37 protein-coding genes and 9 pseudogenes are annotated in these 57,671 nt (G+C 33.0%); 26 read left to right on the top strand and 20 right to left on the bottom strand.

Annotated features, from left to right (window positions below; all coding sequences use genetic code 11):
- Window positions 1-62: 62 nt before the first annotated feature.
- A complete protein-coding gene (locus tag SB773_RS25335) occupies window positions 63-536 on the top strand; it encodes a MarR family winged helix-turn-helix transcriptional regulator (protein ID WP_410592879.1) in 474 nt (157 codons plus the stop codon).
- Between the two features lie 317 nt (window positions 537-853).
- On the opposite strand, the pseudogene SB773_RS25330 reads toward SB773_RS25335, so the two are convergent.
- Together SB773_RS25330 and SB773_RS25325 are read right to left on the bottom strand one after the other, a co-directional pair.
- Window positions 854-1,495 (bottom strand): annotated as a pseudogene (locus SB773_RS25330) (recombinase family protein); the annotation flags it as partial.
- A gap of 62 nt (window positions 1,496-1,557) precedes the next feature.
- Window positions 1,558-2,201: pseudogene (locus tag SB773_RS25325) on the bottom strand (IS6 family transposase).
- A gap of 98 nt (window positions 2,202-2,299) precedes the next feature.
- Between SB773_RS25325 and SB773_RS25320 the strand changes: the two are divergent.
- On the top strand, window positions 2,300-2,425 hold the full coding sequence (locus tag SB773_RS25320; protein ID WP_410592877.1) for a hypothetical protein: 126 nt from the start codon (window positions 2,300-2,302) through the stop codon (window positions 2,423-2,425).
- A 450-nt stretch (window positions 2,426-2,875) separates the two neighbouring features.
- On the opposite strand, the gene SB773_RS25315 is transcribed toward SB773_RS25320, so the two are convergent.
- The 6 genes and pseudogenes from SB773_RS25315 to SB773_RS25290 form a co-directional block, all read right to left on the bottom strand.
- A complete protein-coding gene (locus SB773_RS25315) occupies window positions 2,876-4,336 on the bottom strand; it encodes a glycoside hydrolase family 1 protein (protein WP_410592875.1) in 1,461 nt (486 codons plus the stop codon).
- Between the two features lie 155 nt (window positions 4,337-4,491).
- Window positions 4,492-5,919 (bottom strand): 6-phospho-beta-glucosidase, encoded by a 1,428-nt coding sequence (locus SB773_RS25310; protein ID WP_410592873.1) that lies wholly within the window; start codon window positions 5,917-5,919, stop codon window positions 4,492-4,494.
- A gap of 112 nt (window positions 5,920-6,031) precedes the next feature.
- Complete coding sequence (locus tag SB773_RS25305) at window positions 6,032-7,888, bottom strand: beta-glucoside-specific PTS transporter subunit IIABC (RefSeq protein WP_410592871.1); 1,857 nt, start codon at window positions 7,886-7,888, stop codon at window positions 6,032-6,034.
- Window positions 7,889-8,125: 237 nt separating this feature from the next.
- Window positions 8,126-8,959, bottom strand: coding sequence for a BglG family transcription antiterminator LicT (gene licT / locus SB773_RS25300; protein ID WP_410592884.1), 834 nt, complete (start codon window positions 8,957-8,959; stop codon window positions 8,126-8,128).
- Between the two features lie 209 nt (window positions 8,960-9,168).
- A pseudogene (locus tag SB773_RS25295) lies at window positions 9,169-9,878 on the bottom strand (IS6 family transposase).
- 95 nt (window positions 9,879-9,973) lie between these two features.
- On the bottom strand, window positions 9,974-11,203 hold the full coding sequence (locus SB773_RS25290; RefSeq protein WP_410592869.1) for an AraC family transcriptional regulator: 1,230 nt from the start codon (window positions 11,201-11,203) through the stop codon (window positions 9,974-9,976).
- Between the two features lie 2,048 nt (window positions 11,204-13,251).
- Between SB773_RS25290 and SB773_RS25285 the strand changes: the two genes are divergently transcribed.
- Entirely contained in the window at window positions 13,252-16,887 is a 3,636-nt protein-coding gene (locus SB773_RS25285) for a Cna B-type domain-containing protein (RefSeq protein WP_410592867.1), read from the top strand.
- 702 nt (window positions 16,888-17,589) lie between these two features.
- Here the strand turns inward: SB773_RS25285 and SB773_RS25280 are convergent.
- The gene (locus tag SB773_RS25280; protein ID WP_410592865.1) at window positions 17,590-18,750 is read right to left on the bottom strand and encodes a tyrosine-type recombinase/integrase; all 1,161 of its coding nucleotides are present in this window, start codon (window positions 18,748-18,750) and stop codon (window positions 17,590-17,592) included.
- 355 nt (window positions 18,751-19,105) lie between these two features.
- On the opposite strand from SB773_RS25280, the gene SB773_RS25275 reads away from it, so the two are divergent.
- Both SB773_RS25275 and SB773_RS25270 read left to right on the top strand, forming a co-directional pair.
- Window positions 19,106-20,089 carry a DNA-binding protein gene (locus SB773_RS25275; protein ID WP_410592863.1) on the top strand — a complete coding sequence of 328 codons (984 nt, stop codon included), beginning with the start codon at window positions 19,106-19,108 and terminating at the stop codon, window positions 20,087-20,089.
- A gap of 396 nt (window positions 20,090-20,485) precedes the next feature.
- A pseudogene (locus tag SB773_RS25270) lies at window positions 20,486-20,734 on the top strand (IS3 family transposase); the annotation flags it as partial.
- Window positions 20,735-21,373: 639 nt separating this feature from the next.
- Here SB773_RS25270 and SB773_RS25265 read toward each other — a convergent pair.
- Window positions 21,374-21,649, bottom strand: a complete 276-nt coding sequence (locus SB773_RS25265) for a zinc ribbon domain-containing protein (protein WP_486304298.1) — start codon at window positions 21,647-21,649, stop codon at window positions 21,374-21,376.
- A gap of 869 nt (window positions 21,650-22,518) precedes the next feature.
- On the opposite strand from SB773_RS25265, the gene SB773_RS25260 reads away from it, so the two are divergent.
- Window positions 22,519-23,742 carry an AraC family transcriptional regulator gene (locus SB773_RS25260; protein WP_410592861.1) on the top strand — a complete coding sequence of 408 codons (1,224 nt, stop codon included), beginning with the start codon at window positions 22,519-22,521 and terminating at the stop codon, window positions 23,740-23,742.
- A 339-nt stretch (window positions 23,743-24,081) separates the two neighbouring features.
- Here SB773_RS25260 and SB773_RS25255 read toward each other — a convergent pair whose 3' ends face one another.
- The 3 genes from SB773_RS25255 to SB773_RS25245 all read right to left on the bottom strand — a co-directional run bounded on the left by SB773_RS25255 (window position 24,082) and on the right by SB773_RS25245 (window position 25,538).
- Window positions 24,082-24,471, bottom strand: coding sequence for a DUF3967 domain-containing protein (locus SB773_RS25255; RefSeq protein WP_410592859.1), 390 nt, complete (start codon window positions 24,469-24,471; stop codon window positions 24,082-24,084).
- 68 nt (window positions 24,472-24,539) lie between these two features.
- Window positions 24,540-24,818, bottom strand: coding sequence for an ArsR/SmtB family transcription factor (locus tag SB773_RS25250; protein WP_410592857.1), 279 nt, complete (start codon window positions 24,816-24,818; stop codon window positions 24,540-24,542).
- Between the two features lie 522 nt (window positions 24,819-25,340).
- Entirely contained in the window at window positions 25,341-25,538 is a 198-nt protein-coding gene (locus tag SB773_RS25245; protein ID WP_410592855.1) for a hypothetical protein, read from the bottom strand.
- Between the two features lie 733 nt (window positions 25,539-26,271).
- On the opposite strand from SB773_RS25245, the gene SB773_RS25240 reads away from it, so the two are divergent.
- Entirely contained in the window at window positions 26,272-27,501 is a 1,230-nt protein-coding gene (locus SB773_RS25240; protein ID WP_410592853.1) for a helix-turn-helix domain-containing protein, read from the top strand.
- A 72-nt stretch (window positions 27,502-27,573) separates the two neighbouring features.
- Here the strand turns inward: SB773_RS25240 and SB773_RS25235 are convergent.
- The 4 genes and pseudogenes from SB773_RS25235 to SB773_RS25220 all read right to left on the bottom strand — a co-directional run.
- Window positions 27,574-27,875, bottom strand: a pseudogene (locus SB773_RS25235) (DDE-type integrase/transposase/recombinase); the annotation flags it as partial.
- A gap of 21 nt (window positions 27,876-27,896) precedes the next feature.
- Complete coding sequence (locus SB773_RS25230; protein WP_410592851.1) at window positions 27,897-28,130, bottom strand: hypothetical protein; 234 nt, start codon at window positions 28,128-28,130, stop codon at window positions 27,897-27,899.
- A 171-nt stretch (window positions 28,131-28,301) separates the two neighbouring features.
- On the bottom strand, window positions 28,302-28,676 hold the full coding sequence (locus tag SB773_RS25225) for a hypothetical protein (protein WP_410592849.1): 375 nt from the start codon (window positions 28,674-28,676) through the stop codon (window positions 28,302-28,304).
- A gap of 4 nt (window positions 28,677-28,680) precedes the next feature.
- Window positions 28,681-29,535 (bottom strand): ParA family protein, encoded by an 855-nt coding sequence (locus SB773_RS25220; RefSeq protein ID WP_410592847.1) that lies wholly within the window; start codon window positions 29,533-29,535, stop codon window positions 28,681-28,683.
- 884 nt (window positions 29,536-30,419) lie between these two features.
- Here SB773_RS25220 and repS point away from each other — a divergent pair.
- Together repS and SB773_RS25210 are read left to right on the top strand one after the other, a co-directional pair.
- Window positions 30,420-31,976 carry a replication initiation protein RepS gene (repS, locus tag SB773_RS25215; protein ID WP_410592845.1) on the top strand — a complete coding sequence of 519 codons (1,557 nt, stop codon included), beginning with the start codon at window positions 30,420-30,422 and terminating at the stop codon, window positions 31,974-31,976.
- A gap of 169 nt (window positions 31,977-32,145) precedes the next feature.
- Entirely contained in the window at window positions 32,146-32,916 is a 771-nt protein-coding gene (locus tag SB773_RS25210) for a hypothetical protein (protein ID WP_410592843.1), read from the top strand.
- Window positions 32,917-33,074: 158 nt separating this feature from the next.
- On the opposite strand, the pseudogene SB773_RS25205 reads toward SB773_RS25210, so the two are convergent.
- The 3 genes and pseudogenes from SB773_RS25205 to SB773_RS25195 form a co-directional block, all read right to left on the bottom strand.
- Window positions 33,075-34,505 (bottom strand): annotated as a pseudogene (locus SB773_RS25205) (IS4 family transposase).
- Between the two features lie 199 nt (window positions 34,506-34,704).
- Window positions 34,705-34,998, bottom strand: a complete 294-nt coding sequence (locus SB773_RS25200) for a hypothetical protein (protein ID WP_410592841.1) — start codon at window positions 34,996-34,998, stop codon at window positions 34,705-34,707.
- A gap of 651 nt (window positions 34,999-35,649) precedes the next feature.
- Window positions 35,650-36,483, bottom strand: coding sequence for a YwqG family protein (locus tag SB773_RS25195; RefSeq protein WP_410592839.1), 834 nt, complete (start codon window positions 36,481-36,483; stop codon window positions 35,650-35,652).
- Between the two features lie 260 nt (window positions 36,484-36,743).
- Between SB773_RS25195 and SB773_RS25190 the strand changes: the two are divergent.
- The 17 genes and pseudogenes from SB773_RS25190 to SB773_RS25110 all read left to right on the top strand — a co-directional run.
- Window positions 36,744-38,107, top strand: a pseudogene (locus SB773_RS25190) (IS4 family transposase).
- Window positions 38,108-38,422: 315 nt separating this feature from the next.
- Window positions 38,423-38,986 carry an excalibur calcium-binding domain-containing protein gene (locus SB773_RS25185; protein ID WP_410592837.1) on the top strand — a complete coding sequence of 188 codons (564 nt, stop codon included), beginning with the start codon at window positions 38,423-38,425 and terminating at the stop codon, window positions 38,984-38,986.
- Window positions 38,987-39,043: 57 nt separating this feature from the next.
- Window positions 39,044-39,697, top strand: a complete 654-nt coding sequence (locus SB773_RS25180) for a class D sortase (RefSeq protein WP_410592835.1) — start codon at window positions 39,044-39,046, stop codon at window positions 39,695-39,697.
- 113 nt (window positions 39,698-39,810) lie between these two features.
- Complete coding sequence (locus tag SB773_RS25175) at window positions 39,811-40,290, top strand: PH domain-containing protein (protein ID WP_410592833.1); 480 nt, start codon at window positions 39,811-39,813, stop codon at window positions 40,288-40,290.
- 25 nt (window positions 40,291-40,315) lie between these two features.
- Window positions 40,316-40,786 (top strand): stress protein, encoded by a 471-nt coding sequence (locus SB773_RS25170; protein WP_410592831.1) that lies wholly within the window; start codon window positions 40,316-40,318, stop codon window positions 40,784-40,786.
- A 1-nt stretch (window position 40,787) separates the two neighbouring features.
- A complete protein-coding gene (locus tag SB773_RS25165; RefSeq protein ID WP_410592829.1) occupies window positions 40,788-41,000 on the top strand; it encodes a hypothetical protein in 213 nt (70 codons plus the stop codon).
- A 1,139-nt stretch (window positions 41,001-42,139) separates the two neighbouring features.
- Window positions 42,140-42,433: a hypothetical protein gene (locus tag SB773_RS25160; protein WP_410592827.1), complete on the top strand. Its 294-nt coding sequence runs from the start codon at window positions 42,140-42,142 to the stop codon at window positions 42,431-42,433.
- A 561-nt stretch (window positions 42,434-42,994) separates the two neighbouring features.
- Window positions 42,995-43,684: a hypothetical protein gene (locus SB773_RS25155; RefSeq protein WP_410592825.1), complete on the top strand. Its 690-nt coding sequence runs from the start codon at window positions 42,995-42,997 to the stop codon at window positions 43,682-43,684.
- Between the two features lie 473 nt (window positions 43,685-44,157).
- A complete protein-coding gene (locus SB773_RS25150; protein ID WP_410592823.1) occupies window positions 44,158-44,685 on the top strand; it encodes a hypothetical protein in 528 nt (175 codons plus the stop codon).
- Between the two features lie 223 nt (window positions 44,686-44,908).
- Window positions 44,909-45,058: a hypothetical protein gene (locus SB773_RS25145; RefSeq protein WP_410592821.1), complete on the top strand. Its 150-nt coding sequence runs from the start codon at window positions 44,909-44,911 to the stop codon at window positions 45,056-45,058.
- Window positions 45,059-45,299: 241 nt separating this feature from the next.
- The gene (locus tag SB773_RS25140; protein ID WP_410592819.1) at window positions 45,300-48,986 is read left to right on the top strand and encodes an isopeptide-forming domain-containing fimbrial protein; all 3,687 of its coding nucleotides are present in this window, start codon (window positions 45,300-45,302) and stop codon (window positions 48,984-48,986) included.
- Between the two features lie 80 nt (window positions 48,987-49,066).
- A complete protein-coding gene (locus SB773_RS25135) occupies window positions 49,067-49,351 on the top strand; it encodes a DUF5415 family protein (protein WP_410592817.1) in 285 nt (94 codons plus the stop codon).
- Between the two features lie 18 nt (window positions 49,352-49,369).
- Window positions 49,370-49,660: a TrbC/VirB2 family protein gene (locus SB773_RS25130; protein WP_410592815.1), complete on the top strand. Its 291-nt coding sequence runs from the start codon at window positions 49,370-49,372 to the stop codon at window positions 49,658-49,660.
- A 65-nt stretch (window positions 49,661-49,725) separates the two neighbouring features.
- The gene (locus SB773_RS25125; RefSeq protein ID WP_410592813.1) at window positions 49,726-51,558 is read left to right on the top strand and encodes a hypothetical protein; all 1,833 of its coding nucleotides are present in this window, start codon (window positions 49,726-49,728) and stop codon (window positions 51,556-51,558) included.
- Window positions 51,559-51,617: 59 nt separating this feature from the next.
- Window positions 51,618-52,280, top strand: a pseudogene (locus SB773_RS25120) (type IV secretory system conjugative DNA transfer family protein); the annotation flags it as partial.
- Between the two features lie 853 nt (window positions 52,281-53,133).
- Window positions 53,134-55,113 (top strand): annotated as a pseudogene (locus SB773_RS25115) (VirD4-like conjugal transfer protein, CD1115 family); the annotation flags it as partial.
- 17 nt (window positions 55,114-55,130) lie between these two features.
- Window positions 55,131-57,671 (top strand): pLS20_p028 family conjugation system transmembrane protein (locus SB773_RS25110; protein WP_410592811.1); only part of this gene is annotated, 2,541 nt, incomplete at its 3' end.

The raw sequence follows: 57,671 nt of genomic DNA, 5'->3' as shown, positions 1-57,671 counted from the left end.
TTGTAGTACAATGGAATCCAATAAAGTCAACTGAATTGACTTTATTGGAGGAGGTTTTATGTATGAATCATCAAGTATTTAGTGAATTAGATCTTACATCACTTTTGTCATTATCCTTTAGTACATCGATTAATGAACTACATGACAGATTGAGTGAATTGGGATTCGGAGATATTAGACCTATACATGGTTTTATGTTTAAATACATCACTCCTAATGGAGCAACAGGTATTGAACTAGCTGAATATTTAGGAATTACAAAGCAAGCTGTAAGTAAAATGGTGGGTTTTCTTGAAAAAAGTGGTTATGTAATGCGTAAAACTCATCCCACTGATAAGAGAGGGAAAATTATTGTTTTGACTGAACGAGGTTGGTTAGTAGTGCAAGCAAAAGAGAAGATACTAACTGAGATTGAGCAACGTTGGATTGAAAACATAGGTGCTGAACGAATGCAAATGCTCAAGGAAGATTTAACAAAATTAGTTTATGAAGCAAATGAAGGTAATTTACCATTGAAGTTTAGACCTGTCTGGTAAATATAGAGTGCCTCAAGATCTTAACTTGATGCATGCCCATCAAGTTAAGATCTTATAATACCCCTATAACAAAAAATTTGTGCATTTTGCTTGTTTTTATTGTTTTGGGTTAACTCGTTCTTTTTAGCCTAATGGCAATGGGGCAGGATTCCAAAATGAAAATTCAATTCATTTTTTGCTTGGAGAAATAATGATGATTAGGTAATAAAAACGAAATCAATATAAATAGAGAAAAGAAGATACCTGTATGTAGTTATCTTCTTTCTTCATTAATGGGTATTTTTAGTGATGCTGTTATATAGAGATGAGTTTTATGTTTATATTTTAGTATGTAATTCCACGACAAATTCATCTTTTCTTTGCCAGCTTTTTTTTCTTAAATATGTTACCTTTTCAAGCACTGACTTAAGAAGGCGGTTTTTCTTTTCTATATCTTCAGTCGCATAGTATGATTCTAATACATTTTTAATTTTGGGAACAAACTCATGTATATGTTTTTCTTTTTCTAATACATGCTTAATTTCATGCTCAAGTTGTTCAATTTCTTCAATTTCTTCTTGGGTAGTTTTTAAACGTATTATAATAGATTTTTGTCGTTCTAAAAAAGTCTCAATATCGTATACGCCCTTCTCCAATAAATCATGGAGTCTATTTTTTTGCTTTTGTAAATCGTTAATTTGTTTTAATCCATCCAGTATGTGCTGTTCAACAAGTGCCAAAGAAGCCCCTTTTTGGACTCCTTTACACGATGGTTGTACACAACGCACTTGTTGAGGATTGGGGCGATCTTTCCGGGGTTGATAAAGCATGGAATGACCACATAGTTCGCATAATAAGATGCCTGCCAATGGATTGGAAAGTTTTTTTGTTTTTATTGTTGGTGGTCTCCAACGTTTGCTATGAGCCATATTGGCTTTTTGAAATAACTCTTCTGATACAAGTGGAGTATGAGCATGATCGGGTTCTGGTGCAAAAAGATGATAAATAAAAAAGAATCAAGGATTCCTAACGGAATCACCTGTTAAGCAGTTAATCCAAACAGCTGATTGATAAAAATATTCTGATTTTGGACGGACTGGTCCTGCAAATCAATTTGTTCTTTTTTGACCATATGCATGGCTTCAACACCACTCAATATAGAGGCTGATGTTTTGTATGATTTAAATATTTTATCCTTCGGATTTTGGTGCCTATTGGTATCCTGTTTTCTTTCTTCAACTGTTCGATAGCAATTGGATGAGCAGGGTTCTTATCAACCGTGATGATACGAGGTTTTGAGACATGAATAGACCGCAAGGCTTTGTTGAAGAATCGCTCTGCAGCCTTATGATTTCTAGATTTACTCAAATAAAAGCCAATCGTGTTTCCTTCAGAATCAACAGCACGATATAAATACATCCATTGTCCTTTTACTTTTATATATGTTTCGTCCACTCTCCATGAGTTATTCGTTTATTTGAGATGACGTCGAATTCGTTTATCAAACTCCGGTCCATATTGATGTACCCATCGCATAATAGTTGTATGAGCCAGGAATAACCCTCGTTCCTCCATCATTTCCACCAAATCACGAAAGCTTAAGTTGTACCGTAGGTACCAACGTACAGTTAACAAGATGATGTCTGGTTGATAATGTTTCCACTTAAATAAATTCTCCTTTTCCATACTGATCACACACCTTTTATAGAGTAGTACTATCAGTATTTCCAAGTTTGATAGACATTTTCATCTACTTCAAAGTTTTTGCACCAGAACCTTTTTAGATGCTATCTTGGCTTCAAAAACAGGCATGGTGGATTAGTCTTCTTATTACTTTATCGGTAGCAGTTTTCCCAAGTGCTTTTGTTACATTAGGACAAACCGCTATAGAATTTGTTACTGGCTATTGATTACCAATAAGTATCGTAGTAATCATCGGTTTACTAGTTGTTTTAATAATTCTAAATACCAAAAGAGCTTCCACGTAAATTTGGAAGCTCTAATCCCGTTAAAAATACTTAACTATATAAGTATAGAGAGAATAACTATCGGATTAACAAATAGTACATTTTTTAATTGCAAATCAAATCGTTGCATTTAAAATAAAGATGTTTAAGAATTTTAGTTATCTTATATTCCATTAAAGAGAGCTAGCTAATATTTTTAGGTATTTATTAAGGTTTAAATGCCTAAATTCCGCTGAAGTAACTCCCTAGATTGGATCAAATAAACGGTTAGGAGAAGATTAAAAGGATGTTCCACAGATGTTGCTACATCACAAAAAAACAAAACTAATTATTCTAAATAGCTAAAGATTAATAAAAGTAATATTCAACTTTTAAATTTTAAAATCTGAATATTTATAGTTCCTCTCCATTTGAAGAAATAACATTTTTATACCAATAGAAACTTTTCTTTCTACTTCTTTCTAATGTACCATTTCCATCATTATCCTTATCAACATAGATAAATCCATAACGTTTCTTCATTTCTCCAGTACCTGCACTTAAAAGGTCAATACATCCCCATGGAGTATAACCCCATAATTCAACGCCATCAGCAATAGCTTCCTTCATTTGTTCAATATGAACTTTTAAGTAATTAATTCTATAATCATCATTGATTGTTCCGTCAGCTTCAAGAGTATCAACAGCACCTAATCCATTTTCAACAATCATCAGTGGAATTTGATATCTGTTGTAAAGCTTATTTAATGTTATTCTTAATCCCTTAGGATCAATTTGCCATCCCCACTCACTTGATTCTAAATAAGGATTTTTTATTCCCCTTGATAAATTACCACTAGTAGTTTCTGCATCTGGATTTTCACTTACGCAACTTGATGAATAATAGCTAAATGTATAGAAGTCAACACATCCATTTTTTAGTATTTCTAAATCTCCTCCTTCCATTTTAATCTCTATATTATTTTCTCTAAAGTAACGTTTAGCAAATCCTGAATACTTTCCTCTCACTTGTACATCTGCACATAAAAAATTATTAAACTCTTCCTTTTGTTGTGCCAATAATATGTCTTCGGGACTACAAGTATATGCATATTGAGTAACATTAGCTACCATACAACCAATTTTAAAGTCTTTATTAATTGAATGACCTAACTGAACAGCTTTTGCACTAGCAACAAATTGGTGGTGTAAAGCTTGAAAACATTCCTGTGCATGATTATCTTCAAACCCACTAAACTTTACTTCTTTAACTTCTTGGAATGATAATCCAGCACCTACAAAGGCTGCTGCTGGTCCATGTGTTAATATGTTAATCTCATTGAATGTTAACCAATACTTAACTACGTCTTTATATCTTGTGAAAATTGTTTCACAATATCTTAAATAACAATCTATAACTTCTCTACCTAACCAACCATTGAATTTCTTTGTTAAACCATATGGTGTTTCATAATGAGAAATTGTTACTAATGGTTCAATGTTATATTTCTTTAATTCATTAAACACATTTTCATAGAACTTTAACCCTTCCTCGTTAGGTTCTAAATCATCCCCATTAGGGAAAATTCTTGTCCAGTTTATAGACATTCTAAACGTTTTGAACCCCATTTCTGCAAAAAGAGCTATATCTTCTTTATATCTATGGTAAAAATCAATACCTTCATGACTTGGATAATATGTACCCTCTTCTATTTCAGTAGTTATTCTTCTAGCAGAATTATAATTTCCACTTGTTAGCATATCTGCTGTACTTAAGCCTTTCCCCCTCTCTCTGTAGCCACCTTCGAATTGATTTGCAGCAGTAGCACCACCCCATAAAAATCCTTTTGGAAAACTATTGAAATTATTATTCATATTTTACCTCCTTAAAATCTGTTACTTACTTAAGAGTTTATTAAGACAATATTGTCGACATTATATGACCCTAGTAAAAAACATTCTTTGGATAGGATCACTTTATATAAAAATAGCTAAAGACTACTAAAAATAAATTTTAACTTTTACATTTTTTATAGTTCCTCTCCATTTGAAGAGATAACATTTTTATACCAATAAAAACTTTTCTTTTTACTTCTTTCTAATGTTCCATTTCCCTCATTATCTTTATCAACATAGATGAATCCATAACGTTTTTTCATCTCTCCGGTTCCATTACTAATTATATCTATACATCCCCATGTGGTATATCCAATCATTTCAACCCCATCAAGAGTAATTGCTTTTTTCATTTCACTAATGTGCTGTCTTAAATATTCAATTCTATAATCGTCATTAATAGAACCATCTTCTTCAATGGTATCAACTGCACCAAGTCCATTTTCAACACAGAATAATGGTAAGTTATATCTATCATAAAGATTATTTAGTGTTATTCTGAATCCAATTGGATCACTTTGCCAACCCCACTCTGAAGCTTTTAGGTAAGGATTCTTTAATCCCTTAATAATATTGGCTCCTGTAATTTTCTTACCATCATTATTTACACTTAAAAGTACACTAGTGTAATAGCTAAATCCGATAAAATCTACAGTTCCATTTCTTAAAATTTCCTCATCATCGTCTTCCATAACTATTTCAATATCATTATTATCCAAGTACGCTTTCATACTATTCGGATAATACCCTTTTGCTTGAACATCACTAAAGAAATAATGTTTATTCAAAAATTGATTCACAGTAAAAATATCCTCAGGATTAGAAGTTTCAGCATATGCTAAAGGATATACTATCATACAACCAATTTTAAATTCTGGATTAATTTCCTTTCCAACAATCACAGCCTTAGCACTAGCTACTAGCTGATGGTGGGCTGCTTGATACATAACTTGTTCTTCATTTTCATATTCTTTTATTCTAAGTCCTGCTGGTCTAAATGGGTGGCATATAACTGCATTAATCTCATTAAAAGTCATCCAGTGCTTAACTTTATCCTTATATCTATTAAATATGACTTTACAGTAATTAACATAAAATTCTACTACTCTTCTATCTCTCCACCCACCGTATTTATCAACTAATGCATAAGGCATTTCATAGTGCGATATGGTAACAACTGGTTCTATTCCGTATTTTAAACATTCACTGAATAAATCATCGTAATACTTTAACCCCTCTTTATTCGGCTCATTCTCATCTCCATTAGGAAATATTCTACTCCATGCTATTGAAGTTCTAAAACACTTAAATCCCATTTCCGCAAATAATGCTATATCTTCTTTATATCTATGATAAAAATCTATAGCTTCATGTGATGGATAATATTTACCCTCTATTACATCTTCAGTATACTCACGCGCGACGTTTAAAGTTCCTGCTGTTCCTACATCAGCAACGCTTATACCTTTTCCTCCAACATTCCAAGCTCCCTCGCATTGATTGGCCGCTACAGCTCCACCCCACAAAAATTCTTTTGGAAATCTATTCATATTATTATTCATATATATACCTCCTTGGAAATTAATCTATTAAATACTTAAGATTTTATAAAGTCAATATGGTCGTTATAACATAACCCTAGTAAAAAAAATCTTTGAATACGATCACTTTTAGCTATAATATTGTTAGTATTGTTTTTCCATATTCAACACTTTTATTATCAACTGGTAACACATCCAAATAATTATCCGTATTAGTAATTACTATTGGTGTGATAACATCATAGCCCTTAGATTTTATTTTTTCTAAATCAAATTCTACTATTAAATCACCCATACTAATAGAATCTCCATCTTTAACATAGGCAGTAAAATGTTCTCCACCTAACTTAACTGTATCTAATCCAATGTGAATTAATATCTCAACTCCATCTTCTGAAGTTATTCCTATAGCATGTTTAGTTCTGAATATAGTTGTTATTTTTCCATTTACAGGTGAAACTACTTTACCTTCTACTGGCTCAATAGCAATTCCTTTTCCTAGAATTTCGCTAGCAAAACTTTCATCATTTACTTGTGATAAAGGTCTAACTTCACCAAATAATGGGCTTGATATATTAACTTTATTCATAAGTCTTGTTTTTTCTTCTTTATTTTCTCCGATAATTTCTTGTACTTCATCTTCATTAACTGGATCTTCAAATCCTAATATCCAAGTAACAACAAATGTAACAACAAAAGATATACAAACTGCGATTATTATATTAACTATATTTGACATTTCAGGACCTATATATACCGCTAACTGTGGAAGTCCCCCCCCATTAGGTGTATAAGACTTAACAGCTGTTAAGCCAGCATATAAACCACCACTAGCTCCTCCGATCATTACAGCGTAAAGTGGTTTTTTCAATTTCATAGTTACACCATATAATGCTGGCTCTGTAATTCCTAATAATGCCGTAATACCTGTTGATGTACCTAATTGTTTTAATTCACTATTCTTTGATTTGATTCCTACGCAAATTGCTGCAGCGCCTTGAGCAACATTAGATACAAGCATACCTGGTATAATAGTTTGATATCCTTGTGATGCTAATTGAGCAAATAATGCTGGATATAAACTATAGTGCATTCCTGTCATTATTAATAGTGGAGTAAATGCTCCCATTATTAATGGTAATACCCATGAAGCTTTACTATCTAAAAATAAAATTCCACTTGCTAAAACTTCTCCAACTACATTCCCTAAAGGTCCAATGAATATCAACGCAATTGGTGTCATAACTACTATAGTAAATAGTGGGACGAATATTAATTTAATTGTTTTTGGAACAAATCTTTCAAAAAATCTTTGTACATATGCCATTGCCCAAACTATTAAAATAATAGGCACAACTGTTGATCCATACTTAGCTAATGTTAGAGGTAATCCTAAAAATTCAACTGGCTTACCAGCACTTACTAAGGCTGAAAAATTCGGATGTAATAAAATCCCTCCAAATATCATTGCTAGATACGGTGAACATTTAAACTTAATTGCCGCTGTATATGCTATTAATATTGGCAAGAAGTAAAATGCTGTATCAGCTACAAAACTAAAAACATAGTAAGTTTGTGAATCGGTAGACATAATTCCTATTGCTATGAAAAGTGATAAGAAAGCCTTTAATAGACCGCAACCAGCAATAGCAGGTATTAGTGGGACAAAAATCCCAGCTACAACATCAAAAATTGCTGAAGTCCCTTTTGGTTTATTTTTATTATCTGTTGCCGAACCGTTTTGAAAATTACCAAGCGTCATTAACTCCTTATAAACGTTAGAAACATCATTTCCTACTATTACTTGAAACTGTCCTCCATTTTCAACAGCTCCAAAAACTCCTTTAATCTGTTTGACCTCATCCTTATTTACTTTTGAAGAATCCTTAAGATTAAATCTAAGTCGTGTAGCACAATGAGTTACATAACCTACATTTTTAACTCCGCCAACTTTCTCCAAAATTTCAACTGCTATTTTTTTGAAATCCATAAGTGGTCCTCCATTTAAACTAATTTATAATAATTACGAATTAAACATTTTTTCTGATTTAGCAGTTACCATCCTAACCTACTTCTTAATTGAATATAATTCACATAATATTCCCCACCTTTTAAACGCTAAAAAACCTAAGTTCATCATGTAAACAAACAATAATAGAATGTTTGTTTACATGATGAGCTTAGGTTTTGCCTACTTGCCAGTTACAACCCTAACAAATTCTTTATATTATTTTTTTTGAACTACTCTTTCAATATGAATCGTTAAATAAATCATTTCTTCATCCGTTAATTCATAAGTGTAAGAATTCTCAATAAATCTCTTAACTTTCTTTGAACAATTATATGCCTCTGGGTATTTTAACTTTATTACATTACGCAAGTCATCATCTGGTACACTGTTGTAATGATTGCCCTTGACTAAACGTTGTGCGAAAAACTTTAGATGTGTAATAAAACGATAGAATATTAAAGATTTCTCGTTAAAATCAACTTTAAAATGATACTTAACTATCGTTAGAACTTCTTGCATAACCTTAGTCATATTTTTTACAACTGGCATCTCTTCATTTAATTCAGCATTAACAATATGAAGGGCTAAGAACCCTGCTTCATCTTCTGGTAAAATCACACCAAATTGATCACATATCATATTTAATGCTTCTAATCCAATCTCATATTCATCTTGATATAATTGCCTAGTCTCCCATAGTAATCCATTTTTAATGGGTAAATTATTTTTATATCGTTGAATTGCAAAATGGATATGGTCCGTTAAATGAATGTAAATGCTGTCATTTAACTTCTTTCCCAATTTCATTTTTGCATACGCAATTATCTTTTCAGATATTTCCATATATTCAATTGGCATATCAGAAATTAATGTTTTAAACTTTTTCATAATATCTTGGTTTTCCAAAGTGAAAATTTTATCGATTTGTTCCTCGACAATCTGATCTCCAACATGTTTTTTAAACCCAATCCCACGCCCGATGATAATGATTTCTTGTTTGTCTTTTATAGAAATAATCGCATTATTATTTAATATTTTTGCTATTTTCACTTTATCACCTCCAACAATAGAAACAGGCAAAACCCTACCTACTTTCTGAGGTAATCGGTTTTGCCTGTTTTAACAGTTACAATCCGTTCTGTATAAGCTTTCCTTTATTCTATCATATGACTTTTGGGTTAGCAATATATTTTTTCGGTTCTAGTGCAAAGATAAAGTAGACAAGAATATAGCGCATATATTTCTAGCGGAATTGTATTTTATGCTGTTAGCCCAAACAATTGATGGATGAACTCTTTCTGATTTTGGACAGACTGATCCGGTAAATCAATCTGTTCTCTTTTAATCATATGCATGGCTTCCACGCCACTCAATATAGAAGTTGCAGTTTTAAATGATTTAAACCCCCAACATAGGACGCACGCGTTTCTTAATAAAACGATGATCTTGTTCCACTATATTATTGAGATATCTAACTTGCCTTATCTTTATGCCTTGGGGCATATGTTTCTCTTCTTTCAACGCTTGAATCGCTACAGGGTAGGTAGGGTTCTTATCTACTGTTATCACACGAGGTTTAGAAACATACGAAAAAGCCAAGGCTTTCTTGAAAAAGCGCTTGGCTGCTTGTTTATCTCTTGATTTACTTAGATAAAAAATCAATTGTATTACCCTCTGAATCAACTGCACGATATAAGTACACCCATTGCCCTTTTACTTAAATATAGGTTTCATCAACTCTCTACGAATCATTTGTTAATTTAAGATGATGTCGTACTTTCTCTTCTAATTGAGGTCCATATTGATGAACCCAACGTATAATGGTTGTGTGAGCCATTGATAATCCTCTTTCCTCCATCATTTCCACCAGGTTAAGGAAGCTCAAATTGTACCGTAGGTACCACCTTACTGTTAATAAGATTAGTTCAGGCGGGTAATGCTTCCATTTAAACAAATTATCCTCTTCCATACTGATCACACACCTTTTATAGAGTAGCACTATCAGTATGTCCAAGTTTGATAGACCATTTTCATATACTTCAAAGTTTTGGCACCAAAATCAACTTATATTACGGTATGTTGTTCACGATATTGTTTAGGAGTCATGCTGGTGAATTTTTTGAACACTCTTGTGAAGTAACTTTGATCATTAAAGTTAAGCCAAGCACAAATATCTGATAATGGATAAGAAGTTAATAGTAATAGTTTTTTTGCTTCTTCAATTCGTTCTCTCTGAATATATTCACTGAAAGAAATTTCTACTTCTTTTTTAAATAATCTAGATAAATAAGTAGGGGTAATATCCAAAAGTTTAGCGAGATCCTTGAGAGAAACTTCACGATAAATGTTTCTATTAATATAATCTAGGCATAAAGTAATCATATTTGAATACTTTTTAGAATTATATTCTTTAACATGATCAGCAAAAGTGCATAAAGCATCTTCGATTACTCGATTTATTGAATACATATTGTCTAATTGTTCGAGAGCTTGTATATATAGCTCACTAAGTGAAAAAGCGATTTCTGATGGAAGATTACCATCTATCGCATACCGGGTAGCTAATGTAATTGCAATAATACCGTTATTCTTTTGGTTTCTAAGCTGACTCGTATTTGATAAAGTAGCAGCGTTTTCTTGAGGGAATTCATATGCATGCTGTATTAACTTTTGTTTATTTCCTTCTTTAATTGCTGTGAAAAATTGTCTTTCTAATGTTATGTCGTAATATTTCGAACTATTCTGTCGCTGTGATGAAATATATAAATCAGGATTGATAGCTGGATAGGATCTTTGTTCTAGAGATTTATTCCTTTTCCAAACAGTATTTACATCTAATTTTTCTTTAGAGATTAGAGAATATAATAAAATTCCTATCTGAATTAAAGTGATTTTTTTCATCACAGGAATGGAATTATAGTAGGAAATCCCATCAGGTATACTAGCACTGGAATTAAACTCTTCCATAAGCTTAATAACCATATCTTCAGATACTTGTGGATACATAGAAGGGCCAATAATAAGAGTACCATCTTCATATTTATGATCTGTTATGTGAATCAACACATAATGTTCCAAATACTTGTTGGTTTTTACTAGAGGAAAATTATAGAGGTCATTTTTTTGATAAAGTTCATTCAATGATTCTTCTATAGAAGAATCAAAAGGGTTACAAATATCATTGGAACTAAATTTATATAAGATATTTTTGTCTGGGGATAAAAAATGAATAGGGACTTTGAATATTTGATATATTAGATTGCAAAAATGTGATATATCGGCTTGATTATTCATGGTATCCTCCTCCTATTAGATAAAATGATAAATTTTTAGATTTTTAGCATAAGAAATGTATCCAATGTGATTTGTATTCATATGCAAATCGTAGATCAAGAGTATCATTTCATTAAGAAACCCGTATGATCTGTGTTAGAGTTCAAACTATTTGAATTAGAATCTTTTCTATTGTCAGAAGTTACAATCGCATATTTGATAACACGGACAGATTAATTTATAGGAACACTTTATGAAAACTTGCAAAGCATTCACTAGACAGGTGTTTGGAATTATTGCATAGAATATGATTTGATTAGGAACCTATTCTTAACTGTGCTCTTCATATATTTATCTCAAAACCTTTATTTACATATTATGAAAGTATCCTCTTATATTTAATGCTGATTTTCCAACTGTTCAAAGTGAAAAACTTCACACACTATTTCAACAACAGAAATATTCCTTTGTAAGGATAATCGCATAGCTTCTTTATATAGGATTGTAATCTCCTTCCGGTTATATTGCTTTTCGTTGTAAATTATTTGTGATTCAGAAGATTTAGGATTGAAAATTCTATAATAGTACATACCATTCTCCTATTATTTATACTGTGTTAAATTGGGCCTATTAATTTTACGAGGTAATACAAAGTAGCCTATCTAAGTCGTATTACAAATTACATGTTTGTAATTGCTGCTAGTGAACTAATAAATAATGCATTTCCAATACTTTACTTTCATCACGATATTTTAGAGAAAACGAAATAGTAGCTTACAGTTGCTAAAGTAATACCTAGATTGATACAGAAAGTGCGACAGAATTAGCAATCTTTTGATTTTGAAACGACGTTTTTTAAACTGCAATTATTTTTATTCGAACCCTAAAATGAAGCTTATTTAGTAAATGATTTTTAAATAAAAATAAACTTTAGATTGAATTAAATATATGTGGACTAAAAGAAAACAATCTGTGCGCGTATATTTGTAATTTTTCACAAGTTTGTAGAACTTTATAAGAAAAAGTGTATTTCTTTCCGTTCAAACAGAATGTTTGAAGCTCTCTTTCTAAATTAATGAGTTATTAACTCTTAAATAATAAGCGTTTTCGAGAAAAGAATATGGTAATATTTTAAGAAAAATTTGATTTTTTTAATGACTTATGGCAGTTTGACTTTTTAATAAAAGTTGATGCTAGTATAAATGTAAGAAGAATAGAGGCGAGAGTAGGTACCTAACCGAATCCTATTTTCTGTAACAGGTCTAAGTACTCGATGAATAGAATTTTTCTAAGTTTTAAGTGCATTCGATCAGATAAAATAATCTTTTTTTCATTTAAAACAGCACCCTCACTCAAATTGGGGTGCTGTTTTAAATGATTTGATTTTGAGTAGAGGACATACGTTGTTTTTAGTGAAATGATGGTCTTTTTATGTATTGGTAAATTAATTTAAATGTCTACGAGTATCTGCTTTCAATCCTGTGATTGTTATAGGTGGGATTCTTACCTACTGTAACTACACAAGGGCATGAAAATAAAAGGCCGAAATATTTATATTTGAAGATACTTTGTATCTCTATAATGATCACACTTTTCTAGGATACTAGTATTAATTGCATTAAGGTTAAAAAAATATCGCTAAAATATTACATATAATTACATAAAAATACTATTAAAGACAAAAAATCACCATATTTTTTGTGCCGAAATGCTTAATATCTATATATAACTTAGCATAAAGGAGGGAATTATTTCGAATTAACTAACAAATTGTTAGTTAACAAACCATAGATTATTTGAAAAAGGGGAGGAAAAGAAATCGATTCTTAAAAGAATTTAAATTTACACTTTGGATTTTAGTATTTAAATTATTCTTCTAATGGCTTTTAGGGAATAATGTGTTTTAGGAAATTTGGTAATGAGATAGGGGTTAAGAAAATACTTAATTCAACTTATACAGGTAAATTAAATACTAAAAAAATTGATATTTGAGATTTGATAGTTTTATAGCTTACATCTAGTGGAATTTAGTAATGTAAATAGTTACTTAATAGAGAAAGGGGAACGAAATGAAAAAACGAATATCAGTAATAGCTACTATTACTCTTCTTTTAAATATCTTTTGTAATGGATTGCTTTCGATAGCTTATGCAGAGGGTGAAAGCACAACTCAGATTGAGGTAGTACAAAAAGAACTACTAAAAGCTAGAGGAACTAGTGGGGCTGTAGATCCAGAAGTTAAGGCGAAAATTAAAGGTATAGAGACGCTCCCGTCACGATTAATTCACTTACAAACGACTAGTGGAGAAGATTTATATTGTTTAGACGAAGGATTGGTTTATCCTGATAATAATACAGGAATTGAGATTAAAGAGCACTTAAAAGATCCAAGAGTCGCATGGCTTTTACAAAATTATTATAGCAACAAGGAAATTATAGGAGGAGAAAATCCGAAAATTCAGTATGCGATGACGCAGATTGTGCTATGGGGATTTACCAATTCAAACAAGCAAGAAGTTATTGATATAATAAATCAAAATGAGGAATTGAAAAATTTATATGATTTAGCACAAACACATGCAAATGATGTATTACCTCAAGATAAAATTAATTCATATACTATTACTCTGTCACCTGATACTACAGAGTTGACTGAAAAGGGAGACAGTTATGAGTCTGTTTTTGATGTGAAGGTGACTGATACAGAGGGACGAATTGTCGATGAAATTGAATTAAATGAAGCAAAATATAATATTGAAACAAACCCTACAGGCTTTGAAAAGTATGTAAAAGTAGAGCAATCAGGTACAAAGTTTCGAATATTTATTGATAAAAAGGATATTGAAAATATTCCTTTAAATTTAGAAATTAAACTTTCTTTATCTACGCTGTTCACAACAGAAATAATGGGTAGTGTAGCATATACTACTTCAAAACCTGGTGTGCAGCCACTCGGAGTATATAAAGCAGCCAAAATAACATCTCAAAAACAATTAGATGCTTCGGCAAAAGCTAACTTTAGTAAAGTAATAACAACAACAGTAGAGGGAACAAAAAAATGGAAAGACGATAACGAACAAGATCGTCCAACAGCGATTAAAGTAGACTTGTTACAAAATGAAAAGGTAATTCTAACGCAAGACGTAAACGCGGCAAACGGTTGGAAATATACATTTGCTGACTTACCACAAAATGATGCCGAAGGTAATGCGTATAAGTATGAAGTGAAAGAACAACCGGTAGATGGATATAAATCTGAAGTAAAAGGTTATGACATCACGAATACAAAAGTAGCGCAGACAAAAGTAGAAGGAACGAAAACGTGGAAGGACGGAGATTCGAAAGAACGTCCAACAGCGATTAAAGTAGACTTGTTACAAAATGAAAAGGTAATTCTAACGCAAGACGTAAACGCGGCAAACGGTTGGAAATATACATTTGCTGACTTACCACAAAATGATGCCGAAGGTAATGCGTATAAGTATGAAGTGAAAGAACAACCGGTGGATGGATATAAATCCGAAGTAAAAGGTTATGACATTACGAATACAAAAGTAGCGCAGACAAAAGTAGAAGGAACGAAAAAATGGAAGGACGGAGATTCGAAAGAACGTCCAAAAACAATTAAAGTAGACTTACTACAAAACAAGAAAGTAATCGCAACGCAAGATGTAAACGCGGCAAGCGATTGGAAATATGAATTTAAAGATTTAGCGGCATATGATGCGGAAGGTAATGCGTATAAGTATGAAGTGAAAGAACAACCGGTAGATGGATATAAATCCGAAGTAAAAGGTTATGACATCACGAATACAAAAGTAGCGCAGACAACAGTAGAAGGAACGAAAAAATGGAAGGACGGGGATTCGAAAGAACGTCCAAAAGCAATTAAAGTAGACTTACTACAAAACAAGCAAGTAATCGCAACGCAAGAAGTAACAAAAGCAAGTGATTGGAAATATGCATTTAAGGATTTAGCGGCATATGATGCCGAAGGTAATGCGTATAAGTATGAAGTAAAAGAACAAGCAGTAGATGGATATAAATCCGAAGTAAAAGGTTATGACATCACGAACACAAAAGTAGGTCAAACAAAAGTAGAAGGAACGAAAATGTGGAAGGACGGAGATTCGAAAGAACGTCCAAAAACAATTAAAGTAGACTTACTACAAAACAAGCAAGTGATCGCAACGCAAGAAGTAACAAAAGCAAGTGATTGGAAATATGCATTTAAGGATTTAGCGGCATATGATGCCGAAGGTAATGCGTATAAGTATGAAGTAAAAGAACAAGCAGTAGATGGATATAAATCCGAAGTAAAAGGTTATGACATCACGAACACAAAAGTAGGTCAAACAAAAGTAGAAGGAACGAAAATGTGGAAGGACGGAGATTCGAAAGAACGTCCAAAAACAATTAAAGTAGACTTAATACAAAACAAGCAAGTGATCGCAACGCAAGAAGTAACAAAAGCAAGTGATTGGAAATATGCATTTAAGGATTTAGCGGCATATGATGCCGAAGGTAATGCGTATAAGTATGAAGTAAAAGAACAAGCAGTAGATGGATATAAATCCGAAGTAAAAGGTTATGACATTACAAACACAAAAGTAGGTCAAACAAAAGTAGAAGGAACGAAAACGTGGAAGGACGGAGATTCGAAAGAACGTCCAAAAACAATTAAAGTAGACTTACTACAAAACAAGCAAGTGATCGCAACGCAAGAAGTAACAAAAGCAAGTGATTGGAAATATGCATTTAAGGATTTAGCGGCATATGATGCCGAAGGTAATGCGTATAAGTATGAAGTGAAAGAACAACCGGTAGACGGATATAAATCTGAAGTGAACAGTTATGACATCAAAAATACAAAAGTAGGCCAAACAAAAGTAGAAGGAACGAAGACATGGAAAGACGATAACGAAAAAGATCGTCCAGAAATGATTAAAGTAGAGTTACTACAAAATGGCCAAGTAATCGCAACGCAAGAAGTAACAAAAGCAAGCGGTTGGAAATATGAATTTAAAGATTTAGCGGCATATGATGCGGAAGGTAATGCGTATAAGTATGAAGTGAAAGAACAACCGGTAGATGGATATAAATCCGAAGTAAAAGGTTATGACATCACGAATACAAAAATCAAGGATGTAGACCCAGTAGACCAAACAAAAGTAGAAGGAACGAAGACATGGAAAGACGATAACGAAAAAGATCGTCCAGAAATGATCAAAGTAGAGTTACTACAAAATGGCCAAGTAATCGCAACGCAAGAAGTAACAAAAGCAAGCGGTTGGAAATATGAATTTAAAGATTTAGCGGTATATGATGCCGAAGGTAAGGCATATAAGTACGAAGTGAAAGAACAACCGGTAGACAGATATAAATCAGAAGTGAACGGTTATAACATCACGAATACAAAAATCAAGGATGTAAACCCAGTAGATCCGAAGGATCCTGCAAACCCAGTAGATCCGAAGGATCCTGCAAACCCAGTAGATCCGAAAGATCCTGCAAACCCAGTAGATCCGAAAGATCCTGTAAACCCTAAGGATGATACAAAAGTACCATCTACTAAAGATAATCAGGAGAAATCATCATGGCTTCCTAACACAGGAGGAACAGCAACTGAAATGATTCCAATTGCTGGAGGTATGATTTTGCTTGTTTTAGGTGGAATTTTATTCTCTCGTAGAAAAGTTAAGTAGTTAGTTCAATCTATTGTACTGTAACCCGGATAGTTGAGAAGTTAAAAAATCACTATTCGGGTTACCTTTTTATTTAGGGGAAATATTCCATGTCTATTAAGATAAAATTATGAAAAAGCAATGTCAAATTAGCATGTTTCTATTTTCTAAAAGCTGATTATAGATTATTTAAAGGTCTTTATATGAAATAAACCATAACGGGTTTATTTTTATTGACGTGGTTCTATAATGCTTTTGATTGTTCTTATGATAAATAATTTCACATACCGTATTTTAAAGTTCAAATCTTAATATATCCAGAACATAATGAAATACCATGTGTATTTGTATTACAGAGCATTAAATTATGAAAGGAGAAAATGGTAGAAATAGAGCAATATATCAATTTAAATTGATACGGAGGAAAAAACAATAGTTTTTGTTCAAATCAAACATTATGGATATTATTGAGAGTAAGAAGATAGATTTAAAGAGGGTTAATGAACATTTAAAGAATTATTTATCAAAGATAAAAAGAAGCAGTAGAAAATAATAAACATCGAAAAATCCCTACACATTGCATGATGATATCTTCGTAAAGAAAAGGCACTCTTTGAGTACCTCTAAAGTATAAAAAAGCATTGCTAATCTTAATTGTATAAAAAATATATAATTAAAATCAATTTTATCGGAATTTAATAAGGTAGGAAGATAGTTAGTTGTTTAAAATTCATCCTCAAGGATTAGATTTCCAGCATCATTATCTTTCGTTAGTCTTTGTTTCAAATAATTCTCTTTCGTCGTTCGATCATTTTTATGACCAACTGCAGCTGCAATCACATGAGGTGCTAGTCCCTTGTAGTCATATAAATACTGCACATAAAAATGTCTAAAGAAGTGAGGAGTAATTCGTATATTCTCCGTAAAGGGTAACTTTGTATCTTTAATGATCTTAGAAATATATTGTGATAGATAGTTCTCTCTATAAGCAGTATGGTTCTTGGTTTGAAATATGGTCCCGCCATTTTTATCGCCTATATCTATAGGTAATCTTCTACGGACTCGGAATGCAACAATTCGATTAAAGATCTCTTTATTAATAGAAACAATCCGTTCATTATCACCCTTTGTATCTACTGTTAAATAATAACGCCCGCGTATAGCGTCATATTCAATGTCTTCCCACAATGCATGTGCTACTTCTGCTACACGTAATCCAGTAGTAGCATGGACTGATAATAAAGCGTAATTGATTTCATTATCCTTGTAGTAGTTTAGCAGTTGCTTCACTTCCTCATATGATAACTCACGCTTTGGTTTATGTTGTTTATTCACCGCCGTGCTTAGAATCTCTACATGAAGAGGCTCTTGGATATATTGGATTTCGTATAGCCATTTCAAATAAGAACGGATTACACCAAGCTTCCGACTAATCGTAGATGCCTTGTATTTTTCTTTTGATTGATAGGAGATTGCGTCCTGGGATATCCATTTTTGATAGTTACGGATATGGCGCTTTCTTAGATTCCTCCAGACTTGGCCAACTTTATAATCTTTTACATCTTGCTGCAGAAATTCTGTACTTTGTTTGATGAAAAAATAAAACTGGCTTAGATCACGTGCGTATAGAGTCCTGGATGCAGCCTTTATCCGCTTTTCCTGGTCAAAATGTGTTTGTCGGTTCAAGTAGTAGTATAGTATCTCTTCATCTGAAAATCCCTCGTATGTATAAGTATCTTCTCTTTCGTTATTTTCCTTTTTAAATTCGGCTTTATCTATATGATCACGATTCCATACTGCAATTATGTTTGTGAAATTTTGTTTTTGTTTTTCTATATTTTCTAAAGAAATTTCACTATAAATCGTATTCAATTCAAATTTCATTATCCTTCAACTCCTTATTAATTACCTTTATATCAATTATTATAACTGAAGTGTATTCAAAATTATTTACAAAGTATAATTTAATTTTATTAAAATTAAATTATACAGCAATTATAGAAAATTGCATATTTTCTATGGTTATATATATGTTTGATTATTTAAATGACTTATGGTTATTTTTCGTTGGATATATATTATAATCTAATTAGAAATTATAAATTGTTTTTGGTTATTTACTGAAATTATTTAAATGTTAACTATGATATAATAAATTATAGTTATGTAATTTTAAAAATGAAATTAAAATGAAGTAATTAATATACAGAATATAAATTAAGTAAAAGGGAGAAATGATATGAATGAAAATCAACAAATCAATATGAATACAACAGAAGTGAAGGAATATTTAGGGGTTAGTAGTTTTATTGTTAATAACCTTGTGCAACAAGGACAATTAGTTCCAATTAATAAAGAGACATGGCGATTAGATGGAAGCTTTCTTTTTAGGAGAACAGATGTAGAAGCAATTAAACAGAAAAGAGAAATAGAAGGTCTTACTTTATACCAGGCTAGTAAAAAATATGATATAAGTACATATCAATTGGAAAAATGGTTAGAAGAAGGGAAATTAACCGCCACTCTACAGATACATCGTAACCGTGAAACAAAGTTTATTGAAGAAGAAAAGTTAATCGAGCTTTTACTTCAATTAGATCAGACAAATGCACTTTATACATATTCCCAAAAATATGATACGGTTCTTTTCCAAAAATACAGCCAGGGAAATACAATAGCAAGGGTTATTTCGATTCCTAAACGTGGAGAGATTATGTTAATTGACGAATTTAACAGACAGCTCACCCTGAACGAAGCAAAAAAATTAGGATATGAACCAGATTATGAATTGTCTGATCAGCCTCGTAGCCATCATCAGAGGTTTGTTAAATTCCGTTTTCCCAAGTCTGATCAATTACGTAGTAGTTCTTTCCAAATAATTGATTTAATACTACAGTATGTATCTCCAAGGAATATAAAAGTTTTAGAAGAAGAAGGTTTTTGGTATTTCAATGTACGTCAATCTCTCATTGAGTTACCTATAGGTATGCAACTAGAATGGATTGAGAGCCTCACGCCGTATTTAATAGAAGGGAAATTGGTAAAGCGTGTAAATAATAGCGTGTATCTAGATAGTAGCAGCGTTACAAAAAATGTTACGATGTCCAGTAAAGAATACCAATCAATTAATAAAATAGCCAAAGAGACAGGAAGCACAATAGAAGAGTTTATTACTATAGCTATTCGTGACAAAATTAGTCGTTATCAAAATTCACAAAACTGAATTATAATGATCGAATAATCTTCTTGATTTATAACATCTAAAATCAGGGGATTACGAAAGCTGATTAGAGGTTAAAATACAAGAAAAGTACTATTAGTGTAAAAAATAGAACCAGTTGACAGTAAAAATGGTGTGGATTTGAAATAGAGTCGTACCGCTTATAAAAAAGATGTACCATTTATAATAAAGTTATACCGCTTGCAAAAAAATGAACCGCTTTATTCCTTTTCAATTAATGGATTCTATGTGAGTTTTAATCAAGCCTTTTTATAAAATGGAATGTTCATTCGAAAAGAACCGAATCCATTTTGATTAATCTTTTTTCAAAGTGGATTCGGTTTATGTGCCGTAAAATAAGGAGTTGTGTGAGATTTTTGGTCAAACTTTATTTCAAAGCAAGTAGTCTATGAATTAAGGCTTGAATTCCTGGTGAAGGCACTTCTATTGCTCGCAGCCATTCCACGTAGTACGTATTATTATTGGGTGAAACACTTCAATCGACCTAATCCAGATGGAGAGCTGAAAACGTTGATTCAATCGATTTATGACGAACATGAAGGCCGTTATAGTTACCGCCGTATTCGTGATGAATTTACCAATTGCGGACACAAAATAAATCACAAAAGAATCAAGGCAAAACTAAAAGGCATGAGTCCGGTATAATAGCGGGCCCATGCCTTTTAGTTTTGCTTAATGGAACAATCTATCTAACTTTATAGGGTCACTTCATACCCTATAAAGTTAGAGTAACATGGCTTTTCCTGTTGTTTGATAAGATCACGGTTTTCTAATCAAACACTTACACAAGTTATAACATTACGAATACAAATGTGATTATTTCAAGCATAACGGTTTAAAGAAGTATATTCATGTTAAAGCTGCATCTGTAGTTTAACATAGGAAAAATTAAGGCTTATAGAATGATATTAAGGTTTATAGAATGATATTAAGCTTTCGAAAATAGGAATGATTACAATATTCAATAGTTAGATTTCTTGTGACACATGAATTGTTATCAACATCTTTATACCTCATAATACCGGCTGTATCAGATAACAAGATCTTCTCGTATGTTTTGTTCTATCTGTGAATTAGTCGGTTTAATTTGGATCTATTTCTTTGATTAAGTGTTCCAGCCATCATTTCCTTATCGTAGTGCTTCTTTATCCTTTGATTCATTGCTCTAAGTTGTTCTTTCTTTGCTGTTAAATCTTTTATTTGAACTACTCGCCACTTAACATCCTCACGGACTGTTTGAAGTAGGAGATTTCTAAGTACGGAGACCTAGGCTATCCCTGTAGTTCCTACGGTTAGAAGTCTTATGGCTTCGTTTCTAAGATTTAGTCCTGCGTTAACATCTCTATCGTGATTTGTGCCACAAGAAGGACAATCCCACTCACGAAGTTTTAGATTTTTAACGTCTTTGTTTTGATGACCACAATTTGAACATAGTTGACTAGACGCAAACGTCTTCGATACAACAACGACTTGCTTCCGTGGTATTTCGTACTTGGAGAATAGAAAGAAAAAGTGAGTTGTCGTGAAAAATGCTAGCCTCAAATGAGGCTAGCATTTTTTGCAATCTATAATAGATTGCAACCAGAAATGTTTGAAACAAATGATGATAAGAGGATATTCTCTGCCCTTAAGATGAAAATTAACACAATAAGTGTAATTCGTGCCAATTGCTCATATGTACTTTAACATAAGACAACTTAATATTTATAGAAGAATCTTAAGGTGTTAAAAAGAGAAATAATTACACGATGAATTATGCTTTATGTTGGCAAATAGATAGTGTCTTTAAAGCATCGACATCACTATGCAAAATAGAACATTATCGTAATGTAAAACAGGAATGGAATAGAAACCCAAATTTTTCTTGGTGGGCAAGTATGACGACCTTTATTTATTGATAAATTTTTATAATAAGTACAATTAATGTCAAAATATCACCATATTTTTTGGAGAAAAACATATAGTATTTTCTTTAGCAATTAATAGCTAACTAATATAAGAGTGAGGTAAGGCGGAAGTTTAAAATGTTTTTGTGTAAATACAAAGAAGAAACGGCCTTTCGAATAGATTTCTAAACGTGTATAAATGGTTATTAAAAATATGTATTTGATTATCTCTTAGAAATTAATATATTTCAAAAAATATATTTAATGAACATTTATTAAACTATATAAATATAAATTTCAAAAAACATATTTCTCTTTTTTTAGGTAGGCAGTAGTACCTAACGATGCATAGAGGTAACCAGCGTTTTTTTTCGCTGTATGCAAGAGTTAAAACAAAGGGGAAAAAAGTGCTTGCAGTTCAGTTTTTTGTTACATAGTAGCACATATATATTGAAAAATTAAACTGGATTTATATAGCATTGTTAAGCAGTATGCATTAAATTGTAAATTTATGGAGTGAGTAGTATGTTACAGTATATTAATTCAATTGATATAAGATATACCTGTCATTTAATCTATCAAACCTTTAAAATACCCATTCGTTTTCTAGATAAAGATAAAAATATTGTATACGAATGTTCATCTAAAAATATGTTTAGTCCTTTCCTTGCTTCCAAAGAGGTTCAGTTAAATGAATTGTTTAACGATAATATTCCTCAAAACTTTCCAATCATTAAAAGTAATGAGTATTATGAAAATTTCATTATTATCCATACTAGAAGTAAGGGCTGCAAAGATGGAACTTTTATTGTAGGACCCTCTACAGGTTCAGAATTACTTCCAACGCAAATTGGAGGAATAATAAACGATAGTAATTTAATTATAAATAAAGAAGAGGTTCGAAATTATTACGATTCACTTCCAATAATAAAGAATTTAACTTTGATTCATATAAGTGTCTTACTGTATTATCTCATCTATAAAAAAAAATTAGATGTAACTACTGTTCAGCAAAAAAACAACCTCTTTGAAAACACTGACTATGATTTGTATGTTTCAATGCGTCAAGAGAATAGTTTTATTCATCATGATTTTGCAACGGAAAAGAAGTTTTTTAAGTGGATTGAAAATGGAGATAAAAAAGAGATGCTAAAGCATTATTGCGCATTAGACCAAAGTACATTTGGAATTTTATCATTAACCAGTGAGGTGAGAAATAGAAAATATTTTTCCATCTCTATGATTACTTTAGCTTGTAGATATGCCATTGAAGGAGGTCTTCCTTCAAAAATTGCTTACGCGCTGAGTGACTTATATATACAAAGTTTAGACAAGTTAAATAACTTAAAAGATATTAATAGACTATTAGAGGAAGTTTTATGCGCTTATGCAGATTATGTAAATGAATATAGAACAAAAAAATATTCTCAAACTATTCTCGCTTGCCAAAACTATATTACTAGAAATCTTTATCAAGAAATATCGCTCAAAGATCTTGCCGATCATATTCATATGCACCCTAACTATCTATCTACATTGTTTAAAAAAGAAGTAGGGGTCTCTTTAAGTATATATATACAACAAGAGAAAATAGAAGAGGCAAAAAGACTCTTAGCTCTAACTGCACTTTCCCTAACAGATATCTATAGTTTGCTTAACTTTGCTGATCAAAGTTATTTTACAAGGGTATTCAAAAAAAACACTGGCTATACACCAAAACTATTTCGACAGAAACATTCCATATTGTGAACTACCCCCCACCTAAATTCTAACGAATTTTGAAGTGGGGGCTTCTCAGCTCCACGACGAAAGCAAACTTTCGTCTCCCTGATCGTTACTTCGGGTTATTCCACTCCTAGATGTCCAACGTTTAGACGTTCTTTTTTACGATTGATATTTTACGCAGGAACCAAACGGCTTGGTTTTTGTACTTTGTTTTCTTCCTGCAACCTTATATATCAAGTTATCAAAGAACTTTATGTGTTTAGTTTATCAAAAACCTTTTGACTGTGCCGAAACGATATTTCTATATTTTTAATTTCATATAACCCCTCATTCCAACCAATCCTCTAGCTAGACCCAAAACTTTCACCAAGCTTTTCTCTTTTCTCTAGCAGCTGCTACTTCTTCCTGAGCCGACATAATAGCCCGTTTCGTTTCCTGCATTTCTCTAATAACATTCATAAGATTTTCGTCTCTTTGTTCTGACCTTTTTTCAATTCTTTCCTCACGTTCCCTTTGCTCCCTCGCACTTTCTTCAATCAACTTATTCCTTGGATCTATGCGATCCCCTGGTCTTCGCTCTATTTCCAAAAGATTTCTTTGTTGCTCCCGGTTTATCTGTTCTATCATAGCGCTATATTTCTGTTGGAATAGATGTTGGATAGGGTAAGGAATCAGATCTGTTTCCTGGATTTCTTCTTCATTACTAACGCTTCCCAATTGCCTCACAATTATTTTAGCTGTTTTCTTAAACACTCCCAATATCTAAATATTAGGTACTTATCCAACCTTTTATCTTCTTTAAAATAAATGCCCACTTTGCATTAAAACAACTTTTTACCTAGTAGTATCTCTACAATAGTATTTATATTTTTATCTGAGGCACTATAATAATTTTCTAATCCTTTTTGCCTACATTTAACCATTTTTTGAGCTTTCATTTTTGCTAAATGTTGGGATGTAGTAGACTGGGGAATTCCTAAGATATCCACTATTTGATTTACACTGCATTCCCCTCTTTTAACCAGTTCTTCTATAACTTTAATTCGAATTGGATGTGATATTACTTTTAAAATTTCTGCATTTTTTTCATAAATAGTCATTTTCACATTTTCTCCTAAATTATTTAAATTTTACTAAAAATTGATCATTACAATATTAAACAAGGATAACAGTTTTCTTAATTAATTTATGGTAATATTTTCACAAAAATTGTATTAATTTAATATATATAAGTTCCTAGTTAAATTTGTCATTTTCTCTCCCATACATTTCACCCTTATTCAATTCAGGTCTTAAATACCGCTTTATAAAATGAAAATTGTTCTCTACAAGATCATAAAAATTCTCCATATTCCTGATTTATCCATTTTCCATTAGCATATTTACCCTATGGAAATCATACGAGTAAATCCACCCTTTTTGAAAAAATCATGAGTACAATCATTCTTCCAGGAAAACGGATTTTTTTATGGATCTATTTTAGTATATTTACATGTTTTTCAACACTATTAAATGAATAAACAAAAATATTTACTAAATTATTTAATAATAAATCGGAAAAGCCTTTATGTATTTCCTTTTCTTCATACATTATGGAAATGGCCTTTCAATCAAAACATATTTCATTGGGTATGATTACTTTGTCTCCAAACCCCGTTCTTTTTATAAAATACATTTTTGCTATTCATAAAGTTTGCTGTACTACCGGGAATCGCATATTTTTTACTATTTTTCTTTTTCCTTTTTTTTATTTTCTTTTCCTCTTTAATTGCATGCAAATCTGCTTTCCATTGCTTTAACAATTCTTTTTCATTTCGCATGAAGCTTATTCTCCTAGAATTAAATTAAATACCTATGCTACAAATTTCTTTTTCTATATTTAGATACTAATTACCAAATAATATGTGATTCCCACGAAAAAATATGGTGGAATTTTGTTGTAATTTGTATTTTTTTGTCATTTAAAATTATTATTTCAGGGAAATTGCTCTCAACGAAATTTATTATATGAATCCACACGTTAATTGTGTGAAAACTTAGTATTCAATCTAATTTAAAGAAGAAGATAATGAATAATTCTATTGACATACAATACTTATATGGCCTCATACATTAGATGTTTAATCTACCTGTTTAATATTTTTTAATTTCAGTTTCACTTTTATTTGATAGTATTATCAAAGGAAAATTTATAACTATTTAGGTTGATAGCCATTTGCTAAAGGTATATTATTTATCTGCCCCTTAGTAAACCCAATAAAAAGCACTAAAATCCCCATCACTGTATATATAATGGTTTTTATAAAATCTTTTGCTTGATTTGGATAAATCACTTCTCATCCAGTTACTTCATAAGTTAAATGCCTCCCAAAAATATGAATATCAAATTTATCTCCATATAAAAAATAAGGTAATATTTTTACGTAAATTGTACATTATTGATATTTTATAGTAATGTTTTCAGGAATATGGTAACTAATGAAAACTATTCTATGAATCTATGCATTAACTTTGTGAGGATTTATCGTATAATCTAAGTAAGAGGAGAAGATAATGAATAATTCCATTGACTTACAATACTTGTGTGATCTCATACACAAAATGTTTAATGTACCTGTTCAATTTTTATCTACAGATAAAAAAATCCTATATCATTCTACTTCTAATGATATTTGTAGTCCCTTTTATTCTTCTAATGAAGAACATCTTAGTGAGCTTTATCAAGAAAATGATCTCAATAACTTTCCACTTTTCAGAGGTAACAGTTATCTTGAGAATTTCGTCCTAATTCATATAACAAATCATAACGATATAAAAGGAACTATTATAATTGGTCCCACTACCTATCCAAAGGTATCAGACGAAATGGGAATTAAGCTTATGAGAAGATTTAACTCGGTTGATAAAACACAAAAAGGATTATCCTACTATCAATTACTACCTGAGATTAAAAAGATCACTTTAATTGACATAGGTATTTTAATTCATTACATGATTTTCAAAGAAAAGCTAGATGTAGATATTGTTTGGAAAAAAAATAAATTACTAGAGGAAGTTTCCTATAAAATAATAAACCCTGATTTGTATATTTCAAAACGTCGTCAAAATAATTCTGGAAATTATGATATATCATTGGAGCGCAAATTTTTTTCAGCAATCAAAGAAGGAAATACAGAACAAGTAATAAAATATGCGTATTCATTCCCACAAGAAGACGCGGGGATAGTATCAAAAGGAGATCAACTCAGAAACCAAAAAAATAATGGCATTATAGCGATTACCCTAGCTACTCGATATGCAATAGATGGGAACCTTCCGTCAGATATTGCTTTTTCGCTAAGCACTTTATACATCCAAACTATTGAGAAACTAGATAACATGTACGCTGTAAATAGATTAATAGAAGATGCGTTATGCACTTTTGCAGAACGCGTTAAAGAATACAATATTCAAAAGTATTCCCATACAATTACTACATGCCTAAATCATATTAATAAAAGTATTTATGACGAAATATCTCTCAATGATCTCGCTAATCTTTTGGATATTAACCCTGCATATTTATCTAGATTATTTAAAAAAGAAGTAGGAAGCCTTATAAGTGAACATATTCAACGGGAACGAGTAGAAGAAGCAAAAAAACTATTAACATTAACGACATATTCATTATCAGATATTTGTAGTTGGCTTAACTTTAACGACCAAAGTTACTTTACAAAGGTATTCAAAAAAATAACAGGTATGACTCCTAGACAATACCGTGAAAAGCATACTGTCATCTAGAGTTGTTATCCCAACAGGTTCTGTTGTAAAGTTTTTTTACACATAGAGACAGGGGAGGATTGTGGTCAAACTTTATGATACCGTTAATAAATTCTGTAATTTGTTATACGCCGAAAAGACGGAGTCTGATTGAAGACTTTGTCTTTGTTTGTATATGGCATGAAGCGTTTCTATCCCTTTTATCGTACGTGAGGCATGACGAAGACTTTGAAATCCTAAGGAACGAGCGAAACGGTGCTTCACGTGTCGATAATCTTGCTCAATGAGATTATTGAGATATTTTGTTGTACGATGAAAGGTATTTTGTAATAGTCTATCCTCTGTAATTTTTTACATGCGCAAATTAAAGAAGGGGCCTTATCTGTAGTCATTATTCCTCCTCATGGTATCAATTCTTAAAACAAAACTGTTAAACCGTAAGTAATTAAGCAAATGAACATGATAATCCCAATGATAGAAGTGAATAGTGCAAAGAAACTAAGGGCGATATAATATAAGGCGTATGCACCAATTCCGATTGCTATTATAAAGAAAATTAAGAGAGCCAGCGTACCGATTGTATGTAGAGAAATTACGTTGAAAAATACTAATCCTATTATAACTAAACCTATAATACCGAGGGTTCTCATGGTTATCACTTCCTTAATAGAGTGGTGTTTTTACACATTTACACAAATAATAGAATAAAAAATACAGGAATGCCTTATCTAAGCGATTGGTTGTTAGGTTCAAATTATTTTTCAGACTAAACATGTGTAAATGTGTAAAAGTCCACAATTACACATTTACACATGTTGTGGTTATTTTGATTTCTTAGCTTCTTTAATAGCAGCTTTACGTTTTATGTTTTCTAGTGATGAATGAAATAATCTAAGTTGTTCAGGAGTTAATTTTTTCATCCACGTATCAAGCATTTCACCAAGTAATTCATAAGTGTATTGGTATTCCGAAATTTCAAGTAGTGCATCAAATTCTTGTTTTGTTTCTAAAGGCATTCGTATTGTCCCACGCTTATCACCGTTTACTAGTGTTGCTCTTACTGGCACATTTGGATCATAAGGTGTAGTCGGGGGGATATCAGGTTTATAGTTAATATCAAGTCCGTTATTTTTTTGTCCCTTTTTTCCAGCATCCTCCTTGCCTTTGTTTCCGAAAAAACCTAATTCTTTATTCATTTCTCTATTCCTCCATTTTTTCAATTCGTTCTAAAAATTCATCCGTAAATGGCTCAAAGACTTCATTAAATAACTTCTTGTCCCAATATTGATCTTTATTTAAACCAATACGTGGAATACTTTGGATTCTTTTCGCATAAGGTATTAAGTTTTTAAATAAATTATTTTCTCCAAAAATATTTTTCGCATCTTGTAATACCGTTGCATCTATTTTACCAGTGCTGTGTAATTGATTTGGTAGTATGCCGATAACGTCAAGTTGAGCATTAAATTCCACTACTAATTTTGTTAAGAATCGAGTGATGTAATCATTAGCACCATCCAAACTGTCACTTTGTGTTTGGAATGCAACGAGTACATAATCACTTGCCATTGCAGAACTTTTTGTGTAGTACGATGCTGTTGGTGGGCTATCAATGATAACAAAGTCATAATTTTGTTTTAAAGGTTCTAATAGATGTCTGAAGTAATTAATTTTATTTGATTCTACTTGATGATAGTTAGGATCAGATGTTTCTGCATGTCCAAATTTTGATGTTAATAGCCCCTCGAAGTTTTCAAAGTCACTATGAGAGGGAAGTAAATCTAAATTCTCCATAATATTTAGTTGCATACCTTCTAAACTACCATCTTGTACAGCTCTCATTAATGTTTTGTCAAAAGCAAAGTATTCATCATTAATTCTTTTTCTCGTTAAGATCATTGTTTTAGTTGTATTTGCCTGCGGGTCCATATCAACTGTTAGTACTTTATATCCTTTTAAAGCTAAATGATAAGATAGGTGTCTTACAATAGTAGATTTACCAACGCCACCTTTACTGTTTGCTACAGTAATAGTTAACGGTTTTTTTAATTTCATATGTATCCCTCCAAAAAAACTTTTTATGATTTTACACATTTGCACATTTACACAAGTTCACATGTGTAAAATAACCTTACTTACATTATATAAACAATATAAAAATAAATCAAGACGACTTTACACATTTACACAAGTACACATTTACACAAGTGAACAAATCGGAAAATATCACTGATATAATGAGAGTTTGATAGGGAAGTAGCATGATATAATTTACACGAGTACACATGTGTAAATTTACACATGTGTAAATTTATGGCGGTGGATTTCGTTTCTAGAGATAGAAATAAAATGAAAATAATAGACTTTACACAAGTGCACATTTACACAAGTACACATGTGTAAATGGAAGAAGTTGTGCTTAAATTCTTTGTTTACAAACAAAATAACTTGTTGTAACGTTATAGACAACAAGTTTCTCAACACAATACGATTTAGTTTGATAATATACATAAAAAATTCGTAAGAATTTATCGGATATATACACATAAAACAAATAAAAAAAGAACGGCTGTCTAATCGAGATTTCTCAGGTCTCAACTTGACAGAAAGAGTAAGGTTACTTCTCAATAACGTTACTCCGGTTGAATATAAGTTGTTGCTCCAACTTATATTCAATTTACACACTGCAGAACCAGTATGTAAATCCCTTCCGTTCTAATTAGCTATGTTGTTTGGGATATAAAATATCTCTTATTCAGTATAGTTAATTAGAGTTAGTTTGTAAAGATAGAAAGCCCTATTTAAGTATGTTTTCTGGTATGTTTAAGTAGGTAATTTTTTCTGTTTTTGTATACTATTTTAGGGATTTCAAAGGTGAGCAGTGTTAAAACTGCTCACCTTTTTTTGTTGTTAAAAATCTAGTAGAAAGGAGACCCGACATGAATACAGTACAAAAAGCAATTGAACTGATACTACATAAAGGCTTACGAAAATATAAGCCTAAAAATTCTAACGCTGGTTTACGTGTAATTAGCGCACAAGAACCATTCGAACAAAAAGTGTTGAATGGAAAGAAGAATAAAAAAGGTTCTATTTTTATCACTCGTAAAAAAGAAGATTTAAGCGCACCCTTTGGAACTCGTGGTGTAGTATTAGCATCTGAAGAAGCTGTACTGGATCATGTCGGACAAGCTTCTCACTGGACACCGAATGTATTTAATTATGGTACATATAGCGAGAATGGTCTTCGTACGATTGTTGGCCATACTGAAAAAAACCTTCAGCAGATTAATTGCTTTGTAATTGATATTGATACACAGTCATTCCCTATGACTGCAATTATCGATGTTACGTTAAATGAAGGATTTGGTGTCCCTACAATGATTCTTAAAACAACAAAAGGGTATCAAGTGTATTATGTGTTAGATAAAGCAGCATATGTAACAAATAACAAGAACTATATTTCTATTAAATCAGCAAAACGTATTTCTCAAAATCTAAGAGAAATGTTTGCTAGGAACTTGCCACAAGTGGACTTAGCATGCAATCACTTTGGTTTCTTTAGAATGCCTTCAGAAGAAAATCTTCTTATGTTCTTTGAAGAAAATGTGTATTCATTCAAAGAGCTACAAGAGTGGAGTAAGAGACAGGACGACAATAAAGGCAAAGAGTTCTTTGCGATTCCAGGAAAGAGCAATGTAATTGAGAGTCCTTTTTCTAAAAACGCTCCTGTGGAGCAACCAAAACAAATTGATGAATTATGGTTCAAACAAGTCATCAATTGTACAAATGTAGCACCAAAGCAAACGAAAGCAGGGCGAAACAATGCTATTTTCACCCTTTCTTTAGCGTGTTTCCAAAGTGAAGTAAGTATTAAATCTACGTTAGATATGATGGATCAGTTTAATAGTAACCTGGAACAACCTCTAGAACATAGCGAAGTAAGAGGGATTGTTATGTCTGCTTATTCAGGGAAATACCAGGCTGCTCATAAAGATTATATTGATCGTTTACTTCAAACATATGCAACTACTGGACAAGCAAGTGCATTTAGATCGCCAGCAGCATTTTGGAAAAAACATAAAAAACAACGTGAAGATCGTGTTCGTTCTCATTGGCATGAATGGGAAGCTGATATTATCGCCTTTTTATCGATGAATTCAAAGAATAAACCTGTGTTATACTTTACACAGTTAGAACTATGCGAAGCTCTTAGCATCCCTAGAAGCACACTAAATACTGTTTTGAAGAAGAGTAATAAAATCCACAAAACAGTTGAAGGAAAAGGGAAAACAGCAAAAACAGGATTATCGACAATTGGCATGTTAATTTCGTTTGCAATGCAGGAAAAAGGTAGAAAGAGAGACAGTTATGTAAGCTATTTAAAAGAGTTAGTCCCTCAGATGGGTAACATCCTACAGCAAGTAAAAAAACATAGCGCTATGACAGAAAACCAAGCGCAAGACGGCATATTCGAAGGATTGCCAGCTGGTTAGAACCTAACTGTCCACTCTGCCAATACATAATTATATCTTTGATACGTATCCCTGGAACAACATAACGCTATGCTGCTATTCTTTAGGTTATAGGGGATCTATATAGTTGTTATATAGACATTAAGGTACGTGAAATTATTGCGTACACTACATATTTGGTGGTGGTTTTATGAGTAAAAATTATTCTATAGATCGTGATACGAAAGGGCGTTACAGACATTCTTTTGTATTTATGAGGGGATCTGAAGTATCGATTAAGTTATTTGATACTGAGGGTTTAATTAAGGGGATTATCACAAGTATTGAACAGTTTTATTTAGTGGTTGATGTGGAGAACGAGGGTGAAATATACCAGGTAACGGTTAATCTTGGAGAAGTTGAATATATTAAGCATGCTGAATTTCCAACTGTAGAGGATCGGTCCCCTAAAAAGGATACAGATGATGTAAGTACGAGCTTTATTTTCAATATTGGGGAGAAGATTATTTGTACTTTTAGGGATGGTAAAAGGTTAAAAGCGAATTTGCTATCGGAAAGTGCTTTTTATTTGTATGTTAGGTCAGAAAAAGGTACTCATTTTACTGTTATGAAGCATGCAGTGAATTATGTAAGACATAAGAAACATGAACCTGGATTATTAGTAAATGATTTTTATATCACTGAGATGAAAGACAAGGGTTATTCTAAGCCTACAGAATTCACATTTTCAGTAGGGGATACAATTACTGTAGTGTTTAAGAATGGGAAAGAGTTATCAGGTGTTGTACTTGATGAGGAAAAGTATTGGATTTTATTAATGATTGATGAAAAGAAAGGCAGCCAGGCTACAGTTTTAAAGCAAGCTTATGCATATATAAAACATGCTCAATTTGATACAAAAGCGAATTTGTATGTGGAGAATAAGCAATTGAAAAAGAGATTGAGAAAAGTAGATCAATAATGGGATTATTGTTTTATGGGGTCCCGTCACATCGCTATCAAGCTAAGCCCATACAACGTTAATTATAGTAGAAGTTGTTTATTTTTTTAAAAAGCTACGTGTAGGGAATTTAAAGATTTGCATACGAAATAAACCCTAATGGGTTTCAATTTTTTGATTTAAGCCGCTTGATTATCAAGCATGGTACAATTGTAAATGACACCTAATATATCAAAGACTGTTTTCTTCTCATATCGATGAGATTTTCTCCCGTTTTGCTGTAGGAGGTTGAACAGGCGAAGTAACACCTTTGATAGCTCTTGGGTGTCTTTTTGTATCGATTGGAAAAGAAGAAAAAAGTAATCTTTAATCATATATATGGCCTTATATTCACTCAGTTCTCGTTTCTTTTTCATAAGAAGTAATTGCCGCATTTGAAACATGGTAGAAGAACAAAGTAGAATGGCAATCAGTTGCCCTTACAAATGGCATTCCAATCGTTCTCGTTTTATCTTTTTACAATGATGAATATGAAAGAATGATTTCCATGTTTTAAATAAAATCTCGATTTGCCAACGTAAAGAATACCAATCATGTACTTGTCCCATCGGGACAATATCTATAGGGGTATTTGTCATATATACATTGATACCGCTAAGTCGTTTACTACGAGCAGAATACTTCATTCCTTTCTTTTTTTCTCTTACCGTTTGATCGTGTAATCGTTTTTGTTGTTGTTCTTTTGTTAGTCGATGAACAATCACACGAGTTGGGATTTTATCAGTCATTCCTACATAAGCGTCGGATATTTCATATGTTTGTCCTGGCTGAAGAGAGTTCATTAAAACCTCCATATCTATTTGGATATACTCTGTACCCTTCTTAATTCTGCCATCTTGAAAATAATCAGGGTTTAGATTTTTTTGATAAATACGTGTATTCGATTTGATACGTGAGATATAATAAGCCTTTTTATCTTGTATATGTTGAAGATCTTTCAAATGAAAATAACCTAAATCTCGGATACATAAATCATTCGCTGTTACAGTTGGGGCACACAGGGAACCGTAGGTTCGATCATGTTGTTTACCTGGACCTGTATGAATATGAAGGAATTGTCCACTTAATAAATCATACTCAAGCTGTATCTTTACTCCCGCTGTATGGCTGCATCCTCCCGCACCAGGATAAATTGATGAAAATATATCCGGAAGTTGAAATGCAGTTGAATCTAAAATACGAATACGCTTGAAAACAGAAGTATATGGATAAGAAATTGGCATAGATGAGGTCAGTTTTTGGTTTAGTAGTTCAGCTAATAGGTGTTGTAAAAATTGAACAGCCGCTTTATTAAATCGTTGATTCAAGCCCTCAGGGCTGATGAGTACTTCTGTTGATGCTTCTAAACAGCTAGATAACTGAGTTAAAGAAGTCATAGCTACATTTTGGCTCACCCATACACATAAAGCGACTAAATCTTTTGCTTGGTACTTACTGGTTCGTTGTACAAAGCCAACATCTCTAGCAAGATCTCGTAAGGCATTTGGAGATAGGGCACTTTGAATCTCTTGAGCAAATAGTTGTAATTCGTTAGACACAGAAACAGACATAAAAAACGCCATCCTTTCCTATGATTCTACAGAAAGAATAGCGTATTTTTTCATTTTAGGGGGCATTTCTTTTTTTTAGCTTGATAGCGATGGGGTACCACCAGCATTTCGGAAAAAAACACGCTAAGCAAAAACATACAATAAGCTGTCCATATGGACAGCTTATTTACATAATTATCGTTACAGGAAGTTATCAAAGTTATTCAATTAAACCAACTATATCAAGAAAAATTATAGTAGTTATCATTGCAATAACTGCTATAAGAAATTTAAATTTGAATTTAATCTTAATACCTAGTTTATCTGGAATAAAATATATTCCCAAACCCATACTAATACGTCCTATTAATAAATATAATTGATATAAAAATTCGTTATTTATTTTTGCCTTAATATATATTTTACTGTAATCAAATAACAGGAAATATATTAGAATTATAATTAAGTAAAGAACAAATAATTTCACATAGTTTCTCATTTTAGTTTTTCTCAAAATACTTTATACTCCTTTTAGATGTTCAATCAATTTATAAATTTTGATCTATTATTTCTCCCTTTATCCATGTCCAAATTTGTTTAAATATGTGATGCCCCCCTTATTATCAAGACGTTCTCTATTATAATAGATTCGTGTAAGTAGGAAAGAGTTCCTCTTGTATATTCTATACACATCCAGTTAACATAACGTCCTATTATCGGTAGCAAAGAAAAAGGCGAATCCCTTACTTCCATAAGGGATTCGCCTTTTTCTCTTTTTATCAATCTATGCAATTTTTTATACATTCCTATCATAGTGTGGGCTTTCGGGTTCTCGTTTGTTACTGGATTAGCCGAAAAACTGTATAAAATCTTGCATGCTCTTAGCGTGGTTTTTTTCCAAAATGCTGGCGGTACCCCATGCCCATCAAGCTAATATTTTGAGTACCCCCAAAACAAAAAAATTATCACTCCACAGTTAGTTGTCTATGAGAATTCAGTTCATTTTTTTGTTTTGGGATATTTGTTTTTCTTAGCTTGATGGGTGTGGGATCACCATGCTATTTGGGAGTGTATATATCCCTTCTTGTTTTTATTATGGATAGGATTAGGCTATTTATTATGTTTTTCTACATTATCTAAACTACTATAATGGGTGTTTTTTAATTTAACAACATTGCAAAATTAACCAAGTATTTTCGAAGTTTTTTTGTAATAAGTCTTCTTTTTTTATCCAAAAATATAGTCTGCCAGAATCTCCCCAATACATTTCCAACTCATCATTGGTATCAATTTGTAAAAGTAACATCCAATCATGAGGGCTACCAGGTAAACGTTTTATCTCTTTATCTGAAGGATACACATTTCCTAAATAAAATCCGTTTGTAACAATATGACAATCTTCAGGCATTTCTTCTGATTGTATAGCTTGTGCTGAACCAAGTAAATGATGAAATCCATCGTTCTCTTCCCTGACAAACGATTCTTCTATTTCTTCGTAAAAATCCCATTCATCATCATCTGATAAACCTGTTTCTCCAATTTTTTCTTTTGCCAATGTCCATGTTTCTTCAAATGAAATTAATGAAGAAGGGAATACTTCCGTTGTGATTTCTCTTCGTTGTAGATTTCCTATATTTTCTGTGTACAGAACACGATGTCCTCCAATATCTTTTGGATCAAACCCCCACGGTTCTCCTTCTACATCATAGAAGAAATACAACATGCCCTTCGTAGGTAATGGATTTCCTTCGTGATAGGATTGCACTTCCTCCAAATTCAGTTGTCCAATAAAATATAGAGGCATGTCATTTTTGGTTGGAATCTCTAATTCATCAGGTAAATCAGGAAAACCTCCGAATTTTGATGTTCCCACTGCTATTTTTTCATCAGCTTCTTGGCATAAGTGTATTTGAATCGTTGGTTCCAGTGTATCTAACATGCGCTTCTCTAGATGTACGATACCATACTTTTTGAGCGCATTTTGTAGCATTTTTTTCATTATGTATCACCTCATTCTTATTGTACAACAACAAAGTTTTAATTCATCTTCAAAAAAGAAAAATAATAATATCGTTGATAATATTTAAAAAGGGATTCTGGTGCATCGTTATCAAGCTAAGATAAATTTGTATCCATATAATCAAAAGAACGCTATTCTTTTTGTAGAAATATACAGAAAGGATGGCGTTTTTAATGAATCCTATCATTTCAAATGAACTGAATCTTTTCGCACAAGAGCTACAATAATTTTTATCTCCAATAGTCCTACAAGATATCGCTAAACAAGTTGGTTTTGTACAGCGATCTAGTAAGTATCAAGCAAACGAACTCATTGCCCTTTGCGTATGGCTCAGTCAAGAAATCGCTAGCACATCACTTACACAATTGTGCAGTCAGTTAGAAGCTTCAACTGGGGTACTGATGAGCTCAGAAGGATTGAATCAACGTTTTAACCCAGCAGCTGTCGCATTTCTTCGAGAAGTCTTTACTTCTCTTCTCACACAAAAACTCTGTTCAAATCACTCACTTTCTGCACACGTGATCTCTACTTTCAATCGTATCCGTATTTTAGATGCGACAGTGTTTCAACTGCCTGACCATTTCGCCACTGACTATCAAGGTTCAGGTGGGAGTAGTAATACCGCAGGCGTGAAAATCCAATTGGAATATGATTTACTTAGTGGTCAATTTCTTAACGTGCAGCTTGGACCAGGAAAGAATAATGATAAAACATACGGTACTATCTGCCTTGAAACCGTAGAAGCGGGCGATTTGTGTTTACGTGATCTTGGTTACTTCGATTTAGGAGACTTACAAACCATTCATGATAAAAAGGCTTATTATATCTCGAGGTTGAAGTTGAATACACGCATTTATATCAAGAACCCTGAACCAGAATACTTCAAAAATGGTACGTTAAAAAAGCAGACAGAATACATCCAGCTTGATATGACACAAATGATGTCTGGTCTAATCCCTGGTGAAACGATAGAAATCCCCGAGGCATACATTGGCCAAAATCAGAAACTTCCAGCACGTGTTATTATCCATCGTTTAACCGATGATCAAACGCAAACACGTCTGAAAAACCAAGCGATACGTGAAAAGAAGAAAGGCATTGTCATGAAGGATAAAAGTAAACGTTTAATGGGCATGAATGTATATATCACGAACACGTCGCTAGAAGAAGTACCGACGAACTACGTGCATTCATTATATTCACTTCGTTGGCAGATTGAAATTTTGTTTAAAACGTGGAAGTCATTCTTTGAAATTGATGAATGTAAAAATATTAAAAGAGAACGCCTAGAGTGCCATTTATATGGACAACTCATCGGCATTCTCCTCTGTTCTTCTACGATGTTTCAAATGCGACAGTTTCTGCTTGAAAAGACAAAGCAGGAGCTGAGTGAATACAAAGCGATTTATATGATTAAAGATTACTTTCCGTTACTGTTTCAAGCGATAGCCGTTGGCACAGAAGAACTTTTAAAAATTTTACATCGTCTTTATCTGCTGCTCAAAAAGAACGGTCGTAAATGTCATCGGTATAAGAAGATGACCGTCTTTGATATTCTAGGGATTTGTATAAAATGACGGTGAAGAATAGACAAGCTGCCTAGCGAAAAAATCACGTTTTAATAGGCTTCTTTAGTATGCCTACTTTTCTATCAATTGCTAGATATGAAACAAGGATCGTTTCATATCTAGTAATTTACTTGGTTAGCTTGATGGGCATGTGGCGGTACCCCATTGAGAGCTTAGGCTCTCTTTTTTTATTTTCGTTCGACAAAATATGACAATATACAAATGTGAAATTTGTTATTATTGTGTTGAAATCTTACATTTATCAACAAATTATTACTTTATTTTTAATTTTTTTTGAATGTAAAATATTTCAATGTAACTACATATCATTTGGGAAGAGGGAGAAATTCATGAAAAAACTATTAGCTTCAGCAACAGCATTCACACTATTAACAGTTGGGTACAGTTCTTCTGCATTTGCAGAAAAAAATCCAAACGACAAAAATTGCGGTCATTTCAAAAATAAACAAGAAGTTATGGAGTTCTGGCACAGTAATGGATATAGCGCAACTAACGATCCTCATGACTTAGATCGTGACAATGACGGTTTACCTTGCGAAGTGAAAAAAGGAGACTACGATCAATTTTTAGCTAGTAAGCAAACTACTAAAAATGATGAAAACAAAGCTCAAGAACAAACTAAGCAGGAAAATACTAAACAAGAACCTGTAAAACAAGAGAATTCAAAACAAAACAACCAAGCAACAAATAATAAGCAAGAACAAACTAAGCCACAAACAGCTGTAAAAGAAACAAAGAAAAACACTAATACAAATGTGAAAAAAGAGACTAAAAAACAAGGTGAAAAATTACCTAACACAGCTTCTAATAGCATGACAATGATGTTAGCAAGCTTAGGTTTAGCATTAGCTGGATCTGTATTAATGTTCCGTCGTAAAAAAACAAACGCATAAAATAATTCCTTAAAACGGCAGGAGAAATCCTGTCGTTTTCAAATGGAGTGATACAAAATGAAGAAAAAACAATGGGTAGGCTTATGTTTATTTGTCATTGGACTTACTATCTTCTCCTATTATTTTCTAGAATGGTATGGTGCTAAACAATCAGCAAAATCTTTAACAGCTAACGAGGTAAATCAATATGAGACTACCACACCTACTAAAGAAAATGAAACAACAAACACCAATCAAACTGAGACTATGACACCTGTACCACAGGAAGAACTTGTACAGATGCCTGCTTCAGAAGTAAACCATCAATTAGGTGATAAAGTTGCATATTTAATTGTCCCTAAAATACAAAAGAAATACTCAGTATATTGGGGAGCTGATGATAAGGTTCTAAAAAAAGGTGTAGGTATGTTTGTTAGTGACTTAACTACCACGCCATCTGGAAGTGGGCATACAGTTTTAAGTGGACATAGAGATACTGTTTTTACCGAACTTGACCAGCTAAAGGAAAATGATCAGCTTATCGTAGAATATGAAAATAAAAAATATACATATAACATTAATAAGCATTGGATAACGGATTCAGAAGATCGAACAGTTATTGTAGAAAAAAGCGAACCAACATTAACATTAACAACTTGTTATCCTTTTGATTATATAGGAGACGCCCCAGATCGATACATAATTGAAGCGTCTCTAATTTCCATTCATTAAAAGTGAGAGCAAACGCTCTCTTTTTTATTTCCATTCGACAAAATACGACAAGAAGGTGCAAATTGTTTTGTTATGCTTGGGTGGAAATCTTACATTTTAAAAGGGGATATAATATGGCTAATCCAAAATATACTAAGATCGATGAACGATTTGGCGTTATCGAATACCCGGTTACACTTACTGAAATGGTTGAAATATCAAAAGAATTCCCAAAAACTGAACGTACATATTATCAGTATGCTTTTAAGGCTTTAAAGAAAGTTATGAAACCTAAAGAAGCTATTCATTTCTTTGAAGGTGCTTCCACAAAATTAACGAAAACTGGATTTATTGTCGTTGGAGAACATAACCTATATTTCGTAATGATGAAAGGTGGATTTTTCGGAGGAGCTGAAGCGGAAGTTATAAAATACAAGGATATCAAGAGCGTAGACTTCGATATTATTCCGGGTTTATTTGGTTCATCTAATGGTACAGGTATTATTTACTTTGAAATTAAAAAAATGTTAGGTACGAAAAAGAGGTCTATCAGTAATATTCCAGATTATAATATCGACGCTCTTTTAAAAGTAATTCGTGATCAATTGAAATAACTAATACATACCGGAGGTACCATTCATGAAACGAAAATTACTTACAGCGTTAGCTTGCAGCGCATTACTTATGGGATTAGCTGCTTGTGGTTCAAACGAGAAAGCTAGCACTTCAAACGATTCTAAACCGAAACAAGAAGCGAAAAAGCCTGAACCGGTTACTACAACTTCACTTATTAACGAGTTCAAGAAAGCAGGATTAGAGGCTGAAAATGCTACGGATCTACCTCAAAAGGAATTCGGTAATATGCGTAAAGACGGGAAACGTATCCTTACTCCTAAATTAGGTGAGGATAAAGGCGGCCGTGTGTTTGAATTTAGTAAGAAAGAAGATTTAGAGAAAGCTAAGAAATACTATGATGATTTAAGTAACTCTGCTCCAATGCTGTTCTCACATACATACGCTAAAGGTAATTTCCTTGTACAAATGAATGGTGATATGAAAGATGAAGAGTTTAATAAATATAAAGAGGTTATGGATAAGGTAGTAAAGTAATATGTCCATTAAAGGTGAAACACATATGCAATCCCTTACAAAAGATGAAGCTTATAAAGTAATAAACTTATTAATTCCATTTCTTAACACTCCAGAGCACGAACGCGAAATTGACGAATCACAAAAGCAATATTTCATAACTACTCAAGAACCGGAAATTTGGCGTAAACATCCCGAGTTACCTTTGGAAATTTCAACATGGGGTCGTGTCTAACGTCTTGCATTTATAGACATAGCGAATTGTATCTATGAAGGTAAAATGCTTAAACTGCCAACCAATCAGAAGGGAAGCATTGGCATAAACTTCAAACGTGATGGAAAACAAAACAGACGGTTAACAGTCCGTAAACTTATTGAGGAAACTTTTTAACCTGATCCAATACATATTATTAAAATTAAAGTGGTTCAAGTCGGAGGAAGGCACCTTAGGGTGTCTTTTCTTTATGGGTGTTTTTGCCCTAATCCCCGAAAAGGGGGAATTAGGGCAAAAACACCCGATTTTGAATCTTTATAGAGATCCGTAGGTAAAATATTATGTGTGGCGAAACAGTATTTAATTTATATTTGGTATTTTCTTAATAATCATATCAGTATCTCAATATATTTCCGTTTTCATGTTAACAAATAACAAATTCCATGTTAAAATAAGAACAAACGTTTGGTGTTTTGATAATGTATATTATTTGGATAAGTGAAATGATTTTTAAAACTTCAAAAAAAAATCCCTGTCATCTGATGTGCTGATAACTAAGGATTTTTCAAGATATGTAACACTATTTTTGGTTATATGTAGCAATTTCTGAGAAATAATAGATTGACTAGATAGTCACAAACGGTGTAATCTTGTTTTGAAAGATTGTTTAGCAGGTCTTTTCGGCTGACAATCTAAAATGTGAACTACAAACAAGTACATAGTAAATGGGCTGAAAATAAAAAGAGCGCCAACTCCAATTATTCTCAATCTCAAAAAACACTTAACCTGTTTTAAGAGCGTGCCCACTTATTGAAGCATAATGAATATGCAACATCAATAATATTATACTTTTTTGTGTATTTATACAAGAGAAGAGTGGTGTTAATTTATGCCATTTATTATTGATTTTGCTATTGTTATCTTTCTTTAAAGTGGTTCTTCGGTTACGAAGAAAAAGGCGTAGACTAAAACATTGGTCTACGCCTTTTTTTGTTTTTGTAACCGAAAGAGATCCATTAGTTGAAAATTTTATATACGCTCACCTTAACTTTTGTTTGATTTTATGTGATGTAGGTTGAGTTGAATGAACTTGTTGAAATTCGGATAGTTGATTCTGAGAAAATCATACTGTCACATTAAGAGGATAGGAGAGAATGTTAATGCGTGCAAAAGAATTTGATAAAAAGAAACATAGTTTAAGGGTATTGGATGAAATGGATGCTAGTACTTTGATTGGGAAAGCTCATTCAGTAAGTACTTTTCAAGGTAAAGATTATATTGTTTTAGATAACGGTAATCTGTACGATCAGGTACAAAAGCGTGAAGTACCAGTAACTCATATGTTTAGATACATAAAGTTAGCTAGAAATAGTTATGGTGTTGTAATTGCTAAGAAGTCCAATGCTGGAGCTAAGTTAATGCAAGTGAAATTTGTGAAAAAAACAAGCAAGTAATACAATATTTGATCGATTTAATTGTGCATGAAATACAAATGCATAAAGGTGAAAACTAAATTTAATGAATGGATAGGGTAAATAAAGAGTTAGAGCAGATTAAATACCAACCAAAACAATTAAAGTTCTAATGATTTATCAATTTATGGATTTAGGTTTCTAGCGTTCTTTGAAAATTTGATATAGTTGCTGGGGGAGTGCCACGTCCACTGTTTGCCACTCCATTTCGTGGGAAGATAGAAGAAGTTTTACACGAAAAAACCCTGAGGGTCAAATGTACTGCTTGAAAGATAGCAGCTTGAAATAAAGCACTAGGTGGTGGTCTATTTGTATGTCATACGATTTGCAGTTCTTTGTAGGGGATCTGAATACCAGTAATTACCCAAAAGATTCTTTGAACCAAGAAGGATTGTGAGTTTAAGGGCTACAGACTATTTAAAGGGCTATACATTGGGATATAGCGCCATGACAGATATGGAAAGATGTAGTATCTTGAGCGCATAACGGTATACGCATTCCTTTAACGCGAGGGCGTAGCGAAGCAAAATGCCACTTTTATGAATGGAGAATCTTCTTCTCGCATTGGTAATCGTAGAAATAATAGACCGTTTATTTTATGGGTTTAAAGCATTAGAAAAATTTTGTGTAGAATTAAACAGATCAAATAGTAATTATTATATAGATAGGCCGGAACAGCTAAATGAAGCTGAACCAAAAGGAGTAATAAATATGGAAAATGAATATCGTGCAAGATATATTAAGAAGATTGCACATATCCTAAAAAGTAAACCTAAGCATCCGACAGGTTGCCTTGTTGTAGGGGATAAGATTGAAAGTATAGTGTTTCAAAAAAAGCTAATGGATATGTTGCAAGATGATAATACATTAGTAGCTCATGTTGATTTTAATGAATTCAAGAATGCTACTGAATGTATTGCAGCTTTAAAAAAGACGAGGAAACATCTAATTTCAAATAAGCAAGAGGGAAGAAAACTATTTCTTGTGATTTCCTCCTTTGAGTGTGTTGAGAAAAAGATGATGGATGCCGCTAAAGTATTGATAGCAAGTTGGTCAGCGAGTATTAATATACTAGTAAGTGCGAATAAACGATTTGCCTATTTAGTAGGGTTAACAGAGTATATGGTTACGATAGAACCGTCAGAAACAGTCTATTCAGAGTTGTATCGATATAAAACACAGCAAGTTATTGCTTCTATGTATAATGAAAACTTAACGAAAAAACCAAAATAAAATAGGAAGGATGAACAATGTTGAGTAACAAAGTGAAAAAAATACTAAATACAAAATGTATTAATGTAAATTTGCTAGAGTTAGATGATAGATATAATCTAGGAAAAACAATCGATGTCTTTTGTAATAAGATGAATACTATTTACTCTTTTACCGTGACTAATATTACGTTGAAAAGAGGGAAGCATTGGACTGTTGAATTAGAGTGAAGGTTTGGGTTATGACTTTAATGATGTTATTAATATTTTTATTTAAAAAACCGAAAGAAGATGCTTAACTAGAAAAAATTTATATAGGAATTTCAAAGAAAAGAGTAGATCCTTAGCAGATTTGCTCTTTTTATGTAATTACTTCTATTACTGAAGTAACTGAAGATAAGAAATAAATACTATATTTCAGATTATGAAGTAGTCTCGTATTACCATATGTTATGATATATAAAGGTAATTGGTAATAGAATGGGAGTTGAGACAATGGTGAAAAAAATAAAATGGTTACCGCTATTATTTGTATTATTAAGTGCTTTTCTTGTAGGGTGTGATGATTCATCACAATTTAAAAAGGGTGATAAATTTTCGGAAGAGAAAAGTAAGTCTAATTTAAAAAAGGGTGAAAGTTCAATTGAAATTATAAGTGATGATAAATGGAAATACACCGATGAAGAGAATGGGAAGTCGGCTGTATATGATGTGAAGGAAACGGAATTTAAAGCAGGGAAATATAAAGTATTAAAAGTTATGAAGCCAAATAAACATAGTGAACAAGACCCTTGGGTTGTACAAACAGGAGAATATTTTGTGTTTGATATGAATGATAGTGGGTTCTCATTGTTTAAGGTAGGACGTATAGATCGACTTGATTCAAACGACTGGGAATATCTTAAGAAAGGTTATGAAAAAGGTAGAGATTTTAAGAAAGATTATGACGAAGCAAAGGATAAAGAAGCGTTTTTAAAAAGTATTGCGGATCGTTCAACTTTGAAATATACAAAAATTAACTAAATATCATACGAAGAACAGAGTCATTTATATGATTCTGTTCTTTTTTTATTGCCAAAAAGGGGAATTGATCGTGAAATTCTGTGTAAAAAACGCATTTCTATGGGTTTTAGTTATATCATTAGGGATTTTTGGATGTCTTTTAGTTCATTATGTTTTAGAAAGTCTATTTTTTTAAGGGGAAACATTGTTAGGCACATGTGATGTTAAATGGGAGATGGGAAGAATGGATAAAGAGATAATTATTAAACAGCAACCGAATTTCATTGAAATAGAAGAAGAAGGAGATCCACTAGCCTTTTTTGTAGGTTGCCGAAACGCACTTTTATTAACGGTTCCTACATGGATAGCTATATTTTTTATATGGTCTTGGTGAAAAATATGGATAAACTAATCAGTGGAGATAAAATTCTCCACTGATTAACTACAAGAAATTCCTATTAAATAAAACAAAAAAGTCTATCAGTGAATGATAGGCTTTTTTGTTTTATTTAATAAAGGAAAAGGAGAGATTCAAGTGACTATAAGAATAAGAAATCCAACAAGTTTTCTATAAAATGCAGTAGTCTTGATAGCACTGTTTTAAGTATATGAAATTGAATAAAAGGAGGGAGAAGATGTCGAATAGACAATCATCTCGTTTTAAAAAAATAGTTGCATCAGCAATGACAGCAACTATGTTGGTGAATCCCTTGGGAGCATTAGCTGAGGTTGATCGTGATGTAACCCAAACGGGTCGTCCTTGTGCAAATGAATATCAGGTGACTTTAAAAGGGAATAAGGTTTTGGGAAAAGATAAATTAGATTTGGTTCTAGTGCAAGATCAATCCGGTTCATTTAAAGGGATTTGGAATGATGTAAAATCGTTTGTCGCAAGTTCAGTGACTGAGTTACGACCTGATATGGATCGTATTCAGGTATCAGGGTTCCGTGGAGATCATGGGATAGTAAATCCGGATGGGTCTGAAGCAGCAACCGCTGGTGTGGATTTAGAAACACCATTACACCAACCATTAACAGGAAATGTTGATTCAGCTATTCAAGCAATTAATAATATGCCGGTTGGTGGAACAACTCCAACTGGACATGGGCTTACAGAAGCTTTGAATCAATATGAACAAGCAAAGGGAGATACAAACGATCGTAAAACTGTATTTATGCTTGTGACTGATGGGGCACAGAACGTTCGTGAAGATGGAATCATGCATCTGAAAGAGAAAATGCAAGGAAAACATCAAGCGGATTATTTCAACGATTGGGAAAGCTCAACAGCTGACATGGTTGCAAAAGCCCAGCAGGTCAAAGATAAAGGATATGAATTTGCTACAGTTTATTGGGAAGACGATAGTTATTTTACTAGAGTGTTAGATGATAGAAAAGATTCTCTTGTTCCGTTGTTTAATGAACGTATTAAACAAACAACTACTAACAATTTGTTTTTTGATGTGAATACAGGTAATGTTGCGGATTTAGGAGAAGCGATTCGAAATGTTATTCGTTCTGTACGTAAAGGAATGGGTGACTTTATGGAAGATCGAGTAAATGAAAATTTCGAAATTGTTCCAGGTAGTTTTGGTGGAACAATACAGCCTGATAAAGTGAGCCAGGAAGAAAATAAAATCCACTGGGATTTATCAAAAGTTCAAGGTGATTTTGAAGTTTCGTATAAGGTTAAAGCGAAAGATTCAGTTAAAGCCAAAGAACTTATTGCGGAAGGATCAGCAAGAATCATGGATGAAGATACAGGGGTTAAAAATGTAGAGGTAGAAGTGACTCCTGTAGAAATGTGTAAACCAGCTATTAATAAGACTGTATCTGATAGTGATGAAAAAGATAAAATGGATCTTGCGAATCTAAAAGAACGAAAAGAGCCATTTCAATATAAAGTGAATGTAAGTTTTAAAGAAATGCAAAATTCAAAACAAGCAAGTATTCATGATACGTTAGAAAACGTATTAGAGCCAACAGCTGTGAAGTTAGTGGATGAAAACGGGAAAGATGTTTCTTCGTTAGGTACAGCGAAAATTGATGGCCAAACGGTAACTTTTGAATATGCGCAAGAAAATGGATCAGTTGCACATTTAACGGATAAATCTTATACATTAGTGATTGATGCAAAAATTGCAGAAAAAGCTAATGAAGTTGAATTAGCAAAATTCATTAAAGAAGGCGGTGTGCCTAACAAAGCCACTTTAAATATTGATGATAAACCATATGTATCAAATGTTCCAAAAGTGACACCGCCAACAGAACAGCCAAAAATAAGCAAAAAAGTAACAGACAGCGATGAAAAACTAGTAGAAAAAGCGACTTTAAAAGCTCAAAATGAAGCATTTGTTTACGATGTGACATACAAAATGGGTAATGGTACAGGGACGTGGAAAGAAGCACGTCTAACAGACGAGCTGGTGAATGTTCTAACAGTAAAAGGAGCGAAATTAGTAGATTCGCAAGGGAAAGAAGTAAAAACAGGTAAGCTAAAAATCGATGGAAATAAAGTAGAATTTGTTTTCGACAAAAAGGATAACAGTTACTTGTATTTAGCCGGCCAAACATACACGTTAAAGATTGATGCGAAAATCAAAGATGATGTGAAAGCTGAAGATCTAGCAAAATATCTTGTGAAAGATGGTGTGCCAAATACAGGTCAATTACACATCGGTGGAAATAAACCGATGGTTTCCAATGAAGTATATGTAACACCACCAACAGAACAGCCAAAAGTAACGAAAAAAGTAACAGATAGTGATGAAAAACTAGTAGAAAAAGCGACTTTAAAAGCTCAAAATGAAGCATTTGTATACGATGTGACATACAAGATGGGTAATGGTACAGGGACGTGGAAAGAAGCACGTCTAACAGACGAGTTAGTAAGTGTCCTGGAAGTAAAAGGAGCGAAGCTAGTAGATTCTGAAGGGAAAGAAATAAAAACAGGTAAGCTAAAAGTCGATGGAAACAAAGTAGAATTTGTTTTCGACAAAAAGGATAACAGTTACTTGTATTTAGCTGGCCAAACATACACGTTAAAGATTGATGCGAAAATCAAAGATGATGTGAAAGCTGAAGATCTAGCAAAATATCTTGTGAAAGATGGTGTGCCAAATACAGGTCAATTACACATCGGTGGAAATAAACCGATGGTTTCCAATGAAGTATATGTAACACCACCAACAGAACAGCCAAAAGTAACGAAAAAAGTAACAGATAGTGATGAAAAACTAGTAGAAAAAGCGACTTTAAAAGCTCAAAATGAAGCATTTGTATACGATGTGACATACAAGATGGGTAATGGTACAGGGACGTGGAAAGAAGCACGTCTAACAGACGAGTTAGTAAGTGTCCTGGAAGTAAAAGGAGCGAAGCTAGTAGATTCTGAAGGAAAAGAAATAAAAACAGGTAAGCTGAATATTGAAGGAAACAAAGTAGAATTTGTTTTCGACAAGAAGGATGACAGTTACTTGTATTTAGCTGGACAAACGTACACGTTAAAAATTGATGCAAAAATCAAAGATGATGTGAAAGCTGAAGATCTAGCAAAATATCTTGTAAAAGATGGCGTGCCAAATACAGGTCAATTACACATCGGTGGAAATAAACCATTGATTTCAAATGAAGTATATGTAACACCACCAACAGAGCAGCCAAAAGTAACGAAAAAAGTAACAGATAGTGATGAAGAACTAGTAGAAAAAGCGACTTTAAAAGCTCAAAATGAAGCATTTGTATATGATGTGGAATATAAAATGGGCAACGGGACAGGAACATGGAAAGAAGCACGTCTAACAGACGAGCTAGTAAGTGTCCTGGAAGTAAAAGGAGCGAAGCTAGTAGATTCAGAGGGTAAAGAAATAAAAACAGGTAAGCTGAATATTGAAGGGAACAAAGTAGAATTTGTTTTCGACAAAAAGGATGACAGTTACTTGTATTTAGCTGGAAAAACATACACGTTAAAGATTGATGCAAAAATTAAAGATGGTGTAAAAGCGGAAGAATTAGCGCCATACCTTGAAAAAGATGGCGTTCCAAATACAGGTGAATTACATATCGGTGGCGATAAACCATTGGTTTCAAATGAAGTATATGTAGTTCCACCAACAGAACAGCAACCAGAACCGGTAAAACCTGAAGAACCAAAACAACCAGAGTCAAAACCAGAATCACAAAAGGTAGATCAGCCTAAGCAAAAAGTATTACCACAAACAAATGAAGAAACAACATTTATTCCATATGTGTTGGCAGCGGTCTTCATCCTTACGGGTGTTGGTTTATATCTAATTAATCGTAAAAGACGCATGAATCATTAAAATCAGAAAGCATTCTTAGAGTGCTTTCTTTTTTTATATTAAAAATATATACAACAAAGATAGGAAAAGGAGGCATATTGATGGCTAAACCAAGTAGAAAAAATGAGAAACCGCTATATCATGAGGCGGTTTCTTATATTTTAGAAAAGAAAGATTGTACCTATGAAGAATGGGAAAAGAAAATTGTAAATGGTATTTGTGTTTCTGTTTTAGCAGGTGAAAACGTTGAATGGAGAAACAAAATGTTAGAACAAGCATCCATTGAAATGATTGCAGCTGATATTGAAAAAAGAAAACAAGCTCAAGATAATAAGCAACCAAACAGTAGTCACAGCCAAAGTGACATGAAATCACAAGGGAATTAAGAGAGGGGAAAATAGATTATGGAATTTCTAGATTACTTTTACTTTAGCATCTTACAACATTTAGCCTACAATGACATTTTTGATTCAATTGGAAACATTTTTAAAGCTTGGAGTGGTAGATTGCAAACCATTACTGTTTGGATTGCAGGATTTTGCGTCATTGTTACAGGTATAATGTTTATTTTCGGAGAAGGACCGAGCCGTACAGCTAAGAAGTGGCTTATTTATATTGTTGCAGGTTGTATTATTGTATGGGGTGCAGCGGAATTCGTACAAACAGTACAAGGTGTATCAGGTGGCGGATTCTAAGCCGAAATATCATTCGAAAAGAGCAGATGAAAATCTGTTCTTTTTTATTTAATAGGTGAGAAAGGATGAATGTAATGTATCAAATTCAATTTGCGAACAAGCAACCATTCATTGATATGGTTAAGTTTTTGAAGAAGAATAAAGCACGCCCAGGTAAAGAATTGACATTATTAGAAGCGGAAAGAGTAATCCAGCATTTCCATACGGAACATAATATGTCTGGTGTAGTCGTTGTAACGATTGATTCTGAAGAAATGGAGTACACATATGATTTTAGTCTTCGTGTAGAAGAAGATCAGTCATTTTCTTTATTAGATGCGTTTGAAGAAGTGTTGGAGAAAGAGGGGGAATCAGATAGAGCGGTAATGATTCGAAACGGATTGGTCCAAACTTATCAAATGGAGCAGAATCCTCCTCAAAAAACAGGTTTCTTTCAAAAGCTATTTGGTTCAGGAAAAAAGAAACGAGAAGAGTCTTCTGTTGCATCTGATGAGTTGGAAGTGGCTGCTACAACACCAGATTTAGATGATTTTGATGAGCAAACAAAGTTTGACGATCAGGTCATTGATAATGAGATAGAAGCTCTTGATAAAGAGGTTGATGAAGTATCAGATGAGGAAGAAGAGGACTATGATGAAAATGAAGAAGAGGATTATGATGAAATAGAAAACGATCTTCCTTCTGGTGTTCAAAAAAGTGAAGAGTCTCAAGGTGCTATTCAGAATAATAGTAAAGAAGAGGATATGCAAATAAAAAAGCATGTTCCTCATTCAGAAATCGTCTTTATGGATTATAACCAATATTTAAGTCTACAAGAAGTCGAAAAGAAAAAAGAACGATATGATGATCGTTTTACAGAAGAGTATTTGTTGAGTTTAGTGGGGTTAGGAAAAGAAACAGAAATGACACCTTTAAAACGGTGCCAAGTACAATATGCAAAACAAATATTGAATAGTAAAAAATTCATTTTGATCCAGGATCAGTATCATCAGGAGTTAGAAAATGCGACAGATGAACAACGTCTATTTTTAGAGCAAGAATATAAGAAAGCCATTTTAAGAGATTTTGAGAGAGAAGCGGAAGAAGAACTACAGCCTGTATTTAAATCTCTGATGCAGAAAATGGTGATTGAAACGGGCCAATATAGAGAAAGTGAAGAAAAAGAGGTACAACAGAAGCAAGCTGCATTCAGAGAGAAACAAAACCTAGCTCTAGAAACATTCAAATTAGAGCAGGAAACGAATTATCAAGTAATTGCGTCTCAATTAGAGGAACGTAAAAACACTCTTGTTCAGGCAAAGAAGGACGTTTTACAGAAAGATATGGAGTTACAAAAGAAAAAAGCGTTGTCTGATAAAGTATATGAATTGAAACGAAATACACAAACAGATCTAGTTGATAAGCGAAATGCTATTTTATCTCAACATGTAAATACAATTGAATCCTTAATGCATGAAGCATTTGGATTACAGCAACAAGCATTAAAAGAGATAGAGGTAAATATCAAGGAACAAACACCTAACTGGATGCAAGAAATTAAAGATGAAAAAGAAGCGAAATTGCATGAGAAAGAACTACAAATTAAAGAAAAAGAGCTTTCTCTAGAAGAAAAGAAATTTTTGGAGAAGTCAAAAGGTACTGTAACTGAAAAAGAAATGCAAATTGCTGATCTTCAAGAAAGATTGAAAAAAAGCCAACTAAAGTTAGAAGAGATTGAGACGAAAGTGCAATCGAATATGGGGTTCTATCCAATGTATCAACAACCAATGTATCAACAACCGATGTATCATTCATCTCAACAGAATATGCATGTTCCGGTACAACAAGTTCCAGGAGAAATGGGGACACAACCCGTTAAAAAGAAAAGAAAAGGTTTAATAGGATGGTTATTTAATTAATCGTAAGCATTCATGTATTGTGGGCAAAGCAAATTTTATTCGTAAGTTGGTGATAGATGATGGCTTTGGAATTTTCGAAGAAAATTTTTAAAAGAAAAAAGTATTTAAGGCATGATTATAAAATTGAAGGGGAAGAATTACCAGGAGAAAAAACAAGGATAAATAAGAAAGCTTTATGTATTTCATCTCTTGTGGTAGTGGTTCCCTTGTTTGCTGTCAATTTTATGGTGAGTATGTATCAAACGATTGTAACAAGTCTTTCCAAACAAGGAGAGAATGTCAAGATAACTCAAGTGTTGGATGCAAATTGGGTGGAATACGTTTCATTAGAACAAGCCTTTTCCCCTGTACTTTCAATAAAAACATATGGGTTTCTATTGATGTTATTAGGGCTAATTTCCGTATTAGCCTATTCCAAATTTAATTATAAGAGTGATGAAAACGTGGCATATGATCAAAAAGGTGATAGTCGCACCACAAAAATCAAGGAAATTCAACAACAGTATCCAGCCATTCCTGAAAAACATGAGGTCTTTAAAGGGTATGGAGGGGTTCCTGTTTCTCACTATCAAGATAAGTATTACATTGATACAGATACAGTGAATACAGCTATTTTAGGAGTCTCTCGTTCAGGTAAAGGGGAAATTATAGTTGTACCTATGATCGATAACTTAAGTCGAGCTGAAGTTCAATCTAGTATGGTGGTAAATGATCCCAAGGGCGGTGCGCCACGTTCTATAGTGAAAAGCTATAGCATGGTTGCATAATAAATTGCAATTATGAACTGATTAACCGAGGTAAGGAATGATAGAGTAACGCCTTGAAACTTACCCTCTGATACTCCGACTTGCATGAAGTTAACCATTTAACTGATTGTAAGAAGCTCGGTGAAGTCGGCTGAATGAATCCTAAGTCCCGATAGTGGATATGGAAACAGATAGGTCGGGAGTCGTTTTATATGATGAGAATAGATTAAGTCTTGACGAATCTCCGAATTGTACGGGTCTATATGGGACTTGATTATGAAAATATCAAGCGTCAATGTTTTTGACGGTTACTGTGGATTAGTAAGACGCGTCCTTTATGAAAGTCCATAATACGTTACAGGCGTATTCAAGGTAACAGGCTTATAGGAGACATCTAAGTAAAACATTATGATAGGTTAATCGGAACGTGGGAAGCGATATACGGCGAGTGAATGGTTACTATGACCTGTTTGTATGAAATTCATAACATACATTAAATATCGTGGCAGTAGAGGTGTAGTACCTGAGAAACTATGATAATAAGTAGTGGAGGGAAGACCTCAAGTCGATAAAAAAGATTTTATATGTAGATATTTAATATACTGATTCGATTAAGAATAATAAAGTTACTAAAACACTTATAAGTGGGGGAGTAAAGACAGTATGACTGAGAAAATTATTGATGGCTAATTTAGACATTATTCAGTAAAAATACTACGTATTATATGAAAGTTTATCGATGGAACGCCGTATGATGGGAAACTGTCACGTACGGTGTGGTGGAGGGGAAAACCTAGAGATAATATCAAAGGGTTACCTATTCCAATAGCTGTATAGTGCGGCTAAAGTAACACTAGAACAAAGGGGTTATGATGTTGAAGTTCTCAATATTTTAGATCCCTTACAAGGAATGTCTTATAATCCTTTACAATTGGCAATTGATGCATGGGTAAATGGAGACATACAAGAAGCTGTAAAACGGGTGAATACGTTAACCTTCTCTTTATACAATGACCCCAATGCCGGGGATAATGCTTTCTTCAATTCGTCAGCACAGAAAGCTGTCAATGGTATTGCATTAGCAATATTAGAGGATTGTGTGAAACATAATAGTATTGAAAAAATCACGATGCCAAATGTACTACAGATGCTAAATGAATTAGGAGCATTTAACTATAAAGAAAATCCCGAGACTGATTTGTTTGAAAAGAACGCTCTTGATGAATTCTTTAAGAGTTTACCGCAAGGTAACGTGGCGAAAATGCAGTATGGCTCAACGAATTTTGCAGGAGATAAGGCGAAAGGTTCTATCCTAGCAACAGCAAATGATGGTCTACAGATGTTTGCGGATGAAATGTTTGCAAAAATGACTTCAAAATCTAGTTTGGATTTAAAACAATTAGGATTCCCTAAAAATCTATTCTTCCAATTAGATGATAGTTTATTAAATAAACGAGTGACCGTTTCTTTTCACAAGAATAATGATGAAAAGACTGAAATTGCTAGTTATAGATTAAAAGTGAAAGCCTTGGGAATGTGTAATTTGAATTTTGATGACACATTAGAAAGTGGAGATCTATTACTGATTCGCTTCCAGGATGACGATACAAAATATCGAGTTTTTTATGAATTGAATTTTGAAATCAAAAAGGATGAGCAAGGGAATGTCGTGTATCAGAAAAAAGAAGGCTGTGAACATAAGACAGAGTTCAAAAGAGAAGTTACATTACGAATGAAAGCTAATACGTTCCCTAAAAAGCCAAGAGCGAAAATGATGTACTCTGATAAACCGACCGCAGTCTTTATGATTATCCCTGATTTTGATAAATCAAACCATGCATTAGCCAGTATTTTCATCAAACAATTGTATACAGAGTTATCGATGAATTGTAGTTATAGAAAAGGAGATAAGAAGTGTTTTAGAAGAGTTCACTTTTTACTTGATGAGTTTGGGAACATGCCAGCCATTGATGATATGAGTGGTGTATTAACGGTTTGTGCAGGGCGGAATATGTTGTTTAATTTGATTCTTCAGTCGTATTCGCAGATTGAGGATTTGTATGGAAAACAAGCAAAAGCAATAAAGCAAAATTGTCAAAATCACGTGTATATCATGTCTACAGATGAAGATACCATAGAAGAACTTTCAAAACGTGCGGGACATAAAACGGATCTTGGAAGGTCTTCCAATGAAGGTCACTTAGAAATCGATAATAAAGTGACAAAAAGTGCGGATCAACAGCGTGTTATTCCTCCAGATCGATTACGACAATTAATTGAAGGGGAAACGTTGGTCATTCGTGCTTTAAAACGGCAGGATTTACAGAGGAAGAAAATCCGTCCCTATCCAATTTTTAATACACAAGAAACGAATATGCCGTATCGTTGGCAATTCTTAACAAGTTTATTTGATACATCGAACGATTTAAATGATATTGATATTCCATCTAAACACACGAGGTTAGATTTAACTTCCCTGTATTTAGATTTTACAAATTTTATTGTGAGTGAGCCAGGTCTTCGAGAATATCAAAAGAGAAGTATGGCACATCAAGAGAGACAACAAGTACATGGTCAAGAGGAAACGGAAGAGAGTATTGAAGATATTGTACGAGCTTTAATTCTTCAAATTAAAAACAAGAAAAATCAAAACAATCCGTTAGAGGTGAGAAAACGCTTAGCGATGATGTTACAAGCGTTTAGCAAAGAAAATAAAATGCTAAAACGAGAGGATGTGCAATATGTAATGGAACAAACCTCTAGTGAGGAAATGAAAAAGCAGTTACAAGCATTAGTAAGACACCTATAGAAAGGAGATTGTTAGAATTGAAGTCAAAAATACAAAAGTGGAATACAAAACATAAATATTTGTTTGGTATTGTAATGTTGACATTTGTTTTAGTTGGTTCATTTTATATCGCCTCTCCAACTTATGCCTGGACTTGGAAAGATTTATTTGATTGGGGTTTAGATGAAGAAGAAACAAAAAAAGCCATGAAATTTTTGAATAATGACTGGATTGTGTATTCAACGGTATTAGGTGCCATATGGCAGTCAATGATAGGGGCTTTTATAAAAGGACTATTGATAATCGTAGGTATGTTGGAAGGGTTGATTCCGAAGACTTTTTCTTTGTTTGATGTCCTAAATGATGTGGGGTTAAATCAATTTACACAATCTATGATTAAAGGATTGTTTGTTGGGATTTTTACGTTGATTATCACCTGGTTAGGGATTCGTACCATGATCATGCATAAACCTCCTAAATTTAAGTCGGTCGTGATTAACGTGATTATGATGGTGGTTCTTGTGGGTGGATTAAATGAAATTATGGCGCAAATGCAAAAATTATCAGTGGATTTTTATAATGCATCAACTGAAGGCCAAAAATATGAGGATGGTTTAGCATGGAAGCTAGTAAAAGATAATACAGCTGACATTATGTATTTAAGCCAAAACAGTTTTGATCCAATTAAATCAAAAGATACACTTAAAACAGAAAAAAATGTTTTAACAAAAGAAATGTTTTTAAAGGCGAGTTTAGGTGACATGGTAACACCTGAGGTTGTAAAGCAAATTGAAGAAAAAACTAAAAAAGATGGTGGTCCAGAAGAAACGAAATATTTAAAATACAAATTAACAAACGATGGGAAAGCTGAAACCCTTGAAGAAATAGAAAAAAGTTCCTTTAACATCTTTAAATCTGTTACGGATACAGGATACAAACGATATCCAATGAATTCTTTTACGATTATTTGTGCGTTGCTTTCTTTAGGGATTGCCTATGCTTTTACATTGTTTGTATTCGTTATAACAATCTTTGAGCTTGTTATGAAAAAAGTGGTTGCGCCACTTGTTTTTATTACAGATATAGAAAGTGGACAAAAAACGAAAATGGTATTGGAGGATATATTTAAAGGATTCTTGTTAATAGCTTTTACAGGTATATCAATGCGAATATATACTATCCTGGTTACTTATGTAGGAAATGCTGATTTAGGTATGGTTCTTTACATCATATCGATGATGGCACTTACTACGTTACTAATAAAAGGTTCTGAATCGATTTTAAGGTATTTTGGTGTAGACGTAGGACTAAAAGAAGGAAAGAATCATTTGCTTGGTGCGTGGGCTACCATGAAAGGTGCACAAGGATTAGGAAAAGGTGCAATGAACTTGGGTCGTAATGCGAAAGAGGCATTGCAAGGTAAAGAACAAACTCCTAAACGTTCAGAAGGCGATGGTACAGCTTTAAGTCAAGCGACTGCACTTGCAAAACACTTAGATGCAAAAGAGCAATCTATGCCTAGCCGTGGTACAGAGAGGATTATGCGAGATGCTGGTAGCAAGGTATTGACAAATGATATAGGTAATACCCAAGCGACTGAGGATACATCTACACGTTCAGAAGGAAATAGTAATATTGTAAAACCAGTAGGTCGTGATACATTGAATCAAATTGGTAAAGATGTCATGCAAAATGCAAATCAAGGAAATGATAAAGCTGCTGATATTCAAAATGCGAACCCTCATACAAGTAAAATGGGTGGAACGGATACAAATGGATCTGAATTAAAAGGTACCAGCGAAGATGTTCAAAAAGATATTAACTTACAAAAGCAATTAAGAGATAATGGGTTAGATATGAATCAAGGTTCAGATACAAACGGTAAACCAGGTACAGAGCAAATGCAAAAAGATATAGCGCTACAAGAGAAAGTGAACAGCACAGGTTCCGCTGAAGCGCCAGGAAAAGAAATGAGACCAGGAACAGAACAAATGCAAAGAGACATCGCACTACAAGAGAAGTTAAATAATAGCGGAAATGCGAATGTCCCAGGAACAGAGAATAGAGCTGGTACAGAGCAAGTTCAGAAAGACATCGCACTACAAGAGAAGTTAAATAATAGCGGAAATGCGAATGTCCCAGGAACAGAGAATAGAGATGGTACAGAGCAAGTTCAGAAAGACATAGCGCTACAAGAGAAGCTAAATAATAGTGGAAGAGCAAATGTCCCAGGAACAGAGAGTAAAGGCAGTACAGAGCAAATACAAAAAGAAGTTGCAATGCAAGAACAATTAAGAAGTAATGGAACAGTGAATCCGTCAGGAACAGATATGAGAGTACAGTCACAAGAAGTTCAAAAAGAAATGAATGTAAGAGATCATGTGAAAAATGAAGGGGCTGCGGTTAGTCTTGGAAATGATATGAAAGGTACAAATCAAACGATTAATCGAGATGTAGAAGTGAAAAATAATGTGAAAGACGGAGGAACAGTGGATTCGCCAGTTAGAGGAACATCGCAAACAATTCACAGAGACGTAGAAGTGAAGAATAATATAAATGATGGAGGAACAGTGGATTCT

The organism is Bacillus sp. SIMBA_074 (assembly GCF_046534555.1).
GTDB lineage: Bacteria > Bacillota > Bacilli > Bacillales > Bacillaceae_G > Bacillus_A > Bacillus_A mycoides.
This window is presented reverse-complemented; position numbering and strand designations above follow the sequence as displayed.

What these genes read in the sequence shown, in the direction of transcription:
- SB773_RS25130 (WP_410592815.1), top strand. Translation starts at nt 49,370, where the DNA reads ATGGAATTTCTAGATTACTTTTACTTTAGCATCTTACAACATTTAGCC.
- SB773_RS25335 (WP_410592879.1), top strand. Translation starts at nt 63, where the DNA reads ATGAATCATCAAGTATTTAGTGAATTAGATCTTACATCACTTTTGTCA.
- SB773_RS25145 (WP_410592821.1), top strand. Translation starts at nt 44,909, where the DNA reads ATGGATAAAGAGATAATTATTAAACAGCAACCGAATTTCATTGAAATA.
- SB773_RS25285 (WP_410592867.1), top strand. Translation starts at nt 13,252, where the DNA reads ATGAAAAAACGAATATCAGTAATAGCTACTATTACTCTTCTTTTAAAT.
- SB773_RS25315 (WP_410592875.1), bottom strand. Translation starts at nt 4,336, where the DNA reads ATGAATAATAATTTCAATAGTTTTCCAAAAGGATTTTTATGGGGTGGT.
- SB773_RS25280 (WP_410592865.1), bottom strand. Translation starts at nt 18,750, where the DNA reads ATGAAATTTGAATTGAATACGATTTATAGTGAAATTTCTTTAGAAAAT.
- SB773_RS25135 (WP_410592817.1), top strand. Translation starts at nt 49,067, where the DNA reads ATGGCTAAACCAAGTAGAAAAAATGAGAAACCGCTATATCATGAGGCG.
- SB773_RS25245 (WP_410592855.1), bottom strand. Translation starts at nt 25,538, where the DNA reads ATGCGAAATGAAAAAGAATTGTTAAAGCAATGGAAAGCAGATTTGCAT.
- SB773_RS25305 (WP_410592871.1), bottom strand. Translation starts at nt 7,888, where the DNA reads ATGGATTTCAAAAAAATAGCAGTTGAAATTTTGGAGAAAGTTGGCGGA.
- SB773_RS25240 (WP_410592853.1), top strand. Translation starts at nt 26,272, where the DNA reads ATGAATAATTCCATTGACTTACAATACTTGTGTGATCTCATACACAAA.
- SB773_RS25160 (WP_410592827.1), top strand. Translation starts at nt 42,140, where the DNA reads ATGCGTGCAAAAGAATTTGATAAAAAGAAACATAGTTTAAGGGTATTG.
- SB773_RS25220 (WP_410592847.1), bottom strand. Translation starts at nt 29,535, where the DNA reads ATGAAATTAAAAAAACCGTTAACTATTACTGTAGCAAACAGTAAAGGT.
- SB773_RS25125 (WP_410592813.1), top strand. Translation starts at nt 49,726, where the DNA reads ATGAATGTAATGTATCAAATTCAATTTGCGAACAAGCAACCATTCATT.
- SB773_RS25260 (WP_410592861.1), top strand. Translation starts at nt 22,519, where the DNA reads ATGTTACAGTATATTAATTCAATTGATATAAGATATACCTGTCATTTA.
- SB773_RS25185 (WP_410592837.1), top strand. Translation starts at nt 38,423, where the DNA reads ATGAAAAAACTATTAGCTTCAGCAACAGCATTCACACTATTAACAGTT.
- SB773_RS25275 (WP_410592863.1), top strand. Translation starts at nt 19,106, where the DNA reads ATGAATGAAAATCAACAAATCAATATGAATACAACAGAAGTGAAGGAA.
- SB773_RS25310 (WP_410592873.1), bottom strand. Translation starts at nt 5,919, where the DNA reads ATGAATAATAATATGAATAGATTTCCAAAAGAATTTTTGTGGGGTGGA.
- SB773_RS25175 (WP_410592833.1), top strand. Translation starts at nt 39,811, where the DNA reads ATGGCTAATCCAAAATATACTAAGATCGATGAACGATTTGGCGTTATC.
- SB773_RS25180 (WP_410592835.1), top strand. Translation starts at nt 39,044, where the DNA reads ATGAAGAAAAAACAATGGGTAGGCTTATGTTTATTTGTCATTGGACTT.
- SB773_RS25290 (WP_410592869.1), bottom strand. Translation starts at nt 11,203, where the DNA reads ATGAATAATCAAGCCGATATATCACATTTTTGCAATCTAATATATCAA.
- SB773_RS25195 (WP_410592839.1), bottom strand. Translation starts at nt 36,483, where the DNA reads ATGAAAAAAATGCTACAAAATGCGCTCAAAAAGTATGGTATCGTACAT.
- SB773_RS25140 (WP_410592819.1), top strand. Translation starts at nt 45,300, where the DNA reads ATGTCGAATAGACAATCATCTCGTTTTAAAAAAATAGTTGCATCAGCA.
- SB773_RS25150 (WP_410592823.1), top strand. Translation starts at nt 44,158, where the DNA reads ATGGTGAAAAAAATAAAATGGTTACCGCTATTATTTGTATTATTAAGT.
- SB773_RS25250 (WP_410592857.1), bottom strand. Translation starts at nt 24,818, where the DNA reads ATGACTATTTATGAAAAAAATGCAGAAATTTTAAAAGTAATATCACAT.
- SB773_RS25155 (WP_410592825.1), top strand. Translation starts at nt 42,995, where the DNA reads ATGGAGAATCTTCTTCTCGCATTGGTAATCGTAGAAATAATAGACCGT.
- SB773_RS25320 (WP_410592877.1), top strand. Translation starts at nt 2,300, where the DNA reads ATGCTATCTTGGCTTCAAAAACAGGCATGGTGGATTAGTCTTCTTATT.
- SB773_RS25210 (WP_410592843.1), top strand. Translation starts at nt 32,146, where the DNA reads ATGAGTAAAAATTATTCTATAGATCGTGATACGAAAGGGCGTTACAGA.
- SB773_RS25165 (WP_410592829.1), top strand. Translation starts at nt 40,788, where the DNA reads ATGTCCATTAAAGGTGAAACACATATGCAATCCCTTACAAAAGATGAA.
- repS (WP_410592845.1), top strand. Translation starts at nt 30,420, where the DNA reads ATGAATACAGTACAAAAAGCAATTGAACTGATACTACATAAAGGCTTA.
- SB773_RS25230 (WP_410592851.1), bottom strand. Translation starts at nt 28,130, where the DNA reads ATGAGAACCCTCGGTATTATAGGTTTAGTTATAATAGGATTAGTATTT.
- SB773_RS25225 (WP_410592849.1), bottom strand. Translation starts at nt 28,676, where the DNA reads ATGAATAAAGAATTAGGTTTTTTCGGAAACAAAGGCAAGGAGGATGCT.
- SB773_RS25170 (WP_410592831.1), top strand. Translation starts at nt 40,316, where the DNA reads ATGAAACGAAAATTACTTACAGCGTTAGCTTGCAGCGCATTACTTATG.